Source organism: Extensimonas vulgaris, from assembly GCF_003337425.1.
Taxonomy (GTDB): domain Bacteria; phylum Pseudomonadota; class Gammaproteobacteria; order Burkholderiales; family Burkholderiaceae_C; genus Extensimonas; species Extensimonas vulgaris.
Window position 1 is genome coordinate 338978 of sequence record NZ_QPJU01000001.1, and the last position, 55578, is coordinate 394555.

The 55578-nt window shown below is 65.4% G+C and carries 50 protein-coding genes, 1 tRNA gene and 2 pseudogenes (1 of these 53 running past the window's edge); 22 read left to right on the forward strand and 31 right to left on the reverse strand.

Going from position 1 to position 55578, the window contains the following annotated elements; all coding sequences use genetic code 11:
* On the reverse strand, positions 1–1368 hold a 1368-nt coding region (locus tag DFR45_RS01515), incomplete at its 3' end, for an AMP nucleosidase (protein WP_114482187.1).
* A 259-nt stretch (positions 1369–1627) separates the two neighbouring features.
* Here DFR45_RS01515 and DFR45_RS01520 point away from each other — a divergent pair.
* Positions 1628–2884, forward strand: a complete 1257-nt coding sequence (locus DFR45_RS01520) for an MgtC/SapB family protein (RefSeq protein ID WP_114482188.1) — start codon at positions 1628–1630, stop codon at positions 2882–2884.
* On the opposite strand, the gene DFR45_RS01525 is transcribed toward DFR45_RS01520, so the two are convergent.
* From DFR45_RS01525 to secA, 4 genes are all read right to left on the reverse strand, one after another.
* Entirely contained in the window at positions 2870–3382 is a 513-nt protein-coding gene (locus tag DFR45_RS01525) for a (deoxy)nucleoside triphosphate pyrophosphohydrolase (protein WP_114481927.1), read from the reverse strand. The two genes, DFR45_RS01520 and DFR45_RS01525, sit on opposite strands and share 15 nt — an antisense overlap.
* Complete coding sequence (locus DFR45_RS01530; protein WP_114481928.1) at positions 3363–4244, reverse strand: ATP-binding protein; 882 nt, start codon at positions 4242–4244, stop codon at positions 3363–3365. Before DFR45_RS01530 ends, DFR45_RS01525 begins: the two co-directional genes overlap by 20 nt.
* 56 nt (positions 4245–4300) lie before the next feature.
* Entirely contained in the window at positions 4301–5530 is a 1230-nt protein-coding gene (gene argJ / locus DFR45_RS01535) for a bifunctional glutamate N-acetyltransferase/amino-acid acetyltransferase ArgJ (protein WP_114481929.1), read from the reverse strand.
* A 79-nt stretch (positions 5531–5609) separates the two neighbouring features.
* The gene (secA, locus tag DFR45_RS01540) at positions 5610–8369 is read right to left on the reverse strand and encodes a preprotein translocase subunit SecA (RefSeq protein WP_114481930.1); all 2760 of its coding nucleotides are present in this window, start codon (positions 8367–8369) and stop codon (positions 5610–5612) included.
* A gap of 261 nt (positions 8370–8630) precedes the next feature.
* On the opposite strand from secA, the gene DFR45_RS01545 reads away from it, so the two are divergent.
* Positions 8631–8930 carry a DciA family protein gene (locus DFR45_RS01545; protein ID WP_114481931.1) on the forward strand — a complete coding sequence of 100 codons (300 nt, stop codon included), beginning with the start codon at positions 8631–8633 and terminating at the stop codon, positions 8928–8930.
* Positions 8931–8998: 68 nt separating this feature from the next.
* Here the strand turns inward: DFR45_RS01545 and DFR45_RS01550 are convergent.
* The 6 genes from DFR45_RS01550 to petA form a co-directional block, all read right to left on the reverse strand.
* Positions 8999–9074 (reverse strand) — tRNA-Thr (locus DFR45_RS01550).
* Positions 9075–9141: 67 nt separating this feature from the next.
* A complete protein-coding gene (locus DFR45_RS01555; protein ID WP_114481932.1) occupies positions 9142–9666 on the reverse strand; it encodes a ClpXP protease specificity-enhancing factor in 525 nt (174 codons plus the stop codon).
* A gap of 36 nt (positions 9667–9702) precedes the next feature.
* Positions 9703–10314, reverse strand: a complete 612-nt coding sequence (locus DFR45_RS01560) for a glutathione S-transferase N-terminal domain-containing protein (RefSeq protein ID WP_114481933.1) — start codon at positions 10312–10314, stop codon at positions 9703–9705.
* Positions 10315–10418: 104 nt separating this feature from the next.
* Positions 10419–11180 (reverse strand): cytochrome c1, encoded by a 762-nt coding sequence (locus DFR45_RS01565; RefSeq protein WP_114481934.1) that lies wholly within the window; start codon positions 11178–11180, stop codon positions 10419–10421.
* Between the two features lie 16 nt (positions 11181–11196).
* Positions 11197–12609 carry a cytochrome b gene (locus DFR45_RS01570; RefSeq protein WP_114481935.1) on the reverse strand — a complete coding sequence of 471 codons (1413 nt, stop codon included), beginning with the start codon at positions 12607–12609 and terminating at the stop codon, positions 11197–11199.
* A gap of 11 nt (positions 12610–12620) precedes the next feature.
* Positions 12621–13220 (reverse strand): ubiquinol-cytochrome c reductase iron-sulfur subunit, encoded by a 600-nt coding sequence (gene petA, locus DFR45_RS01575; protein ID WP_114482189.1) that lies wholly within the window; start codon positions 13218–13220, stop codon positions 12621–12623.
* A gap of 136 nt (positions 13221–13356) precedes the next feature.
* On the opposite strand from petA, the gene mscL reads away from it, so the two are divergent.
* Positions 13357–13803: a large conductance mechanosensitive channel protein MscL gene (gene mscL, locus DFR45_RS01580; RefSeq protein ID WP_114481936.1), complete on the forward strand. Its 447-nt coding sequence runs from the start codon at positions 13357–13359 to the stop codon at positions 13801–13803.
* Positions 13804–13844: 41 nt separating this feature from the next.
* On the opposite strand, the gene pdxA is transcribed toward mscL, so the two are convergent.
* From pdxA to DFR45_RS01595, 3 genes are all read right to left on the reverse strand, one after another.
* Entirely contained in the window at positions 13845–14978 is a 1134-nt protein-coding gene (gene pdxA, locus DFR45_RS01585) for a 4-hydroxythreonine-4-phosphate dehydrogenase PdxA (protein WP_114481937.1), read from the reverse strand.
* 73 nt (positions 14979–15051) lie between these two features.
* Complete coding sequence (locus DFR45_RS01590; RefSeq protein WP_241659378.1) at positions 15052–15831, reverse strand: Nif3-like dinuclear metal center hexameric protein; 780 nt, start codon at positions 15829–15831, stop codon at positions 15052–15054.
* A gap of 76 nt (positions 15832–15907) precedes the next feature.
* A complete protein-coding gene (locus tag DFR45_RS01595; protein ID WP_114481939.1) occupies positions 15908–16177 on the reverse strand; it encodes a hypothetical protein in 270 nt (89 codons plus the stop codon).
* 108 nt (positions 16178–16285) lie between these two features.
* Here DFR45_RS01595 and hemA point away from each other — a divergent pair, with 108 nt between their 5' ends.
* The 4 genes from hemA to grxD all read left to right on the forward strand — a co-directional run bounded on the left by hemA (position 16286) and on the right by grxD (position 20220).
* Positions 16286–17584 carry a glutamyl-tRNA reductase gene (gene hemA, locus DFR45_RS01600; protein WP_114481940.1) on the forward strand — a complete coding sequence of 433 codons (1299 nt, stop codon included), beginning with the start codon at positions 16286–16288 and terminating at the stop codon, positions 17582–17584.
* Positions 17585–17706: 122 nt separating this feature from the next.
* Positions 17707–18804, forward strand: coding sequence for a peptide chain release factor 1 (gene prfA / locus DFR45_RS01605; RefSeq protein ID WP_114481941.1), 1098 nt, complete (start codon positions 17707–17709; stop codon positions 18802–18804).
* Positions 18804–19724: a peptide chain release factor N(5)-glutamine methyltransferase gene (gene prmC / locus DFR45_RS01610; protein ID WP_421782261.1), complete on the forward strand. Its 921-nt coding sequence runs from the start codon at positions 18804–18806 to the stop codon at positions 19722–19724. The genes prfA and prmC overlap by 1 nt, the downstream gene beginning before the upstream one ends.
* A 172-nt stretch (positions 19725–19896) precedes the next feature.
* On the forward strand, positions 19897–20220 hold the full coding sequence (gene grxD, locus DFR45_RS01615) for a Grx4 family monothiol glutaredoxin (RefSeq protein ID WP_114481942.1): 324 nt from the start codon (positions 19897–19899) through the stop codon (positions 20218–20220).
* A gap of 88 nt (positions 20221–20308) precedes the next feature.
* Here grxD and DFR45_RS01620 read toward each other — a convergent pair whose 3' ends face one another.
* The 3 genes from DFR45_RS01620 to DFR45_RS01630 all read right to left on the reverse strand — a co-directional run bounded on the left by DFR45_RS01620 (position 20309) and on the right by DFR45_RS01630 (position 22677).
* The gene (locus DFR45_RS01620) at positions 20309–20953 is read right to left on the reverse strand and encodes a TetR/AcrR family transcriptional regulator (protein WP_114482191.1); all 645 of its coding nucleotides are present in this window, start codon (positions 20951–20953) and stop codon (positions 20309–20311) included.
* 118 nt (positions 20954–21071) lie between these two features.
* Positions 21072–21854, reverse strand: a complete 783-nt coding sequence (gene badI, locus DFR45_RS01625; RefSeq protein ID WP_114481943.1) for a 2-ketocyclohexanecarboxyl-CoA hydrolase — start codon at positions 21852–21854, stop codon at positions 21072–21074.
* A gap of 25 nt (positions 21855–21879) precedes the next feature.
* Positions 21880–22677, reverse strand: a complete 798-nt coding sequence (locus tag DFR45_RS01630) for an SDR family NAD(P)-dependent oxidoreductase (RefSeq protein ID WP_114481944.1) — start codon at positions 22675–22677, stop codon at positions 21880–21882.
* Positions 22678–22827: 150 nt separating this feature from the next.
* On the opposite strand from DFR45_RS01630, the gene DFR45_RS01635 reads away from it, so the two are divergent.
* From DFR45_RS01635 to DFR45_RS01645, 3 genes and pseudogenes are all read left to right on the forward strand, one after another.
* Positions 22828–23610, forward strand: coding sequence for a DUF169 domain-containing protein (locus DFR45_RS01635; protein ID WP_114481945.1), 783 nt, complete (start codon positions 22828–22830; stop codon positions 23608–23610).
* Between the two features lie 68 nt (positions 23611–23678).
* Positions 23679–24892: pseudogene (locus tag DFR45_RS01640) on the forward strand (chorismate-binding protein); the annotation flags it as partial.
* A gap of 135 nt (positions 24893–25027) precedes the next feature.
* A pseudogene (locus tag DFR45_RS01645) lies at positions 25028–25666 on the forward strand (aminotransferase class IV); the annotation flags it as partial.
* A 28-nt stretch (positions 25667–25694) separates the two neighbouring features.
* On the opposite strand, the gene rsgA reads toward DFR45_RS01645, so the two are convergent.
* Together rsgA and DFR45_RS01655 are read right to left on the reverse strand one after the other, a co-directional pair.
* Positions 25695–26681 carry a ribosome small subunit-dependent GTPase A gene (rsgA, locus tag DFR45_RS01650; RefSeq protein ID WP_114481948.1) on the reverse strand — a complete coding sequence of 329 codons (987 nt, stop codon included), beginning with the start codon at positions 26679–26681 and terminating at the stop codon, positions 25695–25697.
* 74 nt (positions 26682–26755) lie between these two features.
* Positions 26756–28072, reverse strand: coding sequence for a M48 family metallopeptidase (locus DFR45_RS01655; protein WP_114481949.1), 1317 nt, complete (start codon positions 28070–28072; stop codon positions 26756–26758).
* Positions 28073–28114: 42 nt separating this feature from the next.
* Here DFR45_RS01655 and orn point away from each other — a divergent pair, with 42 nt between their 5' ends.
* The 5 genes from orn to DFR45_RS01680 all read left to right on the forward strand — a co-directional run bounded on the left by orn (position 28115) and on the right by DFR45_RS01680 (position 34088).
* Positions 28115–28750, forward strand: coding sequence for an oligoribonuclease (gene orn / locus DFR45_RS01660; protein ID WP_114481950.1), 636 nt, complete (start codon positions 28115–28117; stop codon positions 28748–28750).
* 343 nt (positions 28751–29093) lie between these two features.
* Complete coding sequence (locus DFR45_RS01665; protein ID WP_114481951.1) at positions 29094–30791, forward strand: DEAD/DEAH box helicase; 1698 nt, start codon at positions 29094–29096, stop codon at positions 30789–30791.
* A 176-nt stretch (positions 30792–30967) separates the two neighbouring features.
* Entirely contained in the window at positions 30968–32164 is a 1197-nt protein-coding gene (locus tag DFR45_RS01670) for an acyl-CoA dehydrogenase (protein WP_114481952.1), read from the forward strand.
* Positions 32165–32345: 181 nt separating this feature from the next.
* A complete protein-coding gene (locus DFR45_RS01675) occupies positions 32346–33308 on the forward strand; it encodes a chemotaxis protein (RefSeq protein WP_114481953.1) in 963 nt (320 codons plus the stop codon).
* Between the two features lie 99 nt (positions 33309–33407).
* On the forward strand, positions 33408–34088 hold the full coding sequence (locus DFR45_RS01680) for a DUF4124 domain-containing protein (protein WP_114481954.1): 681 nt from the start codon (positions 33408–33410) through the stop codon (positions 34086–34088).
* Between the two features lie 103 nt (positions 34089–34191).
* Here the strand turns inward: DFR45_RS01680 and DFR45_RS01685 are convergent, their stop codons facing one another.
* The gene (locus DFR45_RS01685) at positions 34192–35175 is read right to left on the reverse strand and encodes an NAD-dependent epimerase/dehydratase family protein (RefSeq protein ID WP_114481955.1); all 984 of its coding nucleotides are present in this window, start codon (positions 35173–35175) and stop codon (positions 34192–34194) included.
* A gap of 98 nt (positions 35176–35273) precedes the next feature.
* Here DFR45_RS01685 and DFR45_RS01690 point away from each other — a divergent pair, with 98 nt between their 5' ends.
* From DFR45_RS01690 to DFR45_RS01700, 3 genes are all read left to right on the forward strand, one after another.
* Positions 35274–36329 carry a CDP-6-deoxy-delta-3,4-glucoseen reductase gene (locus DFR45_RS01690; RefSeq protein WP_114481956.1) on the forward strand — a complete coding sequence of 352 codons (1056 nt, stop codon included), beginning with the start codon at positions 35274–35276 and terminating at the stop codon, positions 36327–36329.
* Positions 36330–36370: 41 nt separating this feature from the next.
* The gene (locus DFR45_RS01695) at positions 36371–37120 is read left to right on the forward strand and encodes a metallophosphoesterase family protein (protein ID WP_338324290.1); all 750 of its coding nucleotides are present in this window, start codon (positions 36371–36373) and stop codon (positions 37118–37120) included.
* An 84-nt stretch (positions 37121–37204) separates the two neighbouring features.
* Positions 37205–38209: an AAA family ATPase gene (locus DFR45_RS01700; RefSeq protein ID WP_114482193.1), complete on the forward strand. Its 1005-nt coding sequence runs from the start codon at positions 37205–37207 to the stop codon at positions 38207–38209.
* A 66-nt stretch (positions 38210–38275) separates the two neighbouring features.
* Here DFR45_RS01700 and DFR45_RS01705 read toward each other — a convergent pair whose 3' ends face one another.
* Positions 38276–38908, reverse strand: a complete 633-nt coding sequence (locus tag DFR45_RS01705; RefSeq protein WP_338324289.1) for a transglycosylase SLT domain-containing protein — start codon at positions 38906–38908, stop codon at positions 38276–38278.
* Positions 38909–38951: 43 nt separating this feature from the next.
* Positions 38952–40697, reverse strand: a complete 1746-nt coding sequence (locus DFR45_RS01710; protein WP_114481957.1) for a proline--tRNA ligase — start codon at positions 40695–40697, stop codon at positions 38952–38954.
* 94 nt (positions 40698–40791) lie between these two features.
* On the opposite strand from DFR45_RS01710, the gene DFR45_RS01715 reads away from it, so the two are divergent.
* A complete protein-coding gene (locus tag DFR45_RS01715; protein ID WP_114481958.1) occupies positions 40792–41508 on the forward strand; it encodes an RNA pyrophosphohydrolase in 717 nt (238 codons plus the stop codon).
* Positions 41509–41556: 48 nt separating this feature from the next.
* Here DFR45_RS01715 and proB read toward each other — a convergent pair whose 3' ends face one another.
* From proB to rplU, 4 genes are all read right to left on the reverse strand, one after another.
* Positions 41557–42696 carry a glutamate 5-kinase gene (gene proB / locus DFR45_RS01720; RefSeq protein WP_114481959.1) on the reverse strand — a complete coding sequence of 380 codons (1140 nt, stop codon included), beginning with the start codon at positions 42694–42696 and terminating at the stop codon, positions 41557–41559.
* A 54-nt stretch (positions 42697–42750) separates the two neighbouring features.
* Positions 42751–43836, reverse strand: coding sequence for an Obg family GTPase CgtA (cgtA, locus tag DFR45_RS01725; protein ID WP_114481960.1), 1086 nt, complete (start codon positions 43834–43836; stop codon positions 42751–42753).
* Between the two features lie 358 nt (positions 43837–44194).
* Entirely contained in the window at positions 44195–44464 is a 270-nt protein-coding gene (gene rpmA, locus DFR45_RS01730; protein ID WP_114481961.1) for a 50S ribosomal protein L27, read from the reverse strand.
* 12 nt (positions 44465–44476) lie between these two features.
* A complete protein-coding gene (gene rplU / locus DFR45_RS01735) occupies positions 44477–44788 on the reverse strand; it encodes a 50S ribosomal protein L21 (RefSeq protein ID WP_114481962.1) in 312 nt (103 codons plus the stop codon).
* 269 nt (positions 44789–45057) lie between these two features.
* On the opposite strand from rplU, the gene DFR45_RS01740 reads away from it, so the two are divergent.
* The gene (locus DFR45_RS01740) at positions 45058–45855 is read left to right on the forward strand and encodes an outer membrane protein assembly factor BamD (RefSeq protein WP_114481963.1); all 798 of its coding nucleotides are present in this window, start codon (positions 45058–45060) and stop codon (positions 45853–45855) included.
* 58 nt (positions 45856–45913) lie between these two features.
* The gene (locus tag DFR45_RS01745) at positions 45914–46693 is read left to right on the forward strand and encodes a PP2C family protein-serine/threonine phosphatase (protein ID WP_114481964.1); all 780 of its coding nucleotides are present in this window, start codon (positions 45914–45916) and stop codon (positions 46691–46693) included.
* 11 nt (positions 46694–46704) lie between these two features.
* On the opposite strand, the gene DFR45_RS01750 is transcribed toward DFR45_RS01745, so the two are convergent.
* From DFR45_RS01750 to DFR45_RS01770, 5 genes are all read right to left on the reverse strand, one after another.
* A complete protein-coding gene (locus tag DFR45_RS01750; protein WP_144686924.1) occupies positions 46705–47364 on the reverse strand; it encodes a hypothetical protein in 660 nt (219 codons plus the stop codon).
* Entirely contained in the window at positions 47361–48458 is a 1098-nt protein-coding gene (gene zapE, locus DFR45_RS01755; RefSeq protein ID WP_114481966.1) for a cell division protein ZapE, read from the reverse strand. The genes DFR45_RS01750 and zapE overlap by 4 nt, the downstream gene beginning before the upstream one ends.
* Positions 48459–48531: 73 nt before the next feature.
* Positions 48532–49971, reverse strand: coding sequence for a dihydrolipoyl dehydrogenase (gene lpdA, locus DFR45_RS01760; protein ID WP_114481967.1), 1440 nt, complete (start codon positions 49969–49971; stop codon positions 48532–48534).
* Positions 49972–50055: 84 nt separating this feature from the next.
* Entirely contained in the window at positions 50056–51327 is a 1272-nt protein-coding gene (gene odhB, locus DFR45_RS01765) for a 2-oxoglutarate dehydrogenase complex dihydrolipoyllysine-residue succinyltransferase (RefSeq protein ID WP_114481968.1), read from the reverse strand.
* 48 nt (positions 51328–51375) lie between these two features.
* Positions 51376–54258 (reverse strand): 2-oxoglutarate dehydrogenase E1 component, encoded by a 2883-nt coding sequence (locus DFR45_RS01770; protein WP_114481969.1) that lies wholly within the window; start codon positions 54256–54258, stop codon positions 51376–51378.
* Between the two features lie 304 nt (positions 54259–54562).
* Here DFR45_RS01770 and DFR45_RS01775 point away from each other — a divergent pair, with 304 nt between their 5' ends.
* Positions 54563–55578, forward strand: partial view of an AI-2E family transporter gene (locus tag DFR45_RS01775; RefSeq protein ID WP_114481970.1) — the 5' portion only. 49 nt of this gene lie beyond the right edge of the window; the window shows 1016 of its 1065 coding nt (coding positions 1–1016); its start codon is at positions 54563–54565; its stop codon lies beyond the right edge, outside the window.

Below are 55578 nucleotides of genomic sequence, written 5' to 3' on the forward strand. Positions count from 1 at the left end.
GCGCTCGCGGTAGAACTGGTTGGCCATGCCGGGCAGCTTGATTTCGCCGTGCAGCGGCTTGTCGCTCACGCACAGCAGCGTGCCGTAGGGCACGCGGAAGCGAAAGCCGTTCGCGGCGATGGTGGCGCTTTCCATGTCGAGCGCGACGGCGCGGCTCTGGCTGAAGCGGCGCTGCGGCGTGTTTCCGGGCAGCAGCTCCCAGTTGCGGTTGTCGGTGCTGGCCACGGTGCCGGTGCGCATGATGCGCTTGAGGTCGGCGCCGTGCACCTGCGTGACCTCGGCCACGGCCTGCTCGAGCGCGACCTGGATTTCGGCAAGCGCCGGGATCGGCACCCACAGCGGCAGGTCTTCGTCGAGCACGTGGTCTTCGCGCACGTAGGCGTGGGCGAGCACGTAGTCGCCCAGCTGCTGGCTGTTGCGCAGGCCCGCGCAGTGGCCCAGCATCATCCAGGCGTGCGGGCGCAGGACGGCGATGTGGTCGGTGATGGTCTTGGCGTTGGCCGGGCCCACGCCGATGTTGACCATGGTGATGCCGCTGCCGTCGGCGCGCACCAGGTGGTAGGCGGGCATTTGCGGCAGGCGCGGCGGCGGGGCGCCGCGCTCGTCACCGGCCTCGGCGGGCAGACCCGCGCGGCGCGTGACCACGTTGCCGGGCTCGACGAAGGCGCAGTAGCCGCTATCGGGCCGCGCCATTTCGGCGTGCCCGAGGCGGACGAATTCGTCGATGTAGAACTGGTAGTTGGTGAACAGCACGAAGTTCTGGAACCACTCGGGCAGCGTGCCCGTGTAGTGGCGCAGGCGGTGCAGCGAGTAGTCCACGCGCGGCGCGGTGAAGAGCGCGAGCGGTTTGGGCTCGCCTGGCACGGCCTCCCAGGTGCCGTTGGCGATGCCGTCGTCCATGGCCGCAAGGTCGGGCAGGTCGAACAGGTCGCGCATGCGCAGGCGGCGTTCGGGGCTCAAGGCGCCTTCAAAATAATCGTCTTCGGCGAATGAGAAGTGCACGGGGATGGGCTGCGTGCTCGTGCCCACTTCGAGCGCCACGCCGTGGCTCTGGCGCAGCAGCTGGAACTGCTCGAGGTAGTAGCGCGCGAACAGGTCGGGGCGCGTGAGCGTGGTTTCGTAATGCCCCGGCCCTTCGACGAAGCCGTAGGCGAGCGCCGTAGGAGCGCGCACCACGGTGTCCACGTGCAGGCGCACGAAGGGGTAGCAGGCGCGCACCGGCTGCGGCGGTGTTTCGCCCGCGACGAAGCGCGACATGGCGGCGCGCAGGTGGTCGATTTGCTGTTGGTAGATCTGCTGCACCTGCGCGAGCGCGGCGGCCGGGTCGGTGTGGCGGGTGGGGGCGATGAAAGGTGGTGGCTCGAACATGGTGGTATTGTCCACGGCCGCGGCGCCGTCCTGTGCTGGCAGGGGCAAGCGCCGTGGTTTGTGATGAACCCAGATTGTCCATTAGGCGGTGCTGCGCACCTACGCGGGCGCTGGCGGACGTCTGCCGGTCATTTTGGCCGCTGCTTCGTCGTTCGTGGCACCACCACGAACTCCTCAGCCGCGACCAAACTGCCTCGCCAGCCGCCTCGCCATCATCCCGCGTCCTAATGGACAATCTGGGATGAAAGGCAATGCAGCAATGGAGACTTCGGACGGCTTGGCCTCGGCTTGGGCGGCGCTGGCGAGCGCGCTCGGCTGCGGCTTGCTCATGGGCATAGAGCGCGAGCGTAGCAAGGGCAGCGGCCCGCACCGCGCGCTCGCAGGGGTGCGCTCGTTTGCGCTCACGGCGCTCGCCGGCGCCACGGCAGCGCTGTTGGCCATGCCGGCATTGCTCGGCGTGGGGGCGCTGTTCGTGGCCATTCTGGGCGTCACCGCGTATGCCAAAGACCGCTCGGGCGATCCGGGCGTGACGACCGAGATCGCGCTTTTTTTCGTCTACGTGATCGGCGCCATGTGCACGCAAGACCGCCTGCTGGCCGCTGCACTCGCCGTGGTAGCGACGGGCTTGCTCGCCGCGCGCGAGCGCCTGCACCGTTTCGCCAACACCTGGCTGCAACCGGGCGAAGTGCGCGACGGCCTGATCCTCGGAGCCCTGATCCTCATCGTCGCGCCGCTGATGCCCGACCGGCCGCTGTGGGGCGAGGTACTCAACCCGCAGCTGCTCGTGCGCCTGCTCGTGGTGCTGCTTTTGATCCAGTCGTTCGCGCACCTGGGGCGGCGCCTGCTGCAGGCGCGCCAGGCGCTGGCCCTGTCGGCGCTGGCCTCGGGCTTCGTCTCGAGCACGGCCACCATCGCGAATCTGGGGCTGGAGCTGCGCGCAGGGCGCGGCACGCTGCGCGCGCAGGCGGGCGGCGCGGTGCTCTCGTGCGTGGCCACCATGCTGCAAATGCTGGCCGTGGCTGCGACCATTCAGCCGGCCTGGCTGCCCCAGCTGGCGGCGCCGGCGCTGGCTTCGGCGCTCGTGGCCGGTGTGTACGGGGGTTGGCTCGCACACACGGGTCTGCCCCAAGCGGCCGGCAAACCGGCGCAACTTCCCGCCGATACGGCCATGTTTCGCCTGCGCGATGCGTTGCTGATCGCACTATTGCTGACAGCCGTACAGGCGGGCGTTTATGGGCTGGGCCTGTGGCTGGGTGACGCGGGCATGATGACCGGCGCCTTGCTTGCGGCGCTCGCGGACATCCACTCCGTCATCGCCGCGCTGCTCGCGCATGGCGCCCCCGGCACCCCCGCGGCGCCCATGGTCGAGCGCACCCTGATGGCGGCCATGCTGGTGCATGCGCTGAGCAAGAGCGGGATGGCGCTGGCCAGCGGCGGCAAGGGATATGGCTGGGCCGTAGCGGCGGGCGTGCTGGCGCACACGCTGGTGTTCGTGCTCGGCTTATGGCTTTTGTGAGGACTGCGCGCGCCCTTGGCGCCACTCCTGCTCGAGCCAGTCGAGCACCGGGTACGCGCCCGGCAGCACCGGGCTGACCTGCAGCGGAAAGTGCTGCCAGGCCATGGTCTGGCCCTCGCGCATGTCGAAGTCGCCGCTCCAGCTGCGCACCTTGCACCAATGCAGGCGCACGAGTGCGTGCGGGTAGTCGTGCTCGGTCACGCGCCAGACGCTCGCCGGGCCGATGGTGATGCCCAGCTCCTCGTGCAGCTCGCGCCGCAGCGCCTGCTCCACGGTCTCGCCGGCCTCGATCTTGCCGCCCGGAAATTCCCAGTAGCCCGCGTAGGGCTTGCCGGGCGGGCGCGTGGCCAGCAGCAGTGCGCCGTCGCCGCGCAGCAAGATGCCCACGGCGACTTCAGTATGCGTGCGCTGCGAGCCTTGCGGCTGGCTCGGCGCCGCGCCGGCGCCAGTCGCTTCGGCTTGCGGCTGCGATGGCGGCTCAGGATGCGCTGACACCATGGCGGCCCGCAAAATCGCGCGCGAACTGGTAGGCCACGCGCCCGCTGCGCGAGCCACGCTCCAGCGCCCACACCAGCGCCTCGGCGCGTGCGGCCTCTATGGCCGACTCCGGCACCCCGAGCGCCGTGAGCCACTGGCGCACGATGACGAGGTATTCGTCCTGGCTGAAGGGGTAAAAGCTCACCCACAGGCCGAAGCGCTCGGAGAGCGAGATTTTTTCCTCGACCACCTCGCCGGGGTGCAGTTCGCCGTCCTCGCTGTGCTGGTAGCTGAGGTTTTCCTTCATGTATTCGGGCAGCAGGTGGCGGCGGTTGCTGGTCGCGTAGATCAGCACGTTGGGCGTGGCCGCGGCCACCGAGCCGTCCAGGATCGACTTGAGCGCCTTGTAGCCGGGCTCGCCCTCCTCGAAGCTCAGGTCGTCGCAAAAGACGATGAACTTCTCGGGGCGCGCGGCCACCACCTCGACGATGTCGGGCAGGTCGGTCAGGTCGCTCTTGTCCATCTCGATCAGGCGCAGGCCCTGCGCGGCAAAGGCGTTCAGGCAGGCCTTGACGAGCGAAGACTTGCCCGTGCCGCGCGCACCCGTGAGCAGCACGTTGTTCGCGGGCCGGCCCTGCACGAACTGCTCGGTGTTGCGCACGATTTTTTCTTTCTGCGCGTCGATTTCCTGCAGGTCGGACAGGCGCATCGCCGCGACATGGCGCACGGGCTCAAGCACGCCATGCCCGTTGCTGCGCTTGCGGTAGCGCCAGGCGATGGCGGCGCCCCAATCGGGGGCCGAAAGGGGCTGGGGAAGAATGGACTCTATGCGGCCGATGAGCTGCTCGGCGCGCACGAGCAAATGCTCGAAATTTGGATTCATTTTGGCCTCTGGCGCTTATGTATCAAGCGCAAGCAGCTATTTTTAATATAGCAATTTCAAGAACGGTAATCGGCGTTGATGCTCACGTATTCGTGGCTCAGGTCGCAGGTCCAGACCGTCTCGGCCGCCGTGCCGCGCCCGAGCCGCACGCGCACCGTGATCTCGCTTTGCTGCATCACGCGCTGGCCATCCTCCTCGCGGTAGTCGGGGTGGCGCCCGCCCTGCTGGGCCACGTGCACGTCGTCGAGGTACAGGTCTATGCCGCCCTGGTCGAGGTCGGCAATGCCCGCGTAGCCCACGGCCGCAAGGATGCGGCCCAGGTTCGGGTCGCTCGCGTAAAACGCCGTCTTGACCAGCGGCGAATGCGCGATCGCGTACGCCACCTTGCGGCATTCCTCGGCGTCGCGCCCGCCTTCGACGCGCACCGTGATGAACTTGGTCGCGCCCTCGCCGTCGCGCACGATGGCCTGCGCGAGCTTTTGCGCCACCTCGCGCAGCGCGGCAAAGAGCGCCTGCCCCTCGGCGCTCTCTAGCGAGGTGATGGGCGCGTGCTGCGCCTTGTGGGTGGCCAGCACGATGAACGAGTCGTTGGTCGAGGTGTCGCCGTCTATGGTGATGCGGTTGAACGAAGCCTCGGCGAGCGCGTGCGCGATCTGGGGCAGCAGCGCCGGTGCGATGCAGGCGTCGGTTGCCAGAAAGCCCAGCATGGTCGCCATGTTCGGGCGGATCATGCCCGCGCCCTTGCTGATGCCCGTGACCGACACCGTGGCCGCGCCCAGGCGCAGCTGCGTGCTGAAGGCCTTGGGCACGGTGTCCGTGGTCATGATGCCTTCGGCGGCGCGCGCCCAGTGGTCGGGAGCAGCGTCGGCGAGCGCCGCGGGCAGCGCCGCGATGAGGCGCTCGTGCGGCAGCGGCTCCATGATCACGCCGGTGGAAAAAGGCAGCACCTGCGCGGGTGCGATGTCCAGCAGCCGCGCAAGCGCGATGCACGTGGCGTGCGCGCGTACCATGCCGTCAGCGCCCGTGCCCGCGTTGGCGTTGCCGGTGTTGACGAGCAGCGCGCGGATCGGCAGCCCGCCCGCAAGGTGCGCACGGCTGATCTGCACGGGCGCGGCGCAAAAGCGGTTTTGCGTGAACACGCCCGCGACGCTCGTGCCCTCGTCGAGCAAAAACACCGTGAGGTCTTTGCGCGCGGCCTTGCGGATGCCGGCTTCGGCCACGCCGATGCGCACGCCCGCGATGGGGCGCAGCTCGGCAGCGACGGGGGGCTGGAGGTTCACGGGCATGGGGGTTCCTTTTTCAAAAACGCGGGCGAAACGCTGTGCGCTGCACGCTGCGCCGGCGCGGCCAGCCGTGCGGACGCGCTCAGCTCAGCTTGCCGTGGCATTGCTTGTATTTTTTGCCGCTGCCGCAGGGGCAGGGGTCGTTGCGCCCCACGCGCACGCCCGGCGGCAGCGTGAGCGGTTCGCGCGCGGTCGGCGCCTCTGCCGTGACCTCGACCGCGCCGGTTTCGGTGGGCGCGGTGTAGGTGACGTTGGCGATGTGCTCGCCGCGGCTTTCGAGCTCCTCTGCGGCAGCGTCGAGCTGGCTGCGCGACTGCACCTGCACGGTCATGAGCGTTTTCGTGACCTCGTTCTTCACTTGGTCGAGCATCTGGCGGAACAGCTCGAAAGCCTCGCGCTTGTATTCCTGCTTGGGCTGCTTTTGCGCATAGCCGCGCAGGTGGATGCCCTGGCGCAGGTAGTCGAGCGCCGCGAGGTGGTCGCGCCAGTTCGAGTCCAGGCTTTGCAGCAGCACCATGCGCTCGAACTGCGTGAAGTTTTCGCGCCCGATCTGCTCGACCTTGGCGTCGAAGGCCGCCTGCGCGGCCTGCAGCACTTTTTCGAGGATGTCCTCGTCGGTGATGGCCTCGGACTGCGCCACTTCCTGCTGCAGCGCGAGCGGCAGCTGCCACTCTTGTGCGAGCGCTTTTTCGAGGCCCGGCAAGTCCCACTGCTCCTCGACCGAATCGGCAGGCACATATTGGCGCACGAGGTCGGTGAAGCAGTCCTCGCGCATGGCGCGGATCACGTCGGAGAGGTCGGAAGCGTCGAGGATTTCATTGCGCTGCTGGTAGATCACCTTGCGCTGGTCGTTGGCCACGTCGTCGTATTCGAGCAGCTGCTTGCGCATGTCGAAGTTGCGCGCCTCGACCTTGCGCTGCGCCGATTCGATGCTGCGCGTGACGATGCCGGCCTCGATCGCCTCGCCGTCGGGCATCTTGAGCCGCTCCATGATGGCCTTGACGCGGTCGCCCGCGAAAATGCGCATCAGCGGGTCGTCCAGGCTCAGGTAAAAGCGTGACGAGCCCGGATCGCCCTGGCGCCCCGAGCGGCCGCGCAGCTGGTTGTCGATGCGGCGGCTTTCGTGGCGCTCGGTGGCGATGATGCGCAGGCCGCCGAGCTCTTTCACCTTCTCGTGGTCGCGCTGCCAGTCGGCGCGCAGCTGCGCAATGCGCTGCTGGCGCGTGGCTTCGTCGAGCTCTGGATCAGCCTCTATGGCCGCGACCATTTTCTCGATGTTGCCGCCGAGCACGATGTCGGTGCCGCGCCCGGCCATGTTGGTGGCGATGGTGATCATGCCGGGGCGCCCCGCCTGGGCGATGATCTCGGCCTCGCGCGCGTGCTGCTTGGCGTTGAGCACCTGGTGCGGCAGGCCCTCTTTCTTGAGCAGCTCGGAAATGAGTTCGGAGTTTTCGATCGAGGTCGTGCCCACGAGCACGGGCTGGCCGCGCTCGTGGCACGCGCGGATGTCCGCGATGGCCGCGGCGTATTTTTCGCGCGTGGTTTTATAGACGCGGTCGAGCTGGTCCTCGCGCCGGCTTGGCCTGTTGGGCGGGATGATCACGGTCTCGAGGCCGTAGATCTCCTGGAACTCGTAGGCCTCGGTGTCGGCCGTGCCGGTCATGCCGGCGAGCTTTTCGTACAGGCGGAAGTAGTTCTGGAAGGTGATCGACGCCAGCGTCTGGTTCTCGGGCTGGATGTTCACGCCTTCCTTGGCCTCCACCGCCTGGTGCAGACCCTCGCTCCAGCGCCGGCCTTGCATCAGGCGGCCCGTGAATTCATCGACGATGATGACTTCGCCGTTTTGCACCACGTAATGCTGGTCGCGGTGGTAGAGGTGGTGGGCACGCAGCGCTGCGTACAAATGGTGCATCAGCGTGATGTTGGCCGGGTCGTAGAGCGACGCGCCTTCAGGGATCAACCCGCGGCTCGCCAGCAGCCGCTCGGCCGTCTCGTGGCCCTGCTCGGTCAGGTACACCTGGCGCGACTTTTCATCGACGGTGAAGTCGCCGGGCTTGATCACGCCCTCGCCGGTGCGCGGGTCTTCCTCGCCCTCCTGGCGCACGAGCAGCGGAGCGATCTCGTTCATCGCGCGATACAGCGCCGTGTGGTCTTCGGCCTGGCCGCTGATGATGAGCGGCGTGCGCGCTTCGTCGATCAGGATCGAGTCCACCTCATCGACGATGGCGTAATACAGGCCGCGCTGCACGCGGTCGCGCGCCTCATAGACCATGTTGTCGCGCAGGTAGTCGAAGCCGTATTCGTTGTTCGTGCCGTAGGTGATGTCGGCGCGGTACGCGGCCTGCTTTTCCTCGCGCGGCAGGTGCGGCAGGTTGATGCCCACGCTGAGGCCCAGAAATTCATACAGCCGCCCCATCCATTGCGCATCGCGCTGTGCGAGGTAGTCGTTCACGGTGACCACGTGCACGCCCTTGCCGGCCAGCGCGTTCAGGTACACGGCCAGCGTAGCCGTGAGGGTCTTGCCCTCGCCCGTGCGCATTTCGGCAATCTTGCCGTAATGCAGCGCCATGCCGCCGAGCAGCTGCACGTCGAAGTGGCGCATCTTCATCACGCGCTTGGATGCTTCGCGCACCACGGCAAAGGCTTCGGGCAGCAGCTCGTCGAGCGAGGCGCCGCCCGCGAGGCGTTCGCGGAACTCCTGCGTCTTGGCGCGCAGAGCTTCGTCCGACAGTTTCTCGAGCTCGGGCTCCAAGGCATTGATGCGCGCAACCGTCTTGCGGTATTGCTTGAGCAGCCGGTCATTGCGGCTGCCGAAGATTTTGGTGAGGAAGTTGGTGGCCATGCGCACGAGGCCGCTGCATCTGCCGTGGGCAAGACACAAGTCGGCCGATAATGGATAGATGTTTCGGGCACGGCTGCCTGCCGTGGGCTTTCGACGCTGTGAGACGCAGAAACACTAGAAACAGGCAGCCCTTGCCGGGACGGCGATTTTAGAGCTTATTTGGGCTTGGACTTTTGCGCGGCATCGCGGCCATCGAACCCACCCTGCGTGGATAATCTGCGCCGCCATTGTTCCCACTCTTTTGCACCCGCCCCTTTCCTCATGCACCGCCGCCATTACGCCATCTCGCTGCAGCAGGCCACCCAAGAGGCGCCCACTTTGGCAAAGCTGGCAGAACTCACGCGCGACTCGAGTGCCCGGCTGCAAAGCATAGAAAGCCTGATTCCCGCCGCGCTGCGCCCCGCCATACAGGCCGGCCCGATCGAGGGCACGAGCTGGTGCCTCATCGTGCATGGCAATGCCGCGGCGGCAAAACTGCGCCAACTCAGGCCGGCGCTGCTGGCGCACTTGCGCAGCAAAGGCTGGGAGGTGGAGGCCATCCGCCTGCGTATCCGATCCTGAAAAATCACCGCGTGGCCGGGAGGTGGACGGGAATGCCTGAAGCACAGGCATGGGGGCGGGGTGTGAAGTGGTGCCGATTGTCGGATTCGAACTGACGACCTACCGCTTACAAGGCGGGTGCTCTACCAGCTGAGCTAAATCGGCGCGATGGGGATTCTACTGGCAAATACGGCATGCAGACGCACACCAACGCTGCTTTCGCCGCAGCCGTTCACTTGATGCGTTTGAGTGCCGGACGCGCCCCTGCGCCCGCGGGGCGTGGCGGCTCGGGCGGCTCGTCGGTGTCTTGCGCCTCGCCATCGCGTGCGTCGCTGGACACAAGCTGGATGACGCGATCCGCACTGGCGCCGGGCTTGTCAGGCGCCGCGCCCGGGGTGTGCAAAGCGTCAGCCGCAAGCCCATCGTCTTGCATGTCGGCAGACAAAGGAAACGCCATGCCTTGACCATTTTCGCGCGCATAAATGGCCATGACGCGCTCTACGGGAACCACGATGTCGCGTGCACGGCCGCCGAAGCGGGCCTTGAACGTGATCAGGTCGTTGCCGAGCTGCAAGCCGCCCGTCGCGTCATAGCTGACGTTGAGAACGATCTCGCCATCTTTGACGTATTCGCGCGGCACATCGACCGTGGAATCGACGCGCACCGCGAGGTAGGGGGTAAACCCGTTGTCGGTGCACCATTCATGGATGGCGCGGATCAGGTAAGGGCGCGTGGAGCTGGTTTCCGGCAGGTTCATGCGGGGCATGGAGAGAAGGGTTGCTGGCAGACGGATTTACTTGCGCATGACCTTCTCGGAAGGCGTGAGCGCTTCAATGTAGGCCGGACGCGAAAAAATGCGCTCGGCGTATTTGAGCAGCGGCGCGGCATTCTTGCTCAATTCAATCCCATAGTAATCGAGCCGCCACAGCAACGGCGCTATGGCCACGTCGAGCATGGAAAAATGCTCGCCCAACATGAATTTGTTTTTCAGGAACACGGGCGCAAGTTGCGTCAGGCGTTCCCGAATATGGGTGCGCGCTTTCTCTTGGGCTTTCTCATTGCCTTTGGTGGCACGCGACTCGAGCGTATGCACGTGCACGAACAGTTCTTTTTCGAAATTCAGCAAAAACAGACGCACGCGCGCGCGATCGACGGGGTCACCGGGCATCAACTGCGGATGCGGAAAACGCTCGTCGATGTATTCGTTGATGATGTTCGATTCGTACAAAATCAGGTCACGCTCGACCAGGATGGGCACCTGGCCGTAGGGATTCATGACACTGATGTCCTCGGGTTTGTTGTAGAGATCGACGTCGCGGATCTCGAAATCCATGCCTTTTTCGAACAACACGAAACGGCAGCGATGCGAAAAAGGGCAAGTCGTGCCCGAATAAAGCACCATCATGATGTATGCGGCTCCTGAAAACCAAAAGAGTGGGACACCATACCCAGCGCCCACTCCGTGAAACGAGACACGCCCCACAGGGGACGTGCCACCTTATGTGAGGATTACTTCACGTCTTTCCAATAGGCGGCATTGAGCCTCCATGCCAGCACCGTGAAGAACGCCAGATAGAGCAACACCCAAACGCCGACGCGCGTGCGGGTCTTTTGCGCGGGCTCACCCATCCACTGCAGATAGTTCACCAGGTCGGCCACGGTTTGATCGAACTGCAGCTCGCTCATGGTTCCTGGGCTCAATTGCTCCCAGCCTTTGAAAACCTCGGTGCTGTGACCATGGCTTTCGACTTCTTCGAAGACGGCGCGGCGTTGGCCTTGCAGCTGCCATAACGCGTGCGGCATACCGACGTTCGGGAAAGCGAGGTTGTTCCAACCCGTGGCCTTGGTGTCGTCGCGGTAGAAAGTGCGCAGGAAGGTGTAAAGATAGTCGGCGCCACTGCCGCCCGCGCCAGCGCGCGAGCGGGCAATCAGGGTGAGGTCGGGCGGATTCGCGCCAAACCATTCCTTGGCCTGGCGCGGGTCGATCGCGGCCTTCATGGTCTCACCCACCTTATCGGTGGTGAACATGAGGTTGTCCTTGATCTGTTGCTCGGTCAGACCGATGTCGCGCAAGCGGTTGTAGCGCATGAACGCGGCAGAGTGGCAGCCCACGCAGTAGTTGACGAAAATCTTCGCACCGTTTTGCAACGCACCGAGATCGGTGGTTTTGTTGGGCGCCTTGTCCCAGGGTATGCCCGCTTCGTTTGCTTGCACGGCGGCGCCCGTGAGCAGGCCAAGGGCAGCGGCGAGCGTGAGGAGGATTTTTTTCATGGTGATCGTCTCCAGCTCAGTGGGCCGCGAAGGTCACGCGCTCGGGCACAGGCTTGGGTTCACCCAAGCGGCTCCACCAAGGCATGAGCAGGAAGAAGCCAAAATAAAACAGCGTACCCACTTGCGACACGCGCTCGCCGATCGGCGAAGGCGGCTGCACCCCGAGGTAGCCGAGGATCAGGAAGTTGATCACGAACAGGCCGTAGAGGTACTTGTGCCAGCTCGGCCGGTAGCGGATCGACTTGACCGGGCTGTTGTCGAGCCAGGGCAGGAAGAACAGGATGATCACGGCGCCACCCATGGTCACCACGCCCCAGAACTTGGCGTCGATCGAGAGCATCATCGCGACCACGACCACCGCCGCCACGGCGATGATGGCCTTGAGAAAGCCCGCGGTCCGTGCCTTGAAGATGCCAAACAGCGCACCGAGCACCACGCAGGTGATGAGCGCATACATCATTTCGCTCGTGATCGCGCGCAGCATCGAATAAAACGGCGTGAAGTACCACACCGGCGCGATGTGCAAAGGCGTCTTGAGCGGATCGGCCGGGATGAAGTTGTTGTATTCGAGGAAATAACCACCGGCTTCGGGCGCGAAGAAAATCACGGCCGCGAAAACCATCAGAAACACGCCGACGCCGAACACGTCGTGCACCGTGTAGTACGGATGGAAGGGCACGCCGTCGAGCGGATGGCCTTTGTCGTCCTTGGGCGCCTTGGGGCCTTTGATTTCGATGCCGTCAGGGTTGTTCGAGCCCACATCGTGCAGCGCGAGCAAGTGCGCCACGACCAGGCCCAGCAGCACCAGCGGCACGGCGATCACGTGGAAGCTGAAGAAGCGGTTCAGCGTGGCGTCGCTGACCACGTAGTCGCCGCGGATCAGCAGCGAGAGGTCAGGGCCGATGAAGGGAATCGCGGAAAACAGGTTCACGATCACCTGCGCACCCCAGTACGACATCTGGCCCCAGGGCAGCAGGTAGCCCATGAAAGCCTCGGCCATCAGGCACAAGAAGATCAAGCAGCCGAAAATCCACACGAGCTCGCGCGGCTTTTGGTAGCTGCCGTAGATCAGGCCGCGGTACATGTGCAGATATACCACGATGAAGAAGGCCGAGGCGCCCGTGGAGTGCATGTAGCGGATCAGCCAGCCCCAAGGCACGTCGCGCATGATGTATTCGACCGAAGCAAAGGCGAGGTTCGCGTCGGGCTTGTAGTGCATCACGAGAAAGATGCCTGTGACGATCTGGATCACCAGCACCAAGAGCGCGAGCGAGCCGAAGATGTACCAGAAGTTGAAGTTCTTGGGCGCGTAATACTCCGACATGTGCACGCGGTAAGCCTCGAACAGCGTCGGAAAGCGGTTGTGCATCCAGTTGCCGAACTTGGCACCCGCGGAAGCATTGGGAGAAATTTCCTTGAATTCAGCCATGGGGTGCTCCTTCAAGCCTTCTTGTCTTCACCGATCAGCAGACGCGTATCGGAGAGGTACATGTGCGGCGGGATTTCGAGGTTGTCGGGCGCGGGCTTGTTCTTGAACACCCGCCCGGCCATGTCGAACGTGGAGCCGTGGCAGGGACAAAGCCAGCCGCCGGGCCAGTCGCTGGGCAGCGAGGGTTGCGGCCCGGGCGTGAATTTATCGGACGGCGAGCAGCCCAGGTGCGTGCAGATGCCGATGGCGACGAAGATCTCGGGCTTGATCGAGCGCCATTCGTTGCGCGCGTAAGGCGGCGTGAATTGTTCGGGATGGCGTTCGGACTTGGGGTCTGCGAGTTCGGGATCGATCTTGGGCAGCGCAGCCAGTTGCTCGGGCGTGCGGCGCACGATCCACACGGGCTTGCCGCGCCATTCCACGGTGATCTTCTCGCCCGGCTTGAGCGTGGAAATATCCACCTCGACCGGGGCGCCTGCGGCCTTGGCGCGCTCCGAGGGCTGAAAGGTGCTCACAAAAGGTACGGCGGTTGCCACGCCGCCCACCACGCCGGCGCAGCTGGTCGCGATCAGCCACGTCCGTTTTTCGGAGTCGATGGGAGTGTCACTCATGGGATCCTCGATGAACATCGCTAGTTGGGGTCAACGGGCGATTGTAGCGGAGCGCCTAGGGGTATTTGCGGGCAGCACCAAAGCCGCGCTTTCGGTGATACTGGCGCCGTTTGGCGCTACCACAAAAGGAGTTTCCATGGGCATGATGCAAGAATTCAAGGAGTTTGCCGTCAAGGGCAACGTGATCGATCTCGCCGTGGGCGTGATCATCGGCGGGGCGTTCGGCAAGATCGTCGATTCGGTGGTGGCCGACCTGATCATGCCCGTCGTGGGGCTGGTGTTCGGCAGGCTCGATTTTTCCAATTTGTTCATCGCGCTCGGCGAAGCGCCTGCGGGCACGGCGCACACGCTCGAGGCGCTGCGCAAGGCGGGCGTGCCCGTGTTTGCGTATGGCCATTTCATCACCGTGGCGGTGAACTTCCTCATCCTCGCGTTCATCATTTTCATGATGGTCAAGCAGATCAACCGCTTCAAACGCGAAGCCCCGGCCGCAGCCCCGGCGCCCGCCACGCCGCCGCCCACGCCCGAAGAAGTCGTGCTGCTGCGCGAAATCCGCGACAGCCTGCGCGGCACTTCAAAATAGATAGCTACTAGCGCAGACCTACCAAGCGCTGCAGACCTTTTTTACCCCGAAAGCTGGCGCGCCATGCGCACCGCCGCGATCAGGCTCGCGGCGTCTGCCACGCCTTGGCCGGCGATGTCGAAGGCCGTGCCGTGGTCGGGGCTGGTGCGCACCAGCGGCAGGCCCAGCGTCACGTTGACGCCCTGCTCCACGCCCAGGTATTTGACGGGGATCAGGCCCTGGTCGTGGTACATGGCGACGACCACGTCGAACTCGCCCGGATGCGCGGGCGGCGCGTGGCGCGCGCGCATGAACACCGTGTCCGGCGCAAACGGGCCCAGCGCGTCGATGCCCTGCGCGCGCGCCTGTGCGATCGCCGGCGCGATGGCCTCGATCTCCTCGCGCCCAAAGAGGCCACCCTCGCCCGCATGTGGATTGAGCCCCGCGACCGCAATACGCGGCGCATGCCCCAGGCTGCGCTGCAAGGCGGCATGCGTGATCTGCAAGGTCTGCAGCACGTTCGCGGGCGTGACGGCGGCTATGGCGGCGCGCAGCGGCACGTGGATGCTCACGAGCACGGTGCGCAGCTCCTCATTGGCGAGCATCATGCGCACGGGCAGTTCCTCCAGCGCCACGCCCAGGTGCGCCGCAGCCTCGGCCTGCAGCAGCTCGGTGTGGCCGGGGTAGTAGATGCCGGCGGCGGCGAGCGCCTCTTTGTGCAGCGGCGCGGTCACGAGGGCAGCGACTTCGCCGCGCAAGGCGGCGCGCGCGGCCCACAGCACGCAATCGGCCGCCGCGCGCCCGGCCGCGGCGCTCACGCGCCCCCAGGGCTGCGGCCCCGGCAGGCCCGGCAGCTGCAGCACGGGCAGGCAGCGCGGCGGCATCTGCAGCGCCTCGGCCGGCTCCTGCAGCAAGGCCACGGGCAATTCGGGCTGGCCTGGCAGCCTGTCGGACTTTGGAATCGTCGGCTGCGAATGCGGCAAAAACTGGTCTCGCTGGGGCCCATTCTCGCTATCGACGCCCAAAGTCCGACAGGCTGCTGGGCGCACGAGGCACTGGGCGGCACGGCGCATGGTGGCCAGGTCGCCCACCGCGAAGCAGCCGCGCAGCACTTCGGGTGCGTCGCGGAAGGCTTTGGCGACGATTTCCGGGCCTATGCCTGCGGAGTCGCCCTGGGTGATGGCGATGGGTTTCATCTTGAATTTAAAAGAAAAACGGCCTTAGAGTAGATGTAGCAAGCGCAAGCAGCTACTCTTTATGAAGCACTCTTCATGCCGGATTGTCGATGTCGATGAAGCTGTGCGCGAGGCCCCATTGCTGGGCGACATGCGCGGCCACGGCCGGTGCGCCGTAGCGCTCGGTCGCGTGGTGGCCCGCGGCGAGGTAGGCCACGCCGAGCTCACGCGCCAGGTGCGCCTGCGGCTCGGAGATTTCGCCCGTCACGAAAGCCTGGGCTCCGGCGGCGACGGCGGCCTCGAAATAGCTCTGCGCGCCGCCCGTGCACCATGCGACGCGCGTAATCGGCTCTGCCGCCTCGGCGCCAGGGCCCGGCGGCACCAGCGTCACGGGGTGGCGCAACACCTGCGCGACGTGGCCGGCCAGCGCCTGCACATCAGCGTAGTGCACGGCGGCGACGCAGCCGAGGTCTTGCTCGCCAAAGCGCGCCAGGGGCCTCCATCCGAGCTCGTGCCCGAGGCGCACGTTGTTGCCGAGCTCGGCGTGCGCATCCAGCGGCAGGTGGTAGGCGAACAGGTTGATGTCGTGCGCGAGCAGCAATTGCAGGCGCTGCTTCATCCAGCCCGTGACGCGCCCGTCCTGCCCGCGCCAGAACAGGCCGTGGTGCACGAAGATCGCGTCGGCGCGCGCGGCGATCGCGGCCTCGATCAGCGCCCGGCTCGCGGTGACGCCGCTCACGATGTGGCAGATCTGCGCCCTGCCCTCGACCTGCAAGCCGTTGGGGCCGTAGTCCTTGAATCGCTCGGGCTGCAGCAGGCCGTCGAAGGCTTGCAACAGCTGCGTGCGGGAGATGCCGTGTGCGCTGGTGTCCATGGGGCGCATTGTCGCGCAGCGCGGTGCCCCAGCACGGCACGGCACATGGATGGTTGCCGCGCGCGCCCCGAGGCGTTCAGCCGCGCAACACCAGCCACTGGCTGCTCGCGCAAGCGAGCACCAGTGCGCCGTAGGTGAGCATCTTGCCGTCGCGCCCGAGCAGCACCAGCCCGGCCACGAGCACGGTCGCGCCTACTGCGAAAAGGATAGCTACCTGCGCACGCCACGAGAGCGCTGGCGGCCTTTTTCGCATCAAAATCCGCGTCCCCGCGACGAGCAGCAGCGCCACGCCCGCGGCGGGCGCAAGGAAGTTCAGCAAATGGTCGAGGGCGGCGAGCAGGGACATGGAAAATTGATCGGCATCAAGCCTTTTGCACATACAGCGCAGTCAGCGCGCTCGGGCAAGGCATTGGGGGATGCGGCTTGGCGGGCGCGAATTTTATAATCCGCCACCATGGCAGTCTGGGCCCTGGGCATCAACCACACCACTGCGCCGCTCGATCTGCGCGGCCGCTTTGCGTTTGCGCTCGACCAGATCGCGCCCACGTTGCACAGCCTGCGCCAGACGCTCGCGGGCTCGGGGCCCCATCCGCAGGTCGAAACCGCGTTGCTCTCCACCTGCAACCGCACCGAGATCTACTGCGCCGCCGAGCAACCCGCGCTCGAGCACACGCTGGACTGGCTCGCACACAGCGGCGGCGTGCGCCCCGAACTGCTGCGCACACACATCTACGCCTACGAGGACGCCCTGGCCGCGCGCCACGCCTTTCGCGTCGCGAGCGGGCTCGACTCCATGGTGCTGGGCGAGGCGCAGATCCTCGGCCAGCTGAAAGACGCCGTGCGCGCCGCCGAGTCCGCGGGCGCGCTGGGCAGCACGCTGAACCAGCTCTTTCAGCGCAGCTTTGCCGTCGCCAAGGAGGTGCGCAGCTCCACCGAAATCGGCGCGCACAGCATCAGCATGGCCGCGGCGGCGGTGCGCCTGGCGGGGCAGCTGTTCGAAGACCTGGCAAAAATCCGCGTGCTGTTCGTCGGTGCGGGCGAGATGATCACGCTCGCGGCAACGCACTTTGCCGCGAAAAACCCGCGCGCCATCGCCATCGCCAACCGCACGCTGGAGCGCGGCGAGCAGCTTGCCACGCGCTTTGGCGGCGAGGCGCTGCGCCTGGCCGACCTGCCCGAGCGCCTGCACGAGTTCGACGCCATCGTGAGCTGCACTGCGAGCAGCCTGCCCATCATCGGCCTGGGCGCAGTCGAGCGCGCGCTCAAAAAACGCCGCCACCGCCCCATGTTCATGGTCGATCTGGCCGTGCCGCGCGACATCGAGCCCGAGGTCAAGCAGCTTGGCGACGTGTACCTCTACACCGTCGATGACCTGGCGAGCGTGGTGCAGACCGGCCAGGCGCAGCGCCAGGCCGCCGTCGCGCAGGCCGAGGCCATCATCGACGCGGGCGTGCAGAGCTTCCAGCGCTGGCTCGAGCAGCGCAACCCCACGCGCGGCGTGGTGCCGCTGATCCAGCAGCTCAACACCCAGGCCGACGAATGGCGCGCTGTCGAACTCGCGCGCGCCAAAAAGCGCCTGGCCAAGGGCGAAGACCTGGACGCCGTGCTCGAGGGCCTGGCGCGCGGCCTCACGCAAAAAATGCTGCACGGCGCGCTGGCCGAGCTGCACGCGGGCGACGCCGCCACGCGCGCGCAGACGGCGCAGACCGTGGCGCGCCTCTTTTTGCGCTCGCAAAGCAAGAGCAGCCTGTAGCGGCCCTGCCTGCTGGTGCGCCCCCCGCGCCCCCTCCTCCATTTTCAAGCCAAAATGGCCTCCAACGCTTGCGCAGCAAGCGCAAGCAGCTATCACGCAAATAGCACAAGAATATTCCCTGCATGAAACCCTTTCTCCGCCACCAGCTCGAGCGCTACGCCCAGCGCCTGGCCGAGCTCGACTTTCTGCTCTCGCGCGAAGACATCATGGCCGACATGGCGCAATACCGCCTGCTCTCGCGCGAGCATGCCGAAGTCACGCAGATCGCGGGCCGCTACGCGCGCTTGCGCCAGCGTGAGGCCGACCTGGCCGAGGCGCGCGCGCTGCTTGCCGACCCCGCGCAGGCCGAGCTCGCCGAGATGGCGCAAGAAGAAATCACCGCCGCCGAGGCCGATATCGCGCAACTCGAAGCCGAGCTGCAACGCCTGCTGTTGCCCAAAGACCCCGACGACGCGCGCAACGCCTATCTCGAAATCCGCGCGGGCACCGGCGGCGACGAGTCGGCGCTGTTCGCGGCCGACCTCGCGCGCATGTACACGCGCTACGCGGCCAGCAAAGGCTGGAGGGTCGAGATCATGAGCGCCCATGAAAGCGAGCTCGGCGGCTACAAGGAAATCGTGCTGCGCATCGAGGGCGACCATGCCTATGGCGCGCTGCGCTTCGAGTCGGGCGGCCACCGCGTGCAGCGCGTGCCCGTGACCGAGACGCAGGGGCGCATCCACACCAGCGCCTGCACCGTCGCCGTGCTGCCCGAGCCCGATGAAGCGCAGGCGGTGCAGATCAACCCGGCAGACCTGCGCATAGACACCTTCCGCGCGAGCGGCGCCGGCGGCCAGCACATCAACAAGACCGACTCCGCGGTGCGCATCACGCACCTGCCCACGGGCATCGTCGCCGAATGCCAGGACGACCGCAGCCAGCACCGCAACAAGGCCAAGGCCCTGCAAGTGCTGCAGGCGCGCATCCAGGAAAAGGAACGCAGCGAGCGCGCCGCCAAGGACGCCGCCACGCGCAAGGGCCTGATCGGCAGCGGCGACCGCAGCGACCGCATCCGCACCTACAACTTCCCGCAGGGGCGCGTGACCGACCACCGCATCAACCTCACGCTCTACAAGCTGCCGGCGATCATGGACGGCGACCTCGACGAACTGCTGCAAGCGCTCGCGCACGCGCGCGAGGCCGAGCAACTGGCCGAACTCGAAGCCGTGGGCGCGGCCTGATGACGCACGATGCTGCCATGCAGGATTTCAAGCCAAATCAGCCACTAGCGCAGGTGCATCAAGCGCTGGGGGCTATTGATTCAGGAGCCATCACGCCGCCCACGCCCGCCGCCGCGCTCGCCTGGGCGCAGGCGCTCGGGCTCGCGCGGCTGGACGCGCAGGTGCTGCTGCTGCACGCGCTGGGCCACCCCGCCAGCGACCGCGCCTGGCTGCTCGCGCACGACCGCGACCCGCTGCCCGCCGCCCGCCTCGCGCACTTTGCCGCGCTGTGCCGGCGCCGCGCCGCGGGCGAGCCCGTGGCCTACCTCACCGGCGTGAAGGAGTTTTACGGCCTGCCGCTCGCCATAGACGCGCGCGTGCTCGACCCGCGCCCCGACACCGAGGTGCTCGTCGATTGGGCGCTCGAAGTGCTCGCGGGCCGCGCCGCGCCGCGCGTGCTCGATTTGGGCACGGGCAGCGGCGCGATCGCCCTCGCGCTGCAGCACCAGCGCCCCGACGCGCAGGTGCTCGCCGTCGATGCGAGCGCCGACGCGCTCGCCGTAGCCCAGGCCAACGCGCGGCGCCTCGCGCTGCCCGTGCAATTCATGCAAAGCGATTGGCTCGAAGGCGTGCGCGGCAGCTTCGACCTCATCGTCGCCAACCCGCCCTACATCGCCGCAGACGACCCGCACCTGCCCACGCTGCGCCACGAGCCCTCGCAGGCGCTGGTCAGCGGCGCGCAAGGGCTGGACGACCTGCGCCGCATCGTTGCCGACGCGCCACGGCACCTGGCGCCCGGTGGCTGGCTGCTGCTCGAACACGGCTGGGACCAGGCCCGCGCCGTGCGTCAGTTGCTGCACGCGCAGGGCTTGGTGCAGGTGCAATCGAAATGCGACCTCGGCGGGCACGAGCGCTGCAGCGGCGGCCGTCTGCCGCCCTGAGAACCCAAAATCGACAGCGCTCCTATTTCAATGCCGAACCCGAGTCGGACTTGCTATCTGCTGCCTGTAAAGCCATGTCCCTATACCAGCACAAGCAAATCGGCCAGGCACCATCCCAGAAGGCCGTCGATGAAATAATTGCGCATCTCTCTGATTTACAGGATTCCACCCCATGACCGACACCCAGCAACGCATCGACGACCTCGTCAAGTCCAACGACATCGTGCTTTTCATGAAAGGCACGGCGAGCTTTCCCATGTGCGGCTTCTCGGGCCGCGCGATCCAGATCCTCAAGGCCTGCGGCGTCGATCCGCAGCGCCTGACCACCGTCAACGTGCTCGAAGACGAAGCCATACGCCAGGGCATCAAGGAGTACAGCCACTGGCCCACCATTCCGCAGCTCTACGTCAAAGGCGAGTTCATCGGCGGCTCGGACATCATGATGGAGATGTACGAGTCGGGCGAGTTGCAGTCTTTGCTTGCGTTCAAGCGCTGACCGAACGCACAAGCCCGTTGCTGCTTGCTGCAACGACAAGGGGCCCACCGGGGCCCCTTGTCGTGTGCGTGGAAACGAAGCGCTGGCCTTATTGAGTGCCCAGGCTTTTTTCATGTACGAGGATGCCATCGAAAATGATGGCCGTGATCTGCCGCGCGAAGTCTTGAAACGAACCGCGCTCGGGGTTGTACCACTCCACCGTCCAGTTCAAGGCGCCGATGACGAAAAGGCGAATGATGGTCGTCGAAGCGTCCGCGCGCAATTCGCCGGCGGCCAGCGCTGATTGCAGCAGCTGGTCCCAATAATCGGCATATTCGCGCCGCACCACGCGATGCTTGGCTTTGGCACTCTCGGGAATCTGGCCATAGATGCGCATGTTGGCCGAGGTGAAATCGCCGTGGTGCAGCATGCCCCACAAATGCCCTTCGATGCCCGCCGCGATGCGGTCGCGCCAGGGTGCGTCCTTGGGCAAGGCGTCTATGCGCGCGCGCACCGTCTCATAGACGATTTTGATGCCCTTGTCGAGCACCTCGCCAAGGATTTGCTCTTTGGATTCGAAGTGGTAATAGATGCTGCCAGCCTTCACGCCCGCTGCGTCGGCCACTTCACGCAAGGTGGTGGCGGCGTAGCCATGCTGGCGGAACAGGCGCGCCGCTTCGAGCAGGATGCGCTCGCGCGTGGCGTTGCCGTCCAGATCGTGGCCGGCAGATTTCGAGGCGGATTTGTCGTTCATGAAAATGTCCATCCCGTGGAAACATGGATCGGGGTTCAGACCCACCTCAAAATCATAGCGCCTGCGGCAGACCCCATGCGGGAATGTGCCGCATTTTCTCAATAAAACCGGAGGGCGCTCACTTGACCCACTTGCGGAAGTCGGGCTTGCGCTTTTCGAGGAACGCGCGCACGCCTTCTTTCGACTCGTCGGTGTTGTAGTACAGGCTCAGCGCCTGCATGCCCAGGCTGCCGATGCCGCGGATGTGCTCGGTCGAGGCGTTGAACGAGCGCTTGGCAATCGCGATCGCCGTGGGACTCTTTTCCACCAGCTCGCGTCCCCACTTGGTCACTTCGGCGTCGAGCTGGTCGTGCGGCACGACGACGTTGCACAGGCCCATCGCGAGCGCTTCCTGCGCGTTGTAGCGGCGGCACATGTACCAGATTTCGCGCGCCTTTTTCTCGCCCACGACGTGTGCGAGGTAGGCCGTGCCCCAGCCCGGATCGACCGAGCCGACCTTGGGGCCGACCTGACCGAACACGGCTTTTTCGGAGGCGATGGTCATGTCGCACAGCGTGGCGAGCACGTTACCGCCACCGATGGCGTAGCCCTGCACGCGCGCGATCACGGGTTTGGGCACGTCGCGGATGGCGCTGTGCAGCTCTTCGATGGGTAGGCCCGCGGTGCCGCGGCCGTCGTACTGCCCCGAGTGCGCCGATTGGTCGCCGCCGGTGCAAAACGCGCGGTCGCCCGTGCCCGTGAGCACGATCGCGGCGATGTTTTTGTCCCAGCCGGCCTTCGTCATGGCCTGGATCATCTCTTCCACGGTCTGGCCGCGAAAGGCGTTCATGACCTCAGGACGGTTGATGGCGATGTAGGCGATCTGCTCGCGCTCTTCGTAAACGATGTCGGTATAGCTCATGTCTGTGTTTTCCGGAATTTCGATTTCAGCCGATCATGCTGTAGCCGCCCGACACCGACAGCACCTGGCCTGTGACATGGCCCGCTGCCTTGTTCGAGGCCATGAAAACCACGGCGTTGGCGATGTCCTGCGGGCGCCCCACTTTGCGCAGCGGCAGGGCCTTGGCGACTTTTTCGAGTTGCTCGGGCGTGAACATGCTCTCGGCGTGCGTCCACATGCTGTTGCCGCCGACTTCGTCGGCCGACGAAGGAATGGTCACGCCCGGGCAGACCACGTTGCAGCGGATGCCATAGCGGCCGTTTTCTTTCGCGATGGTTTTCATGAAGCTGTTGACCGCGGCCTTGACGCCGCCGTACACGGCTTCGCGTGGCTCGCCCTGGCGGCTCGCGTCGGAGCTGATCGAGACGATGGCGCCGCTGTTTTGCTTGATCATGATGTCGAGCGCATGCTTGGTGCAGTTGAGCACGCCGACGTAGTTGATGTCGATGACCTTGCGCCAGAACTCGGGCGTGGTCTGGGTGAAGAACATCAGCTGATCCCAGCCCACGTTGTTGACCAGCACATCGACCCGGCCGTGCTTGTCCATCGCGGCCTTGAACAGCGCGCCCACCTGGTCGAACTGGGTCACGTCGGTCTTGACCACCTGCGCCGAGGCCGCGCCCAGCGTGCGCGCGAACTCTGCCGTCTTTTCAGCCTGGGCGGTGTCGATGTCGCCAATGGTGACATGCGCGCCTTCGCCCGCAAAAGCGAGCACGATGGCGCGGCCGATGTTGGAGCCGCCGCCGGTGACGATGACTGATTTTCCTTTGAGGTCGAGATCCATAATTGACTCCTGGCGCACGCGGCGCATGGTTGATGAAAGGCTGGGGCATTATATAGGGCTGCCAAACGATAGTTAGGTTTGTTGTTAGGCCACCACCGCAGCCAAAGCGGGCCTCACGCACCCATTTTTTATCTTGCAAGGAGACGACACATGGAGACGACCACCGACTGGGCTGCGATCGCGGCCGAACTCGAGCGGCTTTTGAAGCTGCGCGCCACGCCTTTCGGCATGAAGCTGTTTCGTGAACGTGCGCAGATGGAGGCGATCCCGAAAATCCGCCGCCCCAAGGCCATCCACACCATGGACCAGATCGTCGCGCAGGCCGCGCGCCTGGGCTGGACGGTGGGCGTGTGCGCCGACGACCTCGTGGGCGCACAGTGCCGCGCCGTGGTCGGCCTGGGGCGCGCCAAGGATGCGCAGTGGCAGTCGGGCGAGCAAATGGTGGGTGTGTGGTACAAAACGCTCGAAGACGCCACGCGCCACCAGCAGGCCATGCACTGCGTGCCCGACGGCATGTATGAGGCGCTCGCGGTATCGCCGCTGGCCTCGGGCAGGCTGGGCACGCCCGACATCGCGCTGTTTTACGCCACGCCGGGCGCGATGATGTATTTCATCAACGGCCTGCAGTGGTCGGGCTACCAGAAGTTCGACTGGAGCGTGGTGGGCGAGTCGGCCTGCGCCGACTCCTGGGGCCGCGCGCTCGCGCAGCGCACGCCCAGCCTGTCCATCCCCTGCTTTGCCGAGCGGCGCTACGGCGGCGTGCTCGACGACGAAATGCTCATGGCCCTGCCGCCGGAATACCTGCCGCGCGCCATCGAGGGCATGCACGCGCTGGCGAAAAACGGTCTGCGCTACCCCTTCCCGCAGTATTCGATCCAGCAGGATGCACGCGCGGGGCTCGCCGTGAGCTACCCCGGCGCGCCGGGGGCCTGAGCATGCGCCTACAAACGCTATTTTTTGAGTAGCTATCAGCGCTCATCCATGCTGCACCAGAGGCCTTTTTGACCCAAAATTTCAGCGCACTGATCGACTTTGCCAACCCGTACGATGCAGCGGCGCCGCGGCTGCGCCATGCCTTTGCCACGCCGCGCGCACTGTGGGTGGCACGGACACCCGACGAGGTGCGCGCCGTGCTCGCGGCCGTGCAGGCGGCGGCGCAGCAGGGCGCCTGGTGCGTGGGCTTCGTGCGCTACGAGGCAGCGCCCGCTTTCGATGCCGCCCTGACCACGCACGCCGCCGACGGGCCGCTGGCCTGGTTTGCCGTGCACGACGCGCCTCTGCCCTGGCCGGCGCAGGTGGCGCACCCTGCCACGCCGGCACATCCACCCGCGCTGCACTGGCAGCACCTGCCAGAGCGTGCCGCCTTCGACCAAGCATTTGCAGCCATCGCGCAGGCCATTGCACGCGGTGAAAGCTACCAGATCAACCTCACGGCGCAGCTGCGCGGCCGCTGGCAGGGGGCCGCAGGTCTGAGCACATCGTCCACGGCTTCGTCCGCTGCATCGCCCACCACCACGCGCAGCGCCGCACGTGCACTGTTCGCCGCGCTGCAGCGCGCCCAGCCCGGCGGCTATGCGGCCTGGCTGGACGCGGGCGAAGAACAAGTCCTTTCCGTCTCGCCCGAACTGTTCTTCGACTGGCAGGGCACGCGCATCCTGACCCGCCCCATGAAAGGCACGGCCGCGCGCGGCACCACGCCCGCCGAAGACGCCGCACGGGCCGCGGCGCTGCGCGCATCACCCAAGGAGCGCGCCGAGAACGTGATGATCGTGGACTTGCTGCGCAACGACCTTTCGCGCATCGCCGAGCCGCACAGCGTGCAGGTGCCGGCGCTGTTTCGCACCGAGGCGCTGCCCAGCGTGTGGCAGATGACCTCCGACGTGCAGGCGCGCACCAGGCCCGGCACCGGCCTGGCAGACGTCTTTGCCGCGTTGTTTCCGTGCGGCTCGGTCACCGGGGCGCCCAAGGTGCGCGCCATGCAGATCATCCGCGCGCTCGAGCCCGGCCCGCGCGGCATCTACTGCGGCGCGATCGGCGTGGTGCGCCCCGCAAACACGGCGGACGGCGGCATCCACGCCACCTTCAACGTCGCCATACGCACCGTGGTACTGCGCGCCGGCGAGGCCCGCTGCGGCATAGGCAGCGGCATCACGGCCGACGCTACGGCAGAAGGCGAATGGCAGGAATGGCAGCACAAACGCGCCTTTCTGACCGGCTGCAGCCCGGCCGCCAAAAGCCCTGCCGGAGCGCATTCCGTGCCCGACCCCGAAAACACCCGATGACCGTGAACCCGACGCCAGAAACCACCCACCCCACAGCCCACCCCACGGGCCCGGCTTCCAGCACCGGCCCGCAGGAGCCCTTGGCCCTGCTCGAAACCCTGGCCTTGCACGAGGGCACGCTGCGCCATGCCGCACAGCACCTCGCGCGCATGGCCGCGGCGGCGGCGCATTTCGGCTACCCCTGGCGTGCCGCAGAGGTCGAGCAATGCCTGCAGACGCTCGCGCAGCGCCACCCGCAGGACCTGTGGCGCGTGCGCCTGCTGCTGGACGCCGCAGGCCGGCCGAGCGCGCAGGCCTACCCTCTTGCGCCCACCGCGCAGCCCGTGCGCCTGCAACTGGCCACGCAACCCTTGGTCGAGGCGCTCAGCCCCACGCTCGGCGCCTTCGTGCGCTACAAGACCACGCGCCGCGCCCACTACGAAGCCCTCGCGCCCACACAGCCGGATGTTTTCGACACCGTGTTGTGGAACACGGCGGACGAACTCACCGAATGCACACGCGGCAACGTCGCCGTGCGCATTGCAGGGCGCTGGCTCACGCCCGCGGCCGAGTGCGGCCTGCTGCCCGGCGTGGCGCGCGCACTCGCCCTGCAGTCGGGCCAGCTGCAAGAAGCCGTGCTGCGCCGGCAAGACCTGCCGCGCGTCGAAGCCTGGGCGTTCTTGAACAGCCTGCGCGGCTGGCTCGATGCCACGCTGGAAGCCGCGTGAGGCCAGCGCCACCGCTCTTGGCGCCGTCTCAGTACCGCCGCCGGCTCAGCTCGGCAAACAGGTCTTTATAGATTTTGTAGCGGCTCGGGCTGATTCCATCGGGGCCCGCGCGCCCAACGGCTTGCAAAACGCCGCAGCCGGGCTCGTGCAAGTGGCTGCAGTTGTGGAACTTGCACGCCCCGGCGTGCGCGGCGATGTCGGGCATGCAGGCCGCCAGCTGCATGGGCGCGATGTGCTGCAGGCCGAACTCCTGAAAGCCCGGCGAATCGATCAAAGCCGTGCGGCGTGCGCCGTCGCCGCCGCCATCGACCCAGTACCAGCTGGTGCTCGTGGTGGTGTGCTTGCCCGAATTCAGCGCCTGCGACACCTCACCCGTGAGCGCCCGCGCGCCGGGCACGAGCAGGTTCACGAGCGTGCTCTTGCCCGCGCCCGAGGGGCCGAGCACCAGCGTGGTGCGGCCCTCCAGATACGGCATCAAGAGCGCGCGCACGGCCTCGGGCGGCTGCGTGGTGAGCGACAGCGCCAGCACGGGGTAGCGCGGTGCGCCGCCCTCTCCCGGCTCGCCCGGCGCATCCGGGTCTTTCATCGTGCGATACGGCAGCAGCCGCTCCCAGGCGCGCGCAAAGGGCTCGGCCAGGTCGCTCTTGTTGAGCACGATCAGCGGCCGGATTTGCGCGGCCTCGGCGGCGATCAGCGCGCGCGCGAGCTGGCTTTCGGAAAACACCGGCTCGGCCGCGATCAGGATCAGCACCTGGTCGAGGTTCGCGGCAAATGACTTGGTGCGCAGCTCGTCCTGCCGGTACAACAGGTTGCGCCGCGGCAGCACCTGCTCGATGCTGCCCTCCTGCCCCTGGCCCGGCGCGGGCTGCCAGAGCACGCGGTCGCCCACCACCGCGAGGTTTTTCTTGCCGCGCGGGTGGCACAGGCGGCGCACGCCGTCCGCACCCTCGACCCAGCAATGCCGGCCATGGCCCGCGACGACCAGCCCCTGCTGCAAGGCGCCGGGCTCAGACATGGCAAACCTTTTGCCTTGCTACTTTTTCATTAGCTACTGGCGTTTGATACGTCTGCATAAAATGGCATTTTGGTTCATGAACTCGCGGCGGGCGCAGGCAGCCGCGCGAGGCGCTCCACGGCCGGCGGGTGCGAGTAGTAAAAGCGCACATAGAGCGGATCGGGCGTGAGCGTGGAGGCGTTGTCCTCGTGCAGTTTGAGCAGCGCCGAAGCCAGCGCCGCGCCGCTCGCCTGGGCGGCGGCGTAAGCGTCGGCCTCGAACTCGTGGCGGCGCGAAAGCCCGGCCCACAGCGGCGCGAAAAAGTAGCCGAACACCGGCACCACCAAGGCAAACAGCAGCAATGCCAGAGCGTCGTTGGGCACCTGGCTGCCAGGGGCGAGCAGGAAGTTCGGGCGCACACCCAATCCCGTGTAAAACCACGGCTGCGTCGCGAGCCAGCCCAGCAGCGCAAAACCCGCCAGGCTCATGGCAAACAGGGCCGCCATGCGCTTGCCGATATGGTGGTGCTTGAAATGCCCGAGCTCGTGCGCGAGCACGGCCTCGATCTCGTCGGGCGTGAGCCGCTGCAGCAAGGTGTCGAAAAACACCACGCGCTTGGCCGCGCCCAGGCCGGTGAAGTAGGCGTTCGCATGCGCGCTGCGGCGGCTGCCGTCCATCACGAACAAGCCCTTGGCGGCAAAACCGCAGCGCGCGAGCAAGGCCGTGATGCGCTGCCTGAGCGCCTCGTCCGCAAGTGGCGTGAACTTGTTGAAAAGCGGCGCAATCACCATCGGGTACAGCACCATGAGCAGCAGATTGAAGCCCATCCACAGCGCCCAGGCCCACAGCCACCACAGCGTGCCCGCAGCGCCCATGAGCCACAGCACCGCCGCCGCCAGCGGCAAGCCCAGCAGCGCGCCCACGAGGGTGGACTTGAGCAAGTCGGCCAGCCACAAGCGCAGTGTCATGCGGTTGAAGCCAAAGCGCTGCTCGATCACGAACGTCTGGTAGAGCGTGAGCGGCAAATCGATCACGCCGTTGATGAGCGTAAACACCGCAAGCAACGCCAGTTGCTGCAGCAGCCCGCCGCCGCGCTCGCCCACGAGCGCGAGCAGCGCCTGGTTGAGCGCGTCCAGCCCGCCCAGCAGCGTCCAGCCCAGCACCACGGCCGTATTCAGCGCAATCTCGAGCAGGCCCAGCCGCCCCTTGGCCAAGGTGTAGTCGGCCGCCTTCTGGTGCGCAGCCAGCGGAATGCGCCCGACAAAAGGCGGCGGCACCTGCGCGCGGTGGCGCGCCACGTGGCGCATCTGCCGCGTGGCCAGCCAGAACTTGAGCAAAAGCTGCACACACAGCGCCAGGGCAAACACCAGCGTGAACGCGAGCGAAGGGGAAAATGCGTCGTGGCCTATCATGCGCCGGGAGTTTACGGGCAGTTTGCGCGGAAAATCGGCGCCATGTCCCAAGCCCCTCAAGCCCCCAAAGCCCCCGGCCCCACCGCCAGCCTCGTTCCCGCCGCTGCCGCGGACGCCACCGCCCCCGCAGCGCTGCCCAAGTCCGACCAGAACCTGGTCTGGCTGGACTGCGAAATGACGGGCCTCGAGCCCGACACCGACCGCCTGCTCGAAATCGCCGTCGTCGTCACCGGCCCCGACCTTGCGCCGCGCGTCGAAGGCCCCGTGTTTGCGATCCACCAGGAAGACGCCGTGCTCGAGCGCATGGACAAATGGAACAAGGGCACGCACGGCAAAAGCGGCCTGATCGCGCGCGTGCGCGCCTCCACGATCACCGAGGCCGAAGCCGAACGCCAGCTGCTGGCCTTTTTGAGCCACTACGCGCCCAAGGGCAAGGTGCCCATGTGCGGCAACAGCATCGGCCAGGACAGGCGCTTTCTGGTGCGCTACATGCCCAAGCTCGAGCGCTTTTTCCACTACCGCAACGTGGACGTGAGCACCCTCAAGGAACTCGCCAAGCGCTGGAAGCCCGAGGCCTACGAGAGCTTCAAAAAAGCGCAAAAACACACCGCACTCGCCGACGTACACGAATCGATCGACGAGCTCGCGCACTACCGCACGCATTTCTTGCGCGTGTGAATGGCCGTGAATGCGCGCAAATTTTTCCTGCAGAAAATTCCCAGCCGTGCCATAATCGCGCCCCTGCCCAGGTACAGCGCCTGGGCAGTTTTGTTGCATCTCCCCTCACACTCCCGGGCCGGTACATGCCGTGCTGCTGTCAAGGCGCCTGCTGCATTCATTGCACAGCCAGGCGACGCGCAGCCCCACCGCATTTGCGAATGTGCCCACCCTCGCGCTACCCAGCCGGCGCCAACCCGGCTCTCTCATTGCGCGCAGGCTTCGTTTGAAGGTGGATGTTTTTAACCACCCGTGAAGCCGTAGCAAGCTGCGCTTGCTATTGTTTTTTATAAAGAATCCGTCCATGACCGACACTTCGCAAGTGCGGGGCGAGCACGCCCCCGTTTCCCCCATCTCCGCCCCCGTCTCTCCCTCTGCCGCAGCCTTGGCAAGCGAGTCCACGCCCGAAAACGGCTTTGCCGCGCTGGGCCTCGCGCCCGAACTGCTGCAGGCCGTGGCTGAGCTGGGCTACACCGCGCCCACCGCCGTGCAGCAAAAAACCATTCCGCTCGCCATGGGCAATGGCGCTGCTGCCATGGGCTTCATCGACCTGATGGTGTCGAGCCAGACGGGCAGCGGCAAGACCGCCGCCTTCCTGCTGCCCGTGCTGCACACGCTGCTGCGCCAGCAGGCCGAAGCCCGCGCCGCACAGGAGCGCACCGCTGCAGACGCCGCCCATACCGCTGCCGCGCGCGGTGAGGACGCCCCGCGGCGCGCCAAGCGCAAAAACCCCACCGACCCGCGCAACTTCAAGGCCGCCACGCCCGGCGCGCTCGTGCTGTGCCCCACGCGCGAGCTGGCCCAGCAAGTCGCCAATGACGCGATCGACCTCGTCAAGCACTGCCGCGGCCTGCGCGTGGCCAGCGTGGTGGGCGGCATGCCTTACCAGATGCAGATCGCCCGACTGCAAAACGCCAACCTCGTCGTCGCCACGCCCGGGCGCCTGCTCGACTTGCAGCGCTCGCAGCAGCTCAAGCTCGATCAGGTGCAGTTCCTCGTCGTCGACGAGGCCGACCGCATGCTCGACCTGGGCTTTGCCGACGACCTCGCCGAAATCCACCAGCTCACCGCGCAGCGCCGGCAAACCATGATGTTCAGCGCCACCTTTGCGCCGCGCATCCAGCAGCTCGCCCTGCGCGTGATGCACGACGGCGGCGCCTCGATGCAAAAGGTGCAAATCGACACGCCGCAGGAAAAGCACGCCAACATCGAGCAAAAGCTCTACTGGGCCGACAACGCCCAGCACAAGCGCCAGCTGCTCGACCACTGGCTGCGCCACCCGGCGATCGAGCAGGCCATCGTGTTCGCGAGCACCCAGATCGAGTGCGACGGCCTTGCCAACGACCTGCAGCAAGAGGGCTTTTCTGCCGTGGCCTTGCACGGCGCGCTGAGCCAGGGCCTGCGCAACCGCCGCCTGATGGCGCTGCGCAAGGGCCAGGTGCAGATCCTCGTGGCCACCGACGTGGCCGCACGCGGCATCGACGTGCCCAGCATCACGCACGTGTTCAACTTCGGCCTGCCCATGAAGGCCGAGGACTACACGCACCGCATCGGCCGCACGGGCCGCGCCGGGCGCGACGGCCTGGCCGTGACCTTTGCCGAATTCCGCGACCGGCGCAAGATTTTCGACATCGAAAACTACAGCCGCCAACCCTTCCAGGCCGCCGTGATCCCCGGCCTGGAGCCCACGCAGCGCGCTCCCCAAGCGGGCCGCTCGTTCGGTGGCAAGGGGCAAGAGGGACGGCGTGGCGGCGCTTCGGGCGGGCGGGCCCGCGAGGGCAGCGGCTACGGTGGCGGCCGCGGCAAGCGTAGCGATTTTGCGCGTGATGATTTTGCCCCGCGCTCCTTCGGCCCGCGCCGCGACGGCGAAGGCTACGGCCGCAAGTCCGGCTTCGGCGATTTTTCCGGCTCCAGGCCCGCTGCGGCACCCGGCGGTGCCGGCCGTGGCAAGGCTTTCGTGCCGCATGCGGCACGCGAATCGCACAAGCGCGCCGCGCGCTGAGCGCTTTCGCCTTCGCGCTTGGGGTGCCCTTTTCGCCACCCCAAGCGTAACGCCATGGGTAATGCCATAGGTAATGCCATGGCGCGGGGCATGTTCCCTGCTGAAACAGGCTGCTGCGGGCAGCGTCGGGCCTATCATGTGCACTTCGTAAAAAACCGCTTTTTTCTGGAGAGCTCATGGCCAATGCCCCCTTCCACTGGGACGATCCTTTTTTGCTCGAGCAGCAACTCAGCGCTGACGAGCGCATGGTGCGCGATGCCGCCGCGTCGTACTGCCGCGACAAGCTCGCGCCGCGCGTGCTCGAAGCCTTCCGGCACGAAAAAATGGACACCAGCATCTTCCGCGAGATGGGCGAGGTCGGCCTGCTCGGCCCCACCATCCCCGAGCAGTATGGCGGGCCGGGGCTGAATTACGTGGCCTACGGCCTGATCGCGCGCGAAATCGAGCGCATCGACTCGGGCTACCGCTCCATGGCCAGCGTGCAAAGCTCGCTCGTGATGGTGCCCATCCACGAATTCGGCACCGAGGCGCAAAAGCAGAAATACCTGCCCAAGCTCGCGCGCGGTGAGTGGATTGGCTGCTTCGGCCTGACCGAGCCCGACCACGGCTCCGACCCCGGCAGCATGGCCACGCGTGCGACCAAGGTCGCGGGTGGCTATCGTCTCAAGGGCAGCAAGATGTGGATCACGAACAGCCCCGTGGCCGACGTGTTCGTGGTCTGGGCCAAGGAGGTCAGCGAAAGCGGCGCCGTGGGCCCGATCCGCGGCTTCGTGCTCGAAAAAGGCTTCAAGGGACTGAGCGCGCCCGCCATCCATGGCAAGGTGGGGCTGCGCACCTCGGTCACGGGCGAGATCCGCATGGACGACGTGTTCGTGCCCGAAGAAAACGCCTTCCCCACCGTACAGGGCCTCAAAGGGCCGTTCACCTGCCTCAATAGCGCACGCTACGGTATCGCCTGGGGTGCGCTGGGCGCGGCCGAGTTCTGCTGGCACACGGCACGCCAATACACGCTGGACCGCAAGCAGTTCGGCCGCCCGCTCGCGGCCAACCAGCTGATCCAGAAAAAGCTCGCCGACATGCAGACCGAGATCGCCCTGGGCCTGCAAGCCTGCCTGCGCATGGGCCGCATGAAGGACGAAGGCACGGCTTCGGTCGAGGCCACTTCCATCATCAAGCGCAACAACTGCGGTAAGGCACTGGACATCGCCCGCATGGCGCGCGACATGCTGGGCGGCAACGGCATCAGCGACGAATTCGGCGTAGCGCGCCACCTCGTGAACCTAGAAGTGGTCAACACCTACGAGGGCACACACGACATCCACGCGCTGATCCTGGGCCGCGCGCAAACGGGCATTGCGGCGTTTGCGAACTGAACCTCGTCCGCTGCCATCCACGCGCCGATGATGAAGATCTTTTTGGCCATGAGCCATTGTCCTGAAAGCGCATGAAGCTATCAAATACATAGCTTCACATTGGGAACGACCAGGGTGCGCACTAGAATCGCGACTTCTCCCTATTTGTTTCCGTCTGTGACAGATTCCGCAAAGGACCGCCATGACAAACGTGCAGCAGGAAGTTGACGAGCGCACCCACCTGACCAGCTCGAACCAGTTCGAGCTGTTGTTGTTCAAGCTGGGCAAGGACAAGGTGCTCGGCCAGTCCGAGCTGTTCGGCATCAACGTGTTCAAAATCCGCGAGATCGTGGCCATGCCCGAGATCACGCCGATCGCCGGGGCCTCGCCCTACGCGCTGGGCGTGGTGAACCTGCGCGGGCAGGTCATCCCCGTGTACGACCTGCCCGCCATCGTCGGCTGCACGCCCGAAAAGCTCAACATCCTGCTCGTGACCGAATACGCACGCAGCACCCAGGCTTTCGCCGTCGAGTCGGTCGAAGACATCGTGCGCCTCGACTGGAAGCAGGTGCTTTCGGCCGAGGCCAGCGGCGCCGCGGGCAAGCTCGTGACCAGCATCGCGCGGCTCGACGGCAACCAGGATGGATCACGCCTGGCGCAAGTGCTCGACGTCGAAGCGATCTTGCAAATGGTTGCACCCAGCGCGACGGCAGACGTGAACCCGAGCCAGGTGGGCGAGCGGCTGCAATTGCCGCCCGGCACCATCGTGCTCGCGGCGGACGACTCCTTCGTCGCGCGCTCGCTCATCGAGCAGGAGCTGCAACTGCTGCACGCGCCTCACGAAATCACCAAATCCGGCAAAGAAGCCTGGGAGCGACTCAACGCCATCGCCCAAAGCGCCGAAGCCGAGGGCAAGAGCGCGCGCGACAAGGTGGCGCTGGTACTCACCGACCTCGAAATGCCCGAGATGGACGGCTTCACGCTCACGCGCAACATCAAGCAAGACCCGCGCTTTGCGGGGATTCCCGTGGTGATCCATTCCTCGTTGTCAGGCAGCGCGAACGAAGACCACGTGCGCAGCGTGGGCGCGGACGGCTACGTGGCAAAGTTCGCCGCACAGGAACTGGCCGAAACCATACGCCGCGTGCTCAGCGCGCGAGGCTGAGCCACCCAAGCCCTCTGCCCACACCTGCCGAGCGGCGCCATGCCTGCTGCGCATCTTTCGCCCCCCCTGCCACAGCCGCGTGCGGTTGCGGCGGCACCCATGGGGCGTCTTGCTTTCGCGCTGGTCTGCGCGACGCATTTGCTGTCCCCGTCGGCTCTGCACGCCCAGGTGCTGCGCTGCACCGATGCGCGCACGGGCGCGGTCACCTACACCAACGACGCCTGCCCCAGCGGCAGCAGCGTGCGCGAGGTGGAGCCGCGCAAGACGCCCGAAGAGATCGCCCGCGAGCGCGCCCAGGCCGCCGAGGCGCTGCAGCGCAAGCAGCAGCAATTGCAGGCCGAATCCGCCGCCCAGGCCCAGGAGGAGCGGCAAAAGGCCCTGGAAGAACGTGAGCGCAAGCGCGCCGCGCAAGCCGCCCAACCCAGCGCGCACGACTACGCCCATTCGGCAGCCTGCGCACGCTCGCGGCGCAACCTCGACGTGCTGGCCAGCAGCCTGGGCAGCACTTACGAAGACCAGGCGCGCCTCGAAGCCGCGCAGCGCCAGATGGATCTGGACTGCCTCGGCCCCGAAGGCTACGCCGAAGTGGAAAAGGCGCGCGCCTTGCGCTCCGAACCCAGCGTGCCGCCGGTGATCGTCGTGCCGCAGCGCCGCCCAGGTTACCGCCCCAACCACCCCGAGCCATCGCCAACGCCGCCGCAAAAACCCGGCGGAGCCTTCCAGTGCGACGTGTTCCGCTGCTGGGATGGCAAAGGCAACGTGTATCCGGTACCGCGTTGATGCTACTGATAACGAAGCTGCTTGCGCAATACAGATAAGGCTTGGCGCACAAAACGGCGCCAAACTCCGAAAAATCCGCCTGCGGTCATCGCGCCCATTGCCGCTACCTGGCGCGCAAACCCTCGGCCACGGTGGGGTAGCGCAGCCGCAGGCGCAGCTCGTGCCGCAGGCGCCGGTTGTCGAGGCGGCGCGATTCGCTCATGAAGCTCAGCAGCAGCGGTGGCAGTTGTTCCTGCGCCGCACTGCGCGCCAAGCGCGGCGGGCGCGGCAGGCCGTACAGGTCTGCGGCAAGGTCGAAATAGTCGCCCATCTTCATCGGCTGCAGGTCGCACACATGGTAGGCGCGCTGCGGCCGGCCGCGCCACAGTGCCGCGAGGCAGGCGCGCGCGAGGTCGTCGGCGTGGATGTGGTTGGTGAACACGTCGTCCTGCGGCGCGAGCGCGGGCGTGCCCTTGCGCAGCCGTGCCTCGGGCGTGCCGCCTGCGCGGTCGGGGGCATAGATGCCCGGAATGCGCAAAATGCTCGTGCGCACCCCGGCGCGGCCCAGATGCCGCACTGCGCGCTCGGCATTCGCGCGGCGCTGCGCACGCGCCGTGGCCGGCGCCAGCGGGCGCGTCTCGCGCACCCAGGCGCCCGCGCAGTCGCCGTACACGCCGCTCGTCGAGGCATAGACGAGCGCCCGCGGCGGCGTGCGCAGCCGCAGCACGCGCACCAATGCCTCGGTGCGCGGATCGCTCCAGCAGGCCGCCGCAGCGCCCGCGGCAGGCGGCGGCGCGAGGTGCAGCACGTGCGTGGCCAAACCCGCGAGGCGGCGCAGCGTGGCCGGCGCGTCGAGGTTGCCGAGCAAGGGCGTAATGCCTTGCGCGCGCAGCTCGGCCACGCGCTGCGGGCTCGAAGTCAGCGCCAGCACACGCAGGCGCGGCGCCCCGGCCTGCGGCGTCGCGCCCCGCTGCGCGCCGACCACCTCACTGCGCAAGGCACGCACCACGCGCAGACCCACGTCTCCGCAGCCCACGATCAACAGCCGCGCACGGCGAAAACGCGCGGGCAGCGCGCCCATGGGGCGGAAAATGGCAAGTCTTTGCATGGCAGCGGTGATCAGTAGGAAAAGGTCAAATTTGGAGAGGCCACGGCACAATCTTGCCCCAGCAACCTGTCCCATGTTCCCGAGGATCACCCCACATCATGACGACCCCAGCCTCGTACCAGATCACCGTGCAACCCAGCGGCCGGCGCTTTTCCGCGCAGGCGGACGAAACGATTTTGAACGCCGCGATCCGCGCCGGCGTGGGCCTGCCCTACGGCTGCAAAGACGGCGCCTGCGGCTCGTGCAAGTGCAAAAAGCTCAGCGGCAGCGTCGTGCATGGCCCGCACCAGGACAAGGCCCTGAGCGCCGCCGAAGAGGCCGCGGGCTTCGTCCTGACCTGCTGTGCGCAACCGCGCAGCGACGTGGTGCTCGAATCGCGCCAGGTCACCGACGAAAGCGCCTTTCCGATCAAGAAAATGCCCGTGCGCGTAGCCGCGCTCGAGAAAAAATCACCCGACGTGATGCTGCTGCGCCTACAGCTGCCCGCGGCCGAGCCGCTGCGCTACCACGCGGGCCAATACCTCGAATTTCTGCTGCCCGGGGGCCTGCGCCGCGCGTACTCGATGGCGAACGCTCCGCACACGCTGGGCACGCCGCCGCACGTCGAGCTGCACATCCGCCTCATGCCCGGCGGCCACTTTACCGAGCAGGTCTTTCACACCCTCAAAGAAAAAGACATCCTGCGCGCCGAGGGGCCGTTCGGGAGCTTTTACCTGCGCGAGGATTCTGGCAAGCCCATCATCTTGCTGGCCTCGGGCACGGGCTTTGCGCCCATCAAGGCCATCATCGAACGGCTACAACACTTGGGCAGCACGCGCCCCGTCACGCTCTACTGGGGCGGGCGCCGGCCGGTCGATTTGTACCTCGACGACTGGGTGCGCGCGCGCCAGGCCGAGATGCCGCAGCTGCGCTACGTGCCCGTGGTTTCGGACGCGCTGCCCGAAGACGGCTGGAGCGGCCGCACCGGCTTCGTGCACCAAGCCGTGCTCGACGACTTTGCCGACCTCTCGGGCCACCAGGTCTATGCCTGCGGCGCACCCATCGTGGTCGAATCGGCGCGCACTGCCTACTGCGCCGAGCGCGGCCTGCCGCCCGAGGAGTTCTACGCCGACGCCTTCACCTCCGAGGCGGACAAGCACCCCCAAGCCGCCTGACGCCACCCACCCGCCACCGTCGAGACTGCAAGAGCCCGCCCATGACCCGCATCCGCATCGCCCTCGTGTCCGACATCCACGGCAATCTGCCCGCGCTCGAGGCCGTGCACGCCGACCTGCGCCGCCGCGGCGCCGATCTGGTGGTGAACCTGGGCGACAGCCTCTCCGGGCCCTTGCTCGCGCGCGAGACGGCGCAGTTCCTGCAGGCCCAAGGCTGGCCCGCGGTGGCCGGCAACCACGACCGCAACCTGATCGAACAAAGCCCGGCGCAGCTCGCCCCGCCCGACGCCTGCGCCCATGCGCAGCTCGGCGCGCAAGAGCTCGCCTGGCTGCGCACGTTGCCCGCAACGCTGCGCGAAGCCGACCTGTTCTTCTGCCACGCCACACCACAGCACAACTGCAGCTACCTGCTCGAAACCGTGCTGCCCGGCGGCGCCGTGCGGCTCGCCAGCCCGAGCGAAATCGCGCAGCGGCTGGGCGCAGAGCGCGCCGCATTCGTCGCCTGCGGCCATACGCATTTACCGCGCGCGGTGCGCACCGCGGCAGGGCAATGGATCGTCAACCCCGGCAGCGTGGGCCTGCCCGCGTTCGAGGACGACAGCCCCTGTCTGCATCGCATCGAAACCGGCTCGCCCGACGCACGCTACGCCCTCGCCGAGCGCACCGCACGAGGTTGGAGCGTCGCACTCATCAGCGTGCCCTACGACCACCGCCCCATGGCGCAACTGGCGCGCAGCCGCGGCTTTGCCGACTGGGCCGTGGCCCTGGAGACAGGGTACATGGGGCCATAGCCAGGTGCCTGCGGTTTTCCCGCATGCAAAGCGGGCATGTTCTGTGCTTCAATAACGCTGTGATATAGCCGTCAGGAGCACATGATGAACGAGCATAGCCTTGTCCCTCCTTCTCCTTTGCGTTTACCCGTGGCGCAGATACGCCACGTGTTTTCCCCCGCCGAGGTCGAGCGCAAGCTCGCGCGGCTGCAGGAAGCGGGCAACCAGCGCGACTACGACAACCTGCGCAGCGTCTATGAACGCATGCTCGAGCGCGGCCCCGAGCGCTTCCAGGTCAAGCCCGCGGGCGTGCCCGACATGGCTGGGCTGTACGAGGCACTGCCCAACTTCAGCGCCGTGCTCGACGACGTGAAGCGCCATGTGGCGCTTGCGCAGGACAGCAGCGACGGCCTTGAAGTCACGCCCATGCTGCTGCTGGGCCCGCCCGGCATAGGCAAGACCCATTTCGCGCGCCAGCTCGCCGAGTTGCTCGGCACGGGCATGAACCTGCTGCCCATGAGCTCCATGACGGCGGGCTGGCTGCTCTCGGGCGCCTCGTCGCAGTGGCGCGGTGCGCGCCCGGGCAAGGTGTTCGAGGCGCTGGTCGAGGGGGAATACGCCAACCCCGTGATCGTCGTCGACGAAATCGACAAAGCGAGCGGCGACGCGCAGTACGACCCGCTGGGTGCGCTCTACAGCCTGCTCGAGCACGACACGGCGCAGAGCTTCACCGACGAATTCGCCGAAGTCGCCATAGACGCGAGCCAGGTCATCTGGATTACCACGGCCAACGACAGCCGCAGCATCCCCGACCCCATCCTGAACCGCATGAACGTGTTCGAGGTCGATGCGCCCACGCTCGACCAAGCCCGCACGATCGCGCGCAATCTCTACCAAAGCATTCGCGCCGGGCACGATTGGGGCCGCCTGCTCGACCCCGAGCCGCTCGATGACGTGCTCGATGTGCTCGCGCAGATGCCGCCGCGCGAGATGCGCCGCGCACTCATGACAGGCTTTGGCAACGCACGGCTGGAGCGGCGCGCGAGCATGCAGGTCGCCGATCTGCCCAAGGCCGCCGCAGGCCGCAGCCGCATCGGCTTCGTGCAGTGAACGCTGCCGCGCTGCGGGCGGCGAACAAAAAAGTGGCGTAGCCGTTCACAACGGCCTTTTGCGGTGTCAGGCCGCCGCGTACATGCGGTCTTCGAACACCCACTTGCGCTGCGCGCCCAGCACCGCCATCGGGTACGGCGCCTGGCCGCGGCTGCCGTTGTAGCGGCCCAGGGCTAAAAAGAGATCGCCGCGCTCGCGCTCGAGGTAGTGGCGCAGGATCACGCAGCCAAAGCGCAGATTGGTCTGCATATGAAACAGCTTGCCCGCGTCGCCGTCGCCGATCAGACGCGCCCAGAACGGCATGACCTGCATGTAGCCGCGCGCTCCGACGCTGGAGACGGCGTACTTGCGAAAGCCGCTCTCGACCTGGATCAAACCAAGCACCAGCGACACGTCCAGCCCCGCGCGTCGGGACTCGTACCACACGGTCTGCAGAAAGTCGCGCCGCTGCTCCCATTGCGGCAGGCGGCTGCGCAGGCGGTCGCTCATGGTGCCCAGCCAGCGCAGGTAGCGAATGCGCGCATCGGTGCTGGCAAATTCGGGCTCGGGCGGCGCCGCGTTGCTCACGGCCAGGTGCAACGCCGTGCGCACCGAGTCCGCGAGCGGCTCCTCGACCTGTCCGCCTGCATGCGCTGCGGTCGGCACTGCCAGCCAGACGGCGGGCGTCCCCAAAGCCGCCAGGCAGGCACGCCGCGACATGCCCGGGGCCCCAACCATCTCTGTGCGCCGCATGCCCATACCGTCATGCCCCCATGCGGCCCTGCAGGTGGGCCAGGATGTCCGCGAGCGCAACTTTGACAGCCGCCGTTTCGCGGCGGTGCTGGTATTCGACCTGCGCCTCCTTCAAGCCCCGCTCGGACAGCACGATGCGGTGCGGCACGCCGATCAGCTCCCAGTCGGCAAACATCGCGCCCGGGCGCTCGCTGCGGTCGTCGAGGATCACGTCGATCCCCGCAGCGCACAGGTCGGCATAGAGCTTTTCTGCCGCAGCGCGCACGGCCTCGCTGCGCTCCATGCCGATGGGGCAGATCACCACCGTGAACGGCGCGATGGCGTCGGGCCAGATGATGCCGCGCTCGTCGTGGTTTTGCTCGATGGCCGCAGCCGGCAAGCGCGTGATGCCTATGCCGTAGCAGCCCATTTCGAAATGCCGTGGCTTGCCGTTTTCATCCAAAAACGTAGCATTCATCGCACGACTGTATTTGGTTCCGAGGTAAAACACATGACCAACCTCGATGCCGCGCTCGATCGCGAGCTCGCCTTTGCCGTCGGGCGAGCGGTCGCCCGCGACCACGTTGCGCAGATCGGCTACGGCGTCGGGTTCCGGCAGGTCGCGCACCCAATTCACGCCGCGCAGGTGGTGGTCCTCTTCGTTCGCGCCGCAGATCCAGTCGGCCATCAGCGCCACCTCCCGATCCGCCACCACTTTCACCGGCTTTTGCAAACCGATCGGGCCCAGGTAGCCGGGCTTGCAGCCGAAGTGTGCTTCGATCTCGGACTGCGTGGCAAAGCGAAAGCCCTGATCCAGCCCCGGCACCTTGCCGACCTTGACCTCGTTCATGTCGTGGTCGCCGCGCAGCAGCAGCAGCCAGATCTGCGTGTCGATGATGTCGCCCGCCTCACTCGTGCGGTCGGTGGCCAGCACGAGCGACTTCACTGTGCTCGCCAGGGGCACGCCGAGCAGTTCGGCCACTTCGGCGCAGGTGCTCTTGCCGGGCGTGGGCACTTTTTGCAGCGGCTGGGTGGCCGCAGGGCGCGGGCCTTGCGGCGCGAGCGCCTCGGCCTTTTCCATGTTGGCGGCGTAGTCGCTCTGCGGGCAGTAGACGATGGCGTCCTCGCCGGTCGCGGCAATCACCTGGAATTCCTCGCTCAAGTCCCCGCCAATGGCACCGCTGTCCGCCGCCACGGCGCGGTAGCGCAGGCCGAAACGGTCAAAGATGCGCCGGTACGCCTGCGCCATGGCCTGGTAGCTGGCCTGCGCGCCCGCCGGGTCGCGGTCGAAGCTGTAGGCGTCCTTCATGATGAACTCGCGCCCACGCATGAGTCCGAAACGCGGCCGGCGCTCGTCGCGGAACTTGGTCTGGATCTGGTAAAAATTCTTGGGCAGCTGCTTGTAGCTGTGCAGTTCCTGGCGCGCGATGTCGGTCACCACCTCTTCGCTCGTGGGCTGTACGACATAGTCGCGCCCGTGGCGGTCCTTGATGCGCAGCAATTCGGGGCCCATGGCATCGAAGCGCCCCGTCTCCTGCCACAGCTCTGCCGGCTGCACGATGGGCATGCATAGCTCCACGGCGCCCGCGCGGTTCATCTCTTCGCGCACGATGGCCTCGACCTTGCGGATCACGCGCAAACCCATGGGCATGTAGTTGTAAATGCCGGCGCTCAGCTTTTTGATGAGACCGGCGCGCAGCATGAGCTTGTGGCTCACCACTTCGGCGTCGGCCGGGGCTTCTTTGAGGGTAGAAATGAAAAATTGAGAGGCTTTCATCGAGCGGGATTTCAGTCTGTTCAGACCCGTCCTCTTGCCGCGCGCGGGGCGCTGTGCATAATGGACACAGTTCAAAAAATTTTGGGGTTTGATTATGCTTGACCGGGACGGCTTTCGGCCGAACGTCGGCATCATCCTGCTCAACCAAAAAAACCAGGTGTTCTGGGGCAAACGCATACGCACCCACAGCTGGCAATTCCCGCAGGGCGGCATAGACCGGGGCGAAAGCCCCGAGCAGGCCATGTACCGCGAATTGCACGAAGAGGTGGGTCTGCGCCCGCAGCATGTGCGCCTGGTGGCCCGCACGCGGGACTGGTTGCGCTACGAGGTGCCTGACCGGTACATCCGCCGCGAATCGCGCGGACACTACAGGGGCCAGAAACAGATCTGGTATTTACTGCAACTGCTGGGCCACGACTGGGACTTGAACCTGCGTGCCACCGACCATCCGGAGTTCGACGCCTGGCGTTGGAACGACTACTGGGTGCCGCTGGACGTGGTGGTGGAGTTCAAGCGCGGCGTCTATGAAATGGCGCTGACCGAACTCGCGCGTTACCTGCCACGCAGCGAGCAGCAACGCAGCCGCTATCTGCGCAGCAACATGCGCGGCCCTCGCGACATGGCCGAGCGGCAGGGCGGCGGTTTCGCAGCGCGCACCGATTCCATGCCCCGCATGGGCTCTTTGCTGGTCAGCCCGGACGTGGAGCTTCCGCCGGGCGCAAGCTTCGACCCAGACCCGCAAAAGAGCGTTGCAGCTCCCACGGTGCCATGTGCGCCGGCCAGCCTGCAGGTGGTCAAGACTACCGGCTGACCAACCCGGCCCCGCCCATCGGACTGGCGCGGGACCGTCACACAAAACTCAGCCCGCCGTCAGCACCAGGTTGTCGCGGTGCACCATTTCCGGCTCGGCCTGGTAGCCCAGCAGCTTTTCGAATTCGGACGAGGGCTTGCGGCACAGCAAGCGCGCCTCGGCACTCGCGTAATTTGCGAGGCCGCGCGCGATTTCGCGCCCTTCGGGGTCGCGCACGGCGATCACGTCACCGCGTGAAAAATCGCCCTCCACCGCGGTCATGCCGATCGGCAGCAGGCTTTTGCCCTCGGCGCGCAGCTTGGCCGCGGCGCCCGCGTCCACGGTCACCGCGCCGCGCAGCTGCAGGTGGTCGGCCATCCACTGCTTGCGCGCCTGCAGTTTCGGCGTCTGAGCCAAGAGCAAGGTGCCTATGGGCTCGCCCTGCGCCAGACGCAGCAGCACGTCGGGCTCGCGTCCCCAGGCGATCACGGTGGAAGCGCCCGAACCTGCCGCGCGCTTGGCCGCGAGGATTTTCGTGATCATGCCGCCCTTGCCTATGCTCGAGCCCGCGCCGCCGGCCATGGCCTCGAGGGCCGGGTCGCCCGCCTGCGCCTCGTGCACGAACTGCGCCGCAGGGTCGCGGCGCGGGTCGGCGGTGTAGAGCCCTTTCTGGTCGGTGAGGATCACGAGCACGTCGGCTTCGATCAGGTTCGCCACGAGCGCGCCCAAGGTGTCGTTGTCGCCGAATTTGATCTCGTCGTTGACGACGGTGTCGTTTTCGTTGATGACCGGAACCACGCCCAGACGCAGCAGCGTCAGCAGGGTGGAGCGCGCATTCAGGTAGCGCTCGCGGTCGGCCAGGTCGGCGTGCGTGAGCAAGACCTGCGCGCTGCCCACGCCCTGCTCACGCAGCTTGGTTTCGTACATTTGCGCGAGGCCCATCTGGCCCACGGCGGCCGCGGCCTGTAGTTCGTGCACCAGTTTCGGGCGCGCGCTCCAGCCCAGACGCTTCATGCCTTCGGCAATGGCGCCGCTAGACACCAGCACCACCTCGCGGCGCACGCCGTCTGCGCCGCGCACCAGCGCTGCGAGCTGGCGGCTCCATTCACCCATCGCCGCCTCGTCGAGGCCGCGGCCTTCATTGGTGACCAGGCTCGAGCCCACCTTGACCACCCAGCGCCGGGCGTCGCGCAATACATTCGCAGCCATTTTTACTGTTTTTGGGCTTTAACGCTCTATATATGGGCGCTAGCAGCTATTGATTTAGGACTCATCGGAATGCGCTGCCGCATCCACCTCGAAGCGCGGATCACGCTCTGGCTGCGCATTTTCGGCTTTTTGCTCGGCCTGCACGTGCTGGTAGATGGCCTGCATCAAGGGCTCGCAGCCTTCGCGCGTGAGCGCCGAAATCTCGAACACCGGCCCCTTCCAGCGCATGCGTTTGACGAAGTCCTTGACGCGCGCGGCGCGCTCTTCGGCCGGCACCATGTCGAGCTTGTTGAGCACCAGCCAGCGCGGTTTGGCGTACAGCTTGGGGTCGTATTTTTTGAGCTCGGCCGCGATCGCCTTGGCCTGCGCCACCGGATCGACTTCGGGGTCGAACGGCGCCAGATCGACGACGTGCAGCAGCAAGCGCGTGCGCTGCAGATGGCGCAGGAATTGGTGCCCCAGCCCCGCGCCTTCGGACGCGCCTTCGATCAGCCCTGGAATGTCGGCGATCACGAAGCTCTGCTCCGGCCCCACGCGCACCACGCCGAGGTTGGGGTGCAGGGTCGTGAACGGATAGTCGGCGATCTTGGGGCGCGCGTTCGAAACCGCGGCAATCAGGGTCGATTTGCCCGCGTTGGGCATGCCAAGCAGCCCCACGTCGGCCAGCACCTTGAGTTCGAGCTTGAGGCTCTTCCTCTCGCCTGGCCAGCCCGGCGTTTTCTGCCGCGGCGCGCGGTTCACGGCGCTTTTGAAGCGCAGGTTGCCAAAGCCGCCATCGCCCCCTTTGGCGAGCAGCACCCTCTCCCCCGGCGTGAGCAGCTCGTGCAGCACTTCGCCAGTTTCGGCGTCGCTGATGATGGTGCCCACGGGCATCTTCAGCGTGATGTCGTCGCCGGCCGCGCCGAACATGTCCGAGCCCATGCCGTGCTCACCACGCTTGGCTTCGAAACGGCGCGTGTAGCGAAAATCGACGAGGGTGTTCAGGTTGGGATCGGCAAGCGCATAGACATGCCCGCCGCGCCCGCCATCGCCACCGTTCGGGCCACCGAACTCCTTGAATTTCTCGTGCCGGAACGACACGCAGCCGTTACCGCCGTCGCCGGCGGCAACGTCAATAGAGGCTTCATCGACGAACTTCATGGGAATCTAGTGTAGTGTTTGATGCTTGATGCGACCAATAAAACCGATGGATTTTTGGTCTGGGTAAGGCGCAAACCGCAGCGATACCGGGTGGTATCGCGAGGATTTGCAACGCGGCCCAGGCCGAAAAGACGCGGTTTTATGTCGCAGATAGCGTCGAACACTACACTAGTGTACGCAAGTGCAAAAACCACGCCGCAGGCAAATGCCTTGCTGCAGCAAGAACCATCAAACTGCTGCCCAAACCGCAAATTACAAGTCATTCGCCGCAGCAAACGAGGCGCCGAAACAACGCGCCGAAAATGCGAAAGCCCCGACCAAGCGGGGCTTTGCCGATGACAGCAGGAAAAGCCCGTACTCAGGCCGCCGCTGCCACGGGAATCACGCTGACCGTCTGCTTGGACAGAGCACCCTTGGTGCCGAAGGACACCTGACCATCAACCAGTGCAAACAGGGTATGGTCGCGCCCGACTGCCACGTTCGTGCCGGCGTGAAAGCGCGTGCCGCGCTGGCGCACGATGATCGAGCCTGCACTAACTGCCTGACCACCGAAGGCCTTCACACCCAACATCTTGGGCTTGGAATCACGCCCGTTACGCGTAGAGCCGCCGCCTTTTTTCTGTGCCATGACATTCGCTCCTCAAACGGAAATTGCACCGATGCGCAGCTCGGTGAACTGCTGGCGGTGGCCTTGGCGTTTTTGGTAATGCTTGCGCCGACGCATCTTGAAAATGCGCACCTTGTCGTGCTTGCCATGCGCCACCACGGTGGCCGTGACCGTCGCGCCGGACACCAGGGGAGTGCCCACCTTGAGCTCGGCGCCGTTTCCGACGGCCAGAACCTGGTCGATCACGATATCCTGGCCTACGTCCGCAGCAATCTGTTCTACTTTGATCTTCTCGCCGGGGGCAACGCGATACTGCTTGCCACCGGTTTTTATGACCGCGTACATGGGAACCTCTTCTGAAATTTCGAAAGAATCTCTGCCTGTCTTTTTTGCAGAGCCGTATATTCTACCACGGCCAAGTCCGGCTTTTCCTTCCAGCTTTTCCTTGGCATCGCAAGACCCATCCCCCATCGTGGTGCGCAAAGCCTCCTCGTCTCTTGCCAGCCTCCTGTTTGCTGTCTCCTGTTTGCACATCCCCCGCTACAATCCCCGCGACGCTCAAGAAGTCCGCGCCTTTGGCTCGCTTGCGCGTTTTTGTCTGAAAGTTACCTGCGATGCTGCGCCCTATCTCGCCTTTTGTTATTGTCTTTCTGGCTTGCGGCATTCTGACCGCCTGCTCCAGCACTCCCGCCGACCCCACAGCAGGCTGGAGTCCGAACCGTATCTATTCTGAGGCCAAAGATGAAATGAACGGTGGCGCTTTTGACAAGGCCATCGATCTTTACGAAAAACTCGAAGGTCGTGCAGCAGGCACACCGCTGGCGCAGCAAGCCCAACTCGAAAAGGCTTACGCCCAGTACAAAAACGGTGAAAAGGCCCAAGCCATTGCAACGCTGGATCGCTTCATGAAGCTGCATCCAGCAAGTCCCGCGCTCGACTATGCGCTCTACCTCAAAGGCATCATCAATTTCAACGATGATCTCGGCCTGTTTTCATGGATCTCGCGCCAGGATCTTTCCGAGCGCGACCAAAAAGCCGCCAAAGATTCTTTCGAGGCTTTTCGTGAATTGGTGACGCGCTTTCCGGACTCCAAATACGCCCCCGATGCGCGCCAGCGCATGGTGTATATCGTGAACGCTCTGGCCCAGTACGAGGTACACGTTGCGCGTTACTACTACAAACGCGGTGCCTACGTCGCGGCCATCAACCGGGCGCAGGCTGCCTTGGCCGAATACAAAGACGTGCCTGCGCTCGAGGAAGCCCTCTATATCCTCATGCAGTCTTACGATGCGCTGGGCATGACGCAATTGCGCGACGACACGCGCCGCGTGCTGGAAGCCTCATTTCCACAAAGCATCTATCTGAGCCAGGGCCTCAAGCCCAAGTCCAACCCCTGGTGGAAGTTGTGGTGATGCGGGCGCCGGAGTTCGCTCTGTGCAAAGCCCCGCGGTTTTGCACCCGCATGCGCCCATGAAGCGTGCCTTTCGTCTTGTTGGCGCCACCGGCATTCACAAGGGCGACCGTGAATACCAGCAAGATCAGGTAGCGCTACTGGCGCATCCCCATCACAAAGGCTGTGTTCTTGCCGTCGTTGCCGATGGCATGGGGGGCCGCAGTGGCGGCCGCAAAGCATCGGATCAGGTGCTGCTGACGGCCCGCCAGCGCTTTGAGCGCTACGCCCCACAGGTTGACGATCCTGCAGAATTTCTCGAAAACATCGTCACCGAAGCGCACATCGTCATCCGCCTCACTGCACTCTCGGCCGAAGAAGAGCCCCACAGTACGCTCGCGGCCTTTTTGATCAACCCCAGCGGCACCTGTCACTGGGTGCACTCCGGGGATTCGCGTCTCTACCATTTTCGCAACGGTCGCCTGCTCTTTCGCACCAAGGACCATTCTTATGTGCAGGCGCTGGTCGATCGAGGCGAACTGACCGAAGCCGAAGCGCAAAACCATCCACGCGCCAATATTCTTCTGGGCTGCCTTGGTACGGACAGCGACCCGCCTGCAGCCCTGCACACCATCGAAAACCTGCAGCCGGGGGATGTGCTCCTCGCTTGCAGCGACGGGCTCTGGCATTACTTCACCTCGGCGGAACTCGCGGCGGTCGTTGACGCGCTCACGCCACGCGAAGCCAGCGAATTTCTGATCGAAAAAGCCCGCGCCCGCGCCCAGGGCAGCGGAGACAATCTTTGTCTCGCCGTGGTCAAGATAGAGGCTGCGTCGCCAAGCCACGCAAGCGCCGTATAACGCAGCATACGCTACGGGGCCGGCGGCAAGGGGGCGGCAGATTTGTGCCCGGCGGCGGCATTTTCGGCGCGCTTCTTTTCGAGGCGTGCCCGGTGTTCCTGCGCGTCGCGCTGTTTTTCGGCGTAGCGCGCCCGCTCGCGCGGGACTTGCTCGGTATCGGCGCGCGCACGGCGCTCTTGCTGTGCGGCCTGGCTTTGCTGGTGTGCTCGGGCGTCCTGCGCGCGGTGTTCGGCATCGCGCGCGCGCTGCTGCTGTTGTGCGGCCGGATCGGGCTTTTTGCGCACCGTACCCTGCCCTGCGGGCGGGGGCTTGGCTGCGTCGCTTTGCTTTTTCTCGATCTCGCGCAGGCGTTCTGCAGCCTTGCGCTTGCGCTCGAGGTCGTTGAGTTCAAGTTCGCGCTGTCGCAACGGCGCCTCGGCCTGGCGTGCACGCTTGCGCGCGTCCCGCAGACAATCCTCGACGGCAAAGCGCTGGTAGCACGCCTTTTCTTCACGCGCGCGCTGCTGTGCGATCGCCGCGCGTTGCTGTTGGATGTGGGAACGTTCGGCCCGGATGCCATCTTCAGGTGCATCGGAGTCTGCAGCGGGCTGAGCATATGCAGCCGCTACGCTTGCACAGAGCACCAATGCCAGCAGGCGCGCTCCCAGTCCAGTATGGCGCAATGCACTCATGTCAACCCCGTATCTACGCTGCGGCGCTCGAGCGCCAGGTATTCTTTGGACTGCATCTCGTGCAGCCGCGACACCGTGCGCGGAAATTCATGCGCGAGCGGCCCTTCGGTGTAGAGCTGCTCAGGCGGCACCGCGGCCGAGAGGATCAGCTTGACGCGCCGGTCGTACAACACATCGATGAGCAGCGTAAAGCGCCGCGCCGCGGAAGCCATGCTCGCGCTCATCGCCGGCACGTCGGACAGCAGTACCGTGTGAAAGCGCGTGGCGATTTCGAGGTAGTCGTTTTGCGAGCGCGGCCCGTCGCACAGCGTGCGAAAGTCGAACCACACCACCCCGCCCGAGCGGCGCCGTGCGCGCAATTCGCGCCCCTCGATGTGCAGCAGCGGATCTTCGTCCGGGCCTTCGGCAAGCTGCTCGAAAGCCTGGTTCATCGCCGCATCCGCCTGTGGACCGAGCGGCATGTGGTACAGCTGCACCTGCTCGAGCGTGCGCCGCCGGTAGTCGGTGCCGTTGTCCACGTTCACGACCTCGAGCTTTTCCTTGAGCAGTGCGATCGCGGGCAGGATGCGGTCGCGGTGCAGACCGTTCGGGTACAGATCGTCGGGCGCGAAGTTGGACGTGGTGACGAAACCCACGCCGTTGTCGAACAAAGCCACGAGCAGGCGGTGCAGGATCATCGCGTCGGTGATGTCGGCGACATGGAACTCATCGAAGCAGATGAGCTTGTAGCGCTTGGCGATGCGCGCCCCGAGCGCGTCGAGCGGATCGACCGTGCCTTGCAGCGCGGCAAGCTCGCGGTGCACCTCGCGCATGAACTCGTGGAAGTGCAGGCGCACCTTGCGCTTGATCGGCACCGCCTGGAAAAAGCAGTCCATCAGAAAGCTTTTGCCACGCCCCACGCCGCCGTACATATACACGCCGCGCGGCACCTCGGGACGGTTGATGAGCTTTTTGAGCGCGTTCGAGCGCCGCGCTTTGTAGCTGGCCCATTCGTCGGCGCAACGCTGCAGCGCCTGCACGGCCCGCAGCTGCGCCGGATCGCTGTGAAAGCCTTTAGCAGCGAGTGCGGCGTAGTAGGCCTCTTTGACGTTCACGTTGGATTTCTATGAAAAGAATAGCTGCTAGCGCTTGATACATAAGCGCTAAAGGCCAATTTCTCTATGAATTTCAGAAGTTGAGCGTGCGCTTGTCCACCGCGAGCGCGGCCTCCTTGGTGGCCTCGCTCAGGCTCGGGTGCGCGTGGCAGATGCGCGCGATGTCCTCGCTGCTGGCCTTGAACTCCATCGCCACCACAGCCTCGGCGATGAGCTCGCTCGCCATGGGGCCGATGATGTGCACGCCCAGGATTTCGTCGGTGTCGGCATCGGCCAGCATCTTCACCATGCCCGTGGTGTCGCCGAGCGCACGCGCACGGCCATTCGCAAGGAACGGGAAGGTGCCCGCCTTGTAGCGCACGCCGTCGGCCTTGAGCTGCTGCTCGGTGCGCCCGACCCAGGCGATTTCGGGGCTGGTGTAGATCACCCACGGGATGGTGCCAAAGTTGACATGCCCATGCTGACCCGCGATGCGCTCGGCCACGGCCACGCCCTCTTCCTCGGCCTTGTGCGCCAGCATGGGGCCGCGCACCACATCGCCCACGGCCCACACGCCGGGCAGGTTGGTTTTGCAATCGGCATCGACGACGATGGCGCCGCGCTCGTCGAGCTGCAGGCCCACGGCCTCGGCGTTGAGCCCCGCGGTATGCGGCACACGCCCGATCGAGACGATGAGCTTGTCCACCTCGAGCGTTTGCGCCGCGCCTTGGGCGTCGGTGTAGGCGATGGTGAGCGCGGCTTTCGCCCCCCTGCCGGTCTTCTTGACCTCATCGACCTTGACGCCAAGCGCAATCTTGAGGCCCTGTTTGTCGAAGGCTTTTTTCGCCTCCTTGGCGATCTGCTCGTCGGCCGCACCCAAAAAGGTCGGCAGCGCTTCAAGGATGGTGACCTCGGCACCGAGCCGGCGCCACACCGAGCCCATCTCAAGGCCGATCACGCCAGAGCCGATCAGCCCGAGCCGCTTGGGTACCGCCCCCATGCGCAGCGCACCGTCGTTGGACAGCACGAGTTCCTCGTCGAAAGGCACGCCAGGCAAAGCGCGCGGGCTGGACCCCGTGGCGACGATGACCTGCTTGCCGAGAAGGGTTTCTTCGGTAGCACCCGACACCTTGATTTCGTAACCGGATTCGGTCGCCCCAACGAACGAGCCCTGGCCGTGAAAAAAGCTGACCTTGTTCTTCTTGAACAGGTAGAGGATGCCGTCGTTGTTCTGCTTCACGACCGCATCCTTGCGTCCGATCATTTTCGGAACGTCGATCTTCACATTGCTCGCGCTGATACCGTGCTCTGAAAAATGGAGCTTGGCATGCTCGAAATACTCCGAGGACTGCAGCAGCGCCTTCGAAGGAATGCAGCCGACATTGGTGCAGGTGCCGCCCGGCGCGGGGCCGCCACTGGCGTTTTTCCACGCATCGATACAGGCCACGTTGAAGCCCAACTGCGCGGCGCGTATGGCCGCAATGTAGCCGCCGGGGCCTGCGCCGATGACGACGACATCGAATGATTTGGACATGGGAAATTCTCTGGTTCGGTGAACGAAAAACCCACGCGCAGCAGCACCGGCAAAAGCCTGCTGCACGGTGGGCATACAGATGGCTCAGATGTCAAACAGCAGGCGCGCGGGGTCTTCGAGCGCCTCCTTCATTGCGACCAAACCGAGCACGGCCTCACGACCGTCGATGATGCGGTGGTCATACGACATGGCGAGGAAGTTGATCGGACGGATCACGATCTGGCCGTTTTCGACCACGGCGCGCTCCTTGGTCGCGTGCACGCCGAGAATGGCCGACTGCGGCGGGTTGATGATGGGCGTAGAGAGCATGGAGCCGAACACGCCACCGTTGGAGATCGAAAAGGTGCCACCCGTGAGCTCCTCGAGCCCAAGCTTGCCGTCCTTGGCTTTTTGTCCGAATTCGGCGATTTTCTTTTCGATCTCGGCAAAGCTCATCTGGTCGGCGTTGCGCAAAATGGGCACCACCAGGCCACGCGGGCTGCCCACGGCGATACCAATGTCGAAGTAGCCGTGGTAGATGATGTCGTTGCCATCGACCGATGCATTGAGGATCGGATATTTTTTGAGCGCATGCACGGCCGCCTTGACGAAAAAGCTCATGAAGCCAAGCTTGACGCCGTGCTCCTTCTCGAACTTTTCCTGGAACTTCTTGCGCATCTCCATCACCGGGGCCATGTTGACCTCGTTGAAGGTCGTGAGGATGGCGTTGGTGGCCTGCGATTGCAGCAGGCGCTCGGCGATGCGCGCGCGCAGCCGGCTCATGGGCACGCGCTGCTCGGGGCGATCGCCCAGATTCGGCGCAGGCACAGGCGCCGCCACGGCGGGCAGCGTGGGCGGCTTGACACCCGTCGGGATGCTGGGGGCAGCCGGTTTGGCAGCACCCGTAGCGAGGGCGCCAAGCACGTCGCCCTTGGTGATGCGCCCATCTTTGCCGGTTCCGGTGACGGCTGCAGCAGACAGTTGCTGCTCCGCCATCAATTTGGCCGCAGCAGGCATGGCCACACCCGCTTTCGCACCGGATGCCGGTGTCGGTGCTGGCGCCGCCGCCGCGGCGGGCGCTGCGGCCGTGGCAGGACTCGCGGGCACAGAAGCGGCGGCCTGTGCGCCGGCAACGCCTTCGGTGTCGATCTTTGCGATCACCTGATCCGACACCACGGTACCACCATCGCCGACGACGATTTCCGTGAGCACGCCCGAGGCTGGTGCCGGCACTTCGAGCACCACCTTGTCGGTTTCGATCTCGATGAGGATCTCGTCCTCTGTCACGGGGTCACCGACTTTTTTCTTCCAATTCAACAGCGTGGCCTCGGCCACGGATTCCGACAGTTGCGGGACTTTGACTTCTACGATAGCCATGAGAATTCTTTCGTAAAGGGTTTTGTTCTGAGGGGGTTTATGGCCTTGTCATTTGGTCAGGACAAAACCCTTGAGCTTGGCGAAAGCGGCTTCGACCAAGGCTTTTTGCTGCTCCTGGTGCAAATGCGCGTAACCGACCGCCGGCGAGGCCGAGGCTGCGCGGCCCGCATAGCCGAGTCGTTGACCGTCGAGCATGTTCTCGTGGATGTAGTGCTGCACGAAGAACCAGGCACCCTGGTTTTGCGGCTCGTCTTGACACCAGACGAGGTCCGTGGCCGCGGGGTACTTCTTGAGCTCGGCGGCAAAGGCGCGGTGCGGGAACGGGTAGAGCTGCTCGACGCGCACGATGGCCACATCGTCGGCGCCTTTTTCGGCACGTTTTTGCACGAGGTCATAGTAGACCTTGCCCGAACAGGCGATCACCCGCTTGACCTTGGCGGCTTTCTTGAGCACGCCCTCGTCCTGCTCGCCAATGATGGTTTGAAAACCGCCCTTCGTGAACTCGGACAAAGGCGAAGTAGCTTCCTTGCGGCGCAGCAGCGACTTTGGTGTAAACAAAATCAAAGGCTTGCGCAGATCGCGCAGCATTTGCCGCCGCAATACGTGGAAAATTTGGCTCGCCGTGGTCGGCTGCACGAGCTGCATGTTGGTATCCGCAGCCAGCTGCATGAAGCGCTCGACGCGCGCTGAGCTGTGTTCGGGGCCCTGCCCTTCGTAGCCATGCGGCAGCATCAACGTAACCCCGTTGAGGCGCCCCCATTTGACCTCGCCCGAAGCGATGAACTGGTCGATCACCACCTGCGCGCCATTCGCGAAGTCGCCGAATTGAGCCTCCCAGATCACGAGCGAATTCGGATCGTTCGACGCATAGCCGTACTCGAAGGCGAGCACGGCTTCCTCGGACAGGATGGAGTCGATGACGACGAAGGGCGCCTGATTGTCGGCCACATGGTTGAGCGGCACATAGGTTCCCGCATCCCAACGTTCGCGGTTCTGGTCATGGATCACGGCATGGCGGTGCGAGAACGTGCCGCGGCCGCTGTCCTCGCCGGAAAGGCGCACGGGGTAGCCGCTCGCCACGAGCGAGGCAAAAGCCATGTGCTCGCCCATGCCCCAGTCGACGGGGATTTCGCCACGGCCCATCGCAGCGCGGTCGTCATAGACCTTCTTGACCAAGGGGTGCGGCGTGATGCTGTCGGGCAAGGTCGTCAGGCGCTCAGCCAAACGTTTCCACTCGGAAAGCGGGATCGTCGTGTCGCAGGCATCCGTCCACTTCTGGCCGAGAAAGCGCGACCAGTCCACCGCATATTTGCGCTGCACATTGGCGATCACCGGCGCCACAGGATGCTTGCCTTCTTCGAGTGCACTGCGGTAGGCACGGGCAAGCTCATCGCCGAGCGTGTCGCCTAGCCCTTGCGCGGCGAGCTTGTCCGCATAGAGCTTGCGCGTGCCGGGATGGGCCGCGATGCGCTTGTACATCAAAGGCTGCGTGATGCTGGGCGTGTCTTGCTCGTTGTGGCCCAGCCGGCGAAAGCAAGTGATGTCCACCACCACGTCTTGGTGGAACTCCATGCGAAACTCGAGCGCAAGCTGGGAAGCGAGCACGACGGCTTCAGGGTCGTCCCCATTCACGTGCAACACCGGCGCCTCGACCATTTTCACGATGTCCGTGCAGTACACAGTCGAGCGCATGTCGCGCGGATCGGAAGTGGTAAAGCCGATCTGGTTGTTGATGACGATATGCACCGTACCGCCCGTGGTGTAACCACGCGTTTGCGCGAGTGCCAAAGTCTCTTGATTCACCCCTTGGCCACCAAAAGCTGCATCTCCGTGCACCAGCACGGGCAGCACTTCCATTTGGCTCGCTTTGATATCGCCGCGGCGATCCATGCGCGCGCGCGCCGAACCCTCGACCACGGGGTTGACGATTTCGAGGTGCGATGGGTTGAAGGCCAGCGACAAATGCACTGGACCGCCCGGCGTCGCCACATCGGAGCTGAAGCCCTGGTGGTATTTCACGTCGCCTGCGGGCAAGTCCTCGGGTGCCTTGTGCTCGAACTCGGCGAACAGGTCTGCGGGCATTTTGCCCAGCACGTTGACGAGCACGTTCAAACGCCCGCGGTGCGCCATGCCGATCACGATTTCCTGCACGCCCTTGATGCCGGCCTGCTGGATCAACTCGTCCATCGCCGGAATGAAACTCTCACCTCCCTCGAGCGAAAAGCGCTTTTGCCCCACGTACTTGGTGTGCAGGTAGCGCTCCAAACCTTCCGCGGCCGTCAGACGCTGCAGGATGTGTTTTTTCTTTTCTGCATCGAACTGCGGCTTGCTGCGGATGCTCTCGAGCTTTTGCTGCCACCAACGCTTTTGCGCCTGGTTGGTGGTGTGCATGAACTCTGCCCCCAGCGTACCGCAGTAGGTTTCGTGCAGCGCATTGAGCAATTCGCGCAAAGACATCTTGTCTTTGCCAAAAAACGTATTGCTGGTGTCGAACACCGTTTCGAAGTCGGCGTCCGTAAAGCCATAAAACGACGGCTCAAGCTCCGGGATGTCAGGGCGCTCGGCGCGCTTGAGCGGGTCGAGATCGGCCCAGCGCTGCCCTACGTTGCGGTACGCAGCGATCAGCTGCTGCACCGCCGTGCGCTTGCGCCCCATCTCGGCGTCGGCGCTGGCCACCACGACCTTGGTGCCGCCTTGTTTGGCGCGCTCGGCAAAGGCATTGATGACGGGAAGGTGCGGGATGTCGCGTGCGTTGGTGCCATCGACGGCGGGCACGTGCTGCAGGGCATCGAAATAATCACGCCAGTTCTCCGGCACGCTGGCCGGATTGACGAGGTACTTTTCGTAGAGCTCTTCGACGTAAGGCGCGTTGCCGCCGAAAAGATACGTGTTGCTCAGAAAGGCTTGATAAACGGATGGCGAATCGCTCATATTGCGCTGACCTCCGCCTCCCTGCGGGAGGCATTAGCTGGTTGGGAAACCTTCCGCGACACGGCTGAACCGGTTGGCGGATGCGACTGTGGCTGGGGAAGGGCCGGTAGCAGGGTGGATTTTGCCACTGAAACATAAACCCGGATTGTTCATCAGGACGCGGCATGATCATTCCTCGTCATTGCGAGGGCCGACGGCCCACGGCCCGCAGCAAACCATGGAGCCTTGGCAACAGCGCCTGCACACGCCGCAATGGGACAAGTCGCTTACAGTGTCTCGTTTTCTCCTTCGCAAAAGCCCGCGCATGAACTCGCCGACCTTGCAAAACAAGACCTTCGCCCTCTTGCTGACCGCAGTCACGCTGGCTTTCGGCGCCATCTTGTGGCAATTCCATGGGGCGATTTTTTGGGGCGGCGCGCTTGCGATTTTGTTTTCGCCATTGCACCGCAAGTTGTTACGCCGGATGCCCAATCGGCACAACCTCGCTGCCCTTGCCACCTTGCTGCTGTGTCTGCTCGGGGTCATCTTCCCGGTGGGGCTGGTGGGCCTTTCATTGATCCAGGAAGCGAGCGCTGTCTATCAACGTGTGAATTCCGGGCAACTCAATTTCGGCATCTATTTACAACAGATCATCGACGCCTTACCCCCCACCCTGGCCAGACTTCTGGACCATTTTCATTTGGCCACGGCCGCAGAAGTGCAGGCACGACTGGCCTCCGCTGCCGGACAAATCAGCCAATTCATCGCCACGCAAGCCTTGAACATAGGCCAAAACACGGTGCAGTTTTTCGTAGGCTTTGGCGTGATGCTGTACCTGTTGTTCTTCTTGCTGCGCGATGGCGCGACATTGGTGCATCGCATCAGCCATGCCGTGCCCCTGGATCGCCACCATAAGCGCCAATTGGCCGACAAATTCACCACCGTGATTCGCGCCACCATCAAGGGCAACCTCGTTGTCGCGGCCTGCCAAGGTGCGCTTGGAGGGTTCATTTTCTGGGCATTGGGCATCCAGGGGGCGGTGCTCTGGGGTGTTCTCATGGCCTTCTTGTCGCTGCTCCCGGCGATAGGCGCGGGATTGATCTGGGCGCCTGTAGCCATTTACTTCCTCGCCACGGGTGCCGTCTGGCAAGGTTTGGTACTGACGGGATTCGGCCTGGGAGTGATCGGGCTGATTGACAACTTGCTGCGCCCCGTTCTGGTCGGAAAAGACACGCGCATGCCCGACTATGTCGTGCTGATTTCCACACTTGGGGGGATGGCGCTCTTTGGCCTCACGGGCTTCGTGATAGGCCCGACCATCGCCGCATTGTTCATCGCCTG

Excerpts from the sequence above, each read along its gene's own strand:
- DFR45_RS01700 (WP_114482193.1), top strand. The coding sequence starts at position 37,205 with ATGAACGAGCATAGCCTTGTCCCTCCTTCTCCTTTGCGTTTACCCGTG.
- prmC (WP_421782261.1), top strand. The coding sequence starts at position 18,804 with ATGACGCACGATGCTGCCATGCAGGATTTCAAGCCAAATCAGCCACTA.
- DFR45_RS01675 (WP_114481953.1), top strand. The coding sequence starts at position 32,346 with ATGACAAACGTGCAGCAGGAAGTTGACGAGCGCACCCACCTGACCAGC.
- lpdA (WP_114481967.1), bottom strand. The coding sequence starts at position 49,971 with ATGTCCAAATCATTCGATGTCGTCGTCATCGGCGCAGGCCCCGGCGGC.
- DFR45_RS01635 (WP_114481945.1), top strand. The coding sequence starts at position 22,828 with ATGGAGACGACCACCGACTGGGCTGCGATCGCGGCCGAACTCGAGCGG.
- DFR45_RS01695 (WP_338324290.1), top strand. The coding sequence starts at position 36,371 with ATGACCCGCATCCGCATCGCCCTCGTGTCCGACATCCACGGCAATCTG.
- DFR45_RS01705 (WP_338324289.1), bottom strand. The coding sequence starts at position 38,908 with ATGTCGCGGCGTGCCTGCCTGGCGGCTTTGGGGACGCCCGCCGTCTGG.
- DFR45_RS01555 (WP_114481932.1), bottom strand. The coding sequence starts at position 9,666 with ATGAACCTGCCGGAAACCAGCTCCACGCGCCCTTACCTGATCCGCGCC.
- rplU (WP_114481962.1), bottom strand. The coding sequence starts at position 44,788 with ATGTACGCGGTCATAAAAACCGGTGGCAAGCAGTATCGCGTTGCCCCC.
- odhB (WP_114481968.1), bottom strand. The coding sequence starts at position 51,327 with ATGGCTATCGTAGAAGTCAAAGTCCCGCAACTGTCGGAATCCGTGGCC.
- DFR45_RS01745 (WP_114481964.1), top strand. The coding sequence starts at position 45,914 with ATGAAGCGTGCCTTTCGTCTTGTTGGCGCCACCGGCATTCACAAGGGC.
- mscL (WP_114481936.1), top strand. The coding sequence starts at position 13,357 with ATGGGCATGATGCAAGAATTCAAGGAGTTTGCCGTCAAGGGCAACGTG.
- DFR45_RS01685 (WP_114481955.1), bottom strand. The coding sequence starts at position 35,175 with ATGCAAAGACTTGCCATTTTCCGCCCCATGGGCGCGCTGCCCGCGCGT.
- DFR45_RS01715 (WP_114481958.1), top strand. The coding sequence starts at position 40,792 with ATGCTTGACCGGGACGGCTTTCGGCCGAACGTCGGCATCATCCTGCTC.
- DFR45_RS01690 (WP_114481956.1), top strand. The coding sequence starts at position 35,274 with ATGACGACCCCAGCCTCGTACCAGATCACCGTGCAACCCAGCGGCCGG.
- DFR45_RS01665 (WP_114481951.1), top strand. The coding sequence starts at position 29,094 with ATGACCGACACTTCGCAAGTGCGGGGCGAGCACGCCCCCGTTTCCCCC.
- DFR45_RS01525 (WP_114481927.1), bottom strand. The coding sequence starts at position 3,382 with ATGGTGTCAGCGCATCCTGAGCCGCCATCGCAGCCGCAAGCCGAAGCG.
- pdxA (WP_114481937.1), bottom strand. The coding sequence starts at position 14,978 with ATGAAACCCATCGCCATCACCCAGGGCGACTCCGCAGGCATAGGCCCG.
- prfA (WP_114481941.1), top strand. The coding sequence starts at position 17,707 with ATGAAACCCTTTCTCCGCCACCAGCTCGAGCGCTACGCCCAGCGCCTG.
- DFR45_RS01740 (WP_114481963.1), top strand. The coding sequence starts at position 45,058 with ATGCTGCGCCCTATCTCGCCTTTTGTTATTGTCTTTCTGGCTTGCGGC.
- DFR45_RS01710 (WP_114481957.1), bottom strand. The coding sequence starts at position 40,697 with ATGAAAGCCTCTCAATTTTTCATTTCTACCCTCAAAGAAGCCCCGGCC.
- DFR45_RS01565 (WP_114481934.1), bottom strand. The coding sequence starts at position 11,180 with ATGAAAAAAATCCTCCTCACGCTCGCCGCTGCCCTTGGCCTGCTCACG.
- DFR45_RS01530 (WP_114481928.1), bottom strand. The coding sequence starts at position 4,244 with ATGAATCCAAATTTCGAGCATTTGCTCGTGCGCGCCGAGCAGCTCATC.
- DFR45_RS01590 (WP_241659378.1), bottom strand. The coding sequence starts at position 15,831 with ATGGACACCAGCGCACACGGCATCTCCCGCACGCAGCTGTTGCAAGCC.
- DFR45_RS01560 (WP_114481933.1), bottom strand. The coding sequence starts at position 10,314 with ATGATGGTGCTTTATTCGGGCACGACTTGCCCTTTTTCGCATCGCTGC.
- DFR45_RS01750 (WP_144686924.1), bottom strand. The coding sequence starts at position 47,364 with ATGAGTGCATTGCGCCATACTGGACTGGGAGCGCGCCTGCTGGCATTG.
- proB (WP_114481959.1), bottom strand. The coding sequence starts at position 42,696 with ATGGCTGCGAATGTATTGCGCGACGCCCGGCGCTGGGTGGTCAAGGTG.
- DFR45_RS01670 (WP_114481952.1), top strand. The coding sequence starts at position 30,968 with ATGGCCAATGCCCCCTTCCACTGGGACGATCCTTTTTTGCTCGAGCAG.
- petA (WP_114482189.1), bottom strand. The coding sequence starts at position 13,220 with ATGAGTGACACTCCCATCGACTCCGAAAAACGGACGTGGCTGATCGCG.
- DFR45_RS01545 (WP_114481931.1), top strand. The coding sequence starts at position 8,631 with ATGCACCGCCGCCATTACGCCATCTCGCTGCAGCAGGCCACCCAAGAG.
- DFR45_RS01520 (WP_114482188.1), top strand. The coding sequence starts at position 1,628 with ATGGAGACTTCGGACGGCTTGGCCTCGGCTTGGGCGGCGCTGGCGAGC.
- orn (WP_114481950.1), top strand. The coding sequence starts at position 28,115 with ATGTCCCAAGCCCCTCAAGCCCCCAAAGCCCCCGGCCCCACCGCCAGC.
- DFR45_RS01655 (WP_114481949.1), bottom strand. The coding sequence starts at position 28,072 with ATGATAGGCCACGACGCATTTTCCCCTTCGCTCGCGTTCACGCTGGTG.
- grxD (WP_114481942.1), top strand. The coding sequence starts at position 19,897 with ATGACCGACACCCAGCAACGCATCGACGACCTCGTCAAGTCCAACGAC.
- rsgA (WP_114481948.1), bottom strand. The coding sequence starts at position 26,681 with ATGTCTGAGCCCGGCGCCTTGCAGCAGGGGCTGGTCGTCGCGGGCCAT.
- DFR45_RS01620 (WP_114482191.1), bottom strand. The coding sequence starts at position 20,953 with ATGAACGACAAATCCGCCTCGAAATCTGCCGGCCACGATCTGGACGGC.
- argJ (WP_114481929.1), bottom strand. The coding sequence starts at position 5,530 with ATGCCCGTGAACCTCCAGCCCCCCGTCGCTGCCGAGCTGCGCCCCATC.
- DFR45_RS01680 (WP_114481954.1), top strand. The coding sequence starts at position 33,408 with ATGGGGCGTCTTGCTTTCGCGCTGGTCTGCGCGACGCATTTGCTGTCC.
- badI (WP_114481943.1), bottom strand. The coding sequence starts at position 21,854 with ATGAGCTATACCGACATCGTTTACGAAGAGCGCGAGCAGATCGCCTAC.
- DFR45_RS01630 (WP_114481944.1), bottom strand. The coding sequence starts at position 22,677 with ATGGATCTCGACCTCAAAGGAAAATCAGTCATCGTCACCGGCGGCGGC.
- secA (WP_114481930.1), bottom strand. The coding sequence starts at position 8,369 with ATGGCCACCAACTTCCTCACCAAAATCTTCGGCAGCCGCAATGACCGG.
- cgtA (WP_114481960.1), bottom strand. The coding sequence starts at position 43,836 with ATGAAGTTCGTCGATGAAGCCTCTATTGACGTTGCCGCCGGCGACGGC.
- rpmA (WP_114481961.1), bottom strand. The coding sequence starts at position 44,464 with ATGGCACAGAAAAAAGGCGGCGGCTCTACGCGTAACGGGCGTGATTCC.
- DFR45_RS01570 (WP_114481935.1), bottom strand. The coding sequence starts at position 12,609 with ATGGCTGAATTCAAGGAAATTTCTCCCAATGCTTCCGCGGGTGCCAAG.
- DFR45_RS01595 (WP_114481939.1), bottom strand. The coding sequence starts at position 16,177 with ATGTCCCTGCTCGCCGCCCTCGACCATTTGCTGAACTTCCTTGCGCCC.
- hemA (WP_114481940.1), top strand. The coding sequence starts at position 16,286 with ATGGCAGTCTGGGCCCTGGGCATCAACCACACCACTGCGCCGCTCGAT.
- DFR45_RS01770 (WP_114481969.1), bottom strand. The coding sequence starts at position 54,258 with ATGAGCGATTCGCCATCCGTTTATCAAGCCTTTCTGAGCAACACGTAT.